50 protein-coding genes, 1 pseudogene and 1 riboswitch are annotated in these 57,073 nt (G+C 70.1%); of the genes and pseudogenes, 31 read left to right on the forward strand and 20 right to left on the reverse strand.

The window, feature by feature from the left end:
• Positions 1 to 370 precede the first annotated feature (370 nt).
• Complete coding sequence (locus Pka01_RS06435; protein ID WP_203881684.1) at positions 371 to 841, forward strand: HNH endonuclease signature motif containing protein; 471 nt, start codon at positions 371 to 373, stop codon at positions 839 to 841.
• 202 nt (positions 842 to 1,043) lie between these two features.
• A complete protein-coding gene (gene metE / locus Pka01_RS06440) occupies positions 1,044 to 3,407 on the forward strand; it encodes a 5-methyltetrahydropteroyltriglutamate--homocysteine S-methyltransferase (RefSeq protein ID WP_203881685.1) in 2,364 nt (787 codons plus the stop codon).
• An 8-nt stretch (positions 3,408 to 3,415) separates the two neighbouring features.
• Here metE and Pka01_RS06445 read toward each other — a convergent pair whose 3' ends face one another.
• Positions 3,416 to 4,636 carry an MFS transporter gene (locus Pka01_RS06445; RefSeq protein WP_239114780.1) on the reverse strand — a complete coding sequence of 407 codons (1,221 nt, stop codon included), beginning with the start codon at positions 4,634 to 4,636 and terminating at the stop codon, positions 3,416 to 3,418.
• Between the two features lie 77 nt (positions 4,637 to 4,713).
• A complete protein-coding gene (locus Pka01_RS06450; RefSeq protein ID WP_203881686.1) occupies positions 4,714 to 6,969 on the reverse strand; it encodes an MMPL family transporter in 2,256 nt (751 codons plus the stop codon).
• Positions 6,970 to 7,163: 194 nt separating this feature from the next.
• Between Pka01_RS06450 and Pka01_RS06455 the strand changes: the two genes are divergently transcribed.
• The 4 genes from Pka01_RS06455 to Pka01_RS06470 all read left to right on the forward strand — a co-directional run bounded on the left by Pka01_RS06455 (position 7,164) and on the right by Pka01_RS06470 (position 9,855).
• On the forward strand, positions 7,164 to 7,631 hold the full coding sequence (locus Pka01_RS06455; protein WP_203881687.1) for an NUDIX domain-containing protein: 468 nt from the start codon (positions 7,164 to 7,166) through the stop codon (positions 7,629 to 7,631).
• A gap of 16 nt (positions 7,632 to 7,647) precedes the next feature.
• Positions 7,648 to 8,031: a nuclear transport factor 2 family protein gene (locus Pka01_RS06460; protein ID WP_203881688.1), complete on the forward strand. Its 384-nt coding sequence runs from the start codon at positions 7,648 to 7,650 to the stop codon at positions 8,029 to 8,031.
• Between the two features lie 73 nt (positions 8,032 to 8,104).
• Complete coding sequence (locus tag Pka01_RS06465; RefSeq protein ID WP_203881689.1) at positions 8,105 to 8,338, forward strand: hypothetical protein; 234 nt, start codon at positions 8,105 to 8,107, stop codon at positions 8,336 to 8,338.
• Positions 8,339 to 8,442: 104 nt separating this feature from the next.
• Entirely contained in the window at positions 8,443 to 9,855 is a 1,413-nt protein-coding gene (locus Pka01_RS06470) for an ATP-binding protein (protein ID WP_203881690.1), read from the forward strand.
• Between the two features lie 6 nt (positions 9,856 to 9,861).
• Here the strand turns inward: Pka01_RS06470 and Pka01_RS06475 are convergent, their stop codons facing one another.
• Positions 9,862 to 11,280, reverse strand: a complete 1,419-nt coding sequence (locus tag Pka01_RS06475; RefSeq protein WP_203881691.1) for a rhamnulokinase — start codon at positions 11,278 to 11,280, stop codon at positions 9,862 to 9,864.
• Positions 11,277 to 12,326: a LacI family DNA-binding transcriptional regulator gene (locus Pka01_RS06480; protein ID WP_239114781.1), complete on the reverse strand. Its 1,050-nt coding sequence runs from the start codon at positions 12,324 to 12,326 to the stop codon at positions 11,277 to 11,279. Before Pka01_RS06480 ends, Pka01_RS06475 begins: the two co-directional genes overlap by 4 nt.
• Positions 12,327 to 12,627: 301 nt before the next feature.
• On the opposite strand from Pka01_RS06480, the gene Pka01_RS06485 reads away from it, so the two are divergent.
• The 7 genes from Pka01_RS06485 (at position 12,628) to Pka01_RS06515 (ending at position 20,920) form a co-directional block, all read left to right on the forward strand.
• A complete protein-coding gene (locus Pka01_RS06485; RefSeq protein WP_203882004.1) occupies positions 12,628 to 14,091 on the forward strand; it encodes a sugar ABC transporter ATP-binding protein in 1,464 nt (487 codons plus the stop codon).
• Complete coding sequence (locus Pka01_RS06490; RefSeq protein WP_203881693.1) at positions 14,088 to 15,110, forward strand: ABC transporter permease; 1,023 nt, start codon at positions 14,088 to 14,090, stop codon at positions 15,108 to 15,110. The genes Pka01_RS06485 and Pka01_RS06490 overlap by 4 nt, the downstream gene beginning before the upstream one ends.
• Positions 15,100 to 16,125 carry an ABC transporter permease gene (locus tag Pka01_RS06495; RefSeq protein ID WP_203881694.1) on the forward strand — a complete coding sequence of 342 codons (1,026 nt, stop codon included), beginning with the start codon at positions 15,100 to 15,102 and terminating at the stop codon, positions 16,123 to 16,125. Before Pka01_RS06490 ends, Pka01_RS06495 begins: the two co-directional genes overlap by 11 nt.
• A gap of 9 nt (positions 16,126 to 16,134) precedes the next feature.
• Entirely contained in the window at positions 16,135 to 17,217 is a 1,083-nt protein-coding gene (rhaS, locus tag Pka01_RS06500; RefSeq protein ID WP_203881695.1) for a rhamnose ABC transporter substrate-binding protein, read from the forward strand.
• Positions 17,218 to 17,311: 94 nt separating this feature from the next.
• A complete protein-coding gene (locus Pka01_RS06505) occupies positions 17,312 to 17,629 on the forward strand; it encodes an L-rhamnose mutarotase (RefSeq protein ID WP_203881696.1) in 318 nt (105 codons plus the stop codon).
• Between the two features lie 57 nt (positions 17,630 to 17,686).
• The gene (gene rhaI / locus Pka01_RS06510) at positions 17,687 to 18,838 is read left to right on the forward strand and encodes an L-rhamnose isomerase (protein WP_203881697.1); all 1,152 of its coding nucleotides are present in this window, start codon (positions 17,687 to 17,689) and stop codon (positions 18,836 to 18,838) included.
• Between the two features lie 33 nt (positions 18,839 to 18,871).
• Positions 18,872 to 20,920 (forward strand): bifunctional aldolase/short-chain dehydrogenase, encoded by a 2,049-nt coding sequence (locus tag Pka01_RS06515; protein WP_203881698.1) that lies wholly within the window; start codon positions 18,872 to 18,874, stop codon positions 20,918 to 20,920.
• A 462-nt stretch (positions 20,921 to 21,382) separates the two neighbouring features.
• Here the strand turns inward: Pka01_RS06515 and Pka01_RS06520 are convergent, their stop codons facing one another.
• Positions 21,383 to 23,719: an ATP-binding protein gene (locus tag Pka01_RS06520; protein ID WP_203881699.1), complete on the reverse strand. Its 2,337-nt coding sequence runs from the start codon at positions 23,717 to 23,719 to the stop codon at positions 21,383 to 21,385.
• 121 nt (positions 23,720 to 23,840) lie between these two features.
• Here Pka01_RS06520 and Pka01_RS06525 point away from each other — a divergent pair, with 121 nt between their 5' ends.
• Positions 23,841 to 26,192: an ATP-binding protein gene (locus Pka01_RS06525; protein ID WP_203881700.1), complete on the forward strand. Its 2,352-nt coding sequence runs from the start codon at positions 23,841 to 23,843 to the stop codon at positions 26,190 to 26,192.
• Here Pka01_RS06525 and Pka01_RS06530 read toward each other — a convergent pair.
• Together Pka01_RS06530 and Pka01_RS06535 are read right to left on the reverse strand one after the other, a co-directional pair.
• Positions 26,149 to 26,691, reverse strand: a complete 543-nt coding sequence (locus Pka01_RS06530) for an ATP-binding protein (protein ID WP_203881701.1) — start codon at positions 26,689 to 26,691, stop codon at positions 26,149 to 26,151. The two genes, Pka01_RS06525 and Pka01_RS06530, sit on opposite strands and share 44 nt — an antisense overlap.
• Before the next feature lie 8 nt (positions 26,692 to 26,699).
• Positions 26,700 to 26,894 carry a DUF5999 family protein gene (locus Pka01_RS06535; protein WP_203881702.1) on the reverse strand — a complete coding sequence of 65 codons (195 nt, stop codon included), beginning with the start codon at positions 26,892 to 26,894 and terminating at the stop codon, positions 26,700 to 26,702.
• Between the two features lie 254 nt (positions 26,895 to 27,148).
• Between Pka01_RS06535 and Pka01_RS06540 the strand changes: the two genes are divergently transcribed.
• The 4 genes from Pka01_RS06540 (at position 27,149) to Pka01_RS06555 (ending at position 31,278) form a co-directional block, all read left to right on the forward strand.
• On the forward strand, positions 27,149 to 27,610 hold the full coding sequence (locus tag Pka01_RS06540; protein ID WP_203881703.1) for a PPOX class F420-dependent oxidoreductase: 462 nt from the start codon (positions 27,149 to 27,151) through the stop codon (positions 27,608 to 27,610).
• 126 nt (positions 27,611 to 27,736) lie between these two features.
• Entirely contained in the window at positions 27,737 to 28,948 is a 1,212-nt protein-coding gene (locus Pka01_RS06545; RefSeq protein WP_203881704.1) for a sensor histidine kinase, read from the forward strand.
• Positions 28,945 to 29,823 carry a helix-turn-helix transcriptional regulator gene (locus tag Pka01_RS06550; protein ID WP_203881705.1) on the forward strand — a complete coding sequence of 293 codons (879 nt, stop codon included), beginning with the start codon at positions 28,945 to 28,947 and terminating at the stop codon, positions 29,821 to 29,823. Before Pka01_RS06545 ends, Pka01_RS06550 begins: the two co-directional genes overlap by 4 nt.
• Positions 29,824 to 30,021: 198 nt before the next feature.
• Positions 30,022 to 31,278 carry a PP2C family protein-serine/threonine phosphatase gene (locus tag Pka01_RS06555; RefSeq protein ID WP_203881706.1) on the forward strand — a complete coding sequence of 419 codons (1,257 nt, stop codon included), beginning with the start codon at positions 30,022 to 30,024 and terminating at the stop codon, positions 31,276 to 31,278.
• On the opposite strand, the gene Pka01_RS06560 is transcribed toward Pka01_RS06555, so the two are convergent.
• The 4 genes and pseudogenes from Pka01_RS06560 to Pka01_RS41165 form a co-directional block, all read right to left on the reverse strand.
• Positions 31,247 to 31,945: a response regulator gene (locus Pka01_RS06560; RefSeq protein WP_203881707.1), complete on the reverse strand. Its 699-nt coding sequence runs from the start codon at positions 31,943 to 31,945 to the stop codon at positions 31,247 to 31,249. The two genes, Pka01_RS06555 and Pka01_RS06560, sit on opposite strands and share 32 nt — an antisense overlap.
• A gap of 12 nt (positions 31,946 to 31,957) precedes the next feature.
• Entirely contained in the window at positions 31,958 to 32,203 is a 246-nt protein-coding gene (locus tag Pka01_RS06565; RefSeq protein ID WP_345337655.1) for a sensor histidine kinase, read from the reverse strand.
• 184 nt (positions 32,204 to 32,387) lie between these two features.
• Positions 32,388 to 33,164 (reverse strand): annotated as a pseudogene (locus Pka01_RS06570) (histidine kinase); the annotation flags it as partial.
• 10 nt (positions 33,165 to 33,174) lie between these two features.
• Complete coding sequence (locus Pka01_RS41165) at positions 33,175 to 33,300, reverse strand: hypothetical protein (RefSeq protein WP_275414434.1); 126 nt, start codon at positions 33,298 to 33,300, stop codon at positions 33,175 to 33,177.
• Between Pka01_RS41165 and Pka01_RS06575 the strand changes: the two genes are divergently transcribed.
• The gene (locus Pka01_RS06575; protein WP_203881710.1) at positions 33,299 to 33,922 is read left to right on the forward strand and encodes a DedA family protein; all 624 of its coding nucleotides are present in this window, start codon (positions 33,299 to 33,301) and stop codon (positions 33,920 to 33,922) included. The genes Pka01_RS41165 and Pka01_RS06575 overlap by 2 nt on opposite strands.
• Here the strand turns inward: Pka01_RS06575 and Pka01_RS06580 are convergent.
• The 3 genes from Pka01_RS06580 to Pka01_RS06590 all read right to left on the reverse strand — a co-directional run bounded on the left by Pka01_RS06580 (position 33,919) and on the right by Pka01_RS06590 (position 38,290).
• Positions 33,919 to 34,827 (reverse strand): alpha/beta hydrolase family protein, encoded by a 909-nt coding sequence (locus tag Pka01_RS06580; protein ID WP_203882005.1) that lies wholly within the window; start codon positions 34,825 to 34,827, stop codon positions 33,919 to 33,921. The genes Pka01_RS06575 and Pka01_RS06580 overlap by 4 nt on opposite strands.
• Before the next feature lie 208 nt (positions 34,828 to 35,035).
• The gene (locus tag Pka01_RS06585; protein WP_203881711.1) at positions 35,036 to 37,771 is read right to left on the reverse strand and encodes a LuxR C-terminal-related transcriptional regulator; all 2,736 of its coding nucleotides are present in this window, start codon (positions 37,769 to 37,771) and stop codon (positions 35,036 to 35,038) included.
• An 81-nt stretch (positions 37,772 to 37,852) separates the two neighbouring features.
• Positions 37,853 to 38,290, reverse strand: a complete 438-nt coding sequence (locus Pka01_RS06590; protein WP_203881712.1) for a MarR family winged helix-turn-helix transcriptional regulator — start codon at positions 38,288 to 38,290, stop codon at positions 37,853 to 37,855.
• 63 nt (positions 38,291 to 38,353) lie between these two features.
• On the opposite strand from Pka01_RS06590, the gene Pka01_RS06595 reads away from it, so the two are divergent.
• Positions 38,354 to 39,178, forward strand: a complete 825-nt coding sequence (locus Pka01_RS06595) for an alpha/beta fold hydrolase (RefSeq protein WP_203881713.1) — start codon at positions 38,354 to 38,356, stop codon at positions 39,176 to 39,178.
• A 19-nt stretch (positions 39,179 to 39,197) separates the two neighbouring features.
• Here Pka01_RS06595 and Pka01_RS06600 read toward each other — a convergent pair whose 3' ends face one another.
• Positions 39,198 to 39,902 carry a GntR family transcriptional regulator gene (locus tag Pka01_RS06600; protein ID WP_203881714.1) on the reverse strand — a complete coding sequence of 235 codons (705 nt, stop codon included), beginning with the start codon at positions 39,900 to 39,902 and terminating at the stop codon, positions 39,198 to 39,200.
• A gap of 133 nt (positions 39,903 to 40,035) precedes the next feature.
• On the opposite strand from Pka01_RS06600, the gene Pka01_RS06605 reads away from it, so the two are divergent.
• The 4 genes from Pka01_RS06605 to Pka01_RS06620 are packed head-to-tail and all read left to right on the forward strand — an operon-like array spanning position 40,036 to position 45,357.
• Entirely contained in the window at positions 40,036 to 40,836 is an 801-nt protein-coding gene (locus Pka01_RS06605; RefSeq protein ID WP_203881715.1) for an N-acyl homoserine lactonase family protein, read from the forward strand.
• Positions 40,837 to 40,849: 13 nt separating this feature from the next.
• Positions 40,850 to 42,136 carry a hydroxyacid-oxoacid transhydrogenase gene (locus tag Pka01_RS06610; RefSeq protein WP_203881716.1) on the forward strand — a complete coding sequence of 429 codons (1,287 nt, stop codon included), beginning with the start codon at positions 40,850 to 40,852 and terminating at the stop codon, positions 42,134 to 42,136.
• Positions 42,137 to 42,145: 9 nt separating this feature from the next.
• Positions 42,146 to 42,547: an FmdB family zinc ribbon protein gene (locus Pka01_RS06615; RefSeq protein WP_203881717.1), complete on the forward strand. Its 402-nt coding sequence runs from the start codon at positions 42,146 to 42,148 to the stop codon at positions 42,545 to 42,547.
• 38 nt (positions 42,548 to 42,585) lie between these two features.
• Entirely contained in the window at positions 42,586 to 45,357 is a 2,772-nt protein-coding gene (locus Pka01_RS06620; protein ID WP_239114782.1) for an FAD-binding and (Fe-S)-binding domain-containing protein, read from the forward strand.
• 10 nt (positions 45,358 to 45,367) lie between these two features.
• On the opposite strand, the gene Pka01_RS06625 is transcribed toward Pka01_RS06620, so the two are convergent.
• The 3 genes from Pka01_RS06625 to Pka01_RS06635 form a co-directional block, all read right to left on the reverse strand.
• Positions 45,368 to 46,363, reverse strand: a complete 996-nt coding sequence (locus Pka01_RS06625; protein ID WP_203881718.1) for a ribonucleotide-diphosphate reductase subunit beta — start codon at positions 46,361 to 46,363, stop codon at positions 45,368 to 45,370.
• 26 nt (positions 46,364 to 46,389) lie between these two features.
• The gene (locus Pka01_RS06630; protein ID WP_239114783.1) at positions 46,390 to 48,765 is read right to left on the reverse strand and encodes a ribonucleoside-diphosphate reductase subunit alpha; all 2,376 of its coding nucleotides are present in this window, start codon (positions 48,763 to 48,765) and stop codon (positions 46,390 to 46,392) included.
• A gap of 132 nt (positions 48,766 to 48,897) precedes the next feature.
• Positions 48,898 to 49,163: riboswitch (cobalamin riboswitch) on the reverse strand.
• A 118-nt stretch (positions 49,164 to 49,281) separates the two neighbouring features.
• Positions 49,282 to 50,007: a DsbA family protein gene (locus Pka01_RS06635; protein WP_203881719.1), complete on the reverse strand. Its 726-nt coding sequence runs from the start codon at positions 50,005 to 50,007 to the stop codon at positions 49,282 to 49,284.
• 353 nt (positions 50,008 to 50,360) lie between these two features.
• On the opposite strand from Pka01_RS06635, the gene Pka01_RS06640 reads away from it, so the two are divergent.
• The 3 genes from Pka01_RS06640 (at position 50,361) to Pka01_RS06650 (ending at position 52,829) form a co-directional block, all read left to right on the forward strand.
• Positions 50,361 to 51,323, forward strand: a complete 963-nt coding sequence (locus Pka01_RS06640; RefSeq protein WP_203881720.1) for a glycoside hydrolase 5 family protein — start codon at positions 50,361 to 50,363, stop codon at positions 51,321 to 51,323.
• Between the two features lie 117 nt (positions 51,324 to 51,440).
• On the forward strand, positions 51,441 to 52,307 hold the full coding sequence (locus Pka01_RS06645) for a hypothetical protein (protein ID WP_203881721.1): 867 nt from the start codon (positions 51,441 to 51,443) through the stop codon (positions 52,305 to 52,307).
• Between the two features lie 180 nt (positions 52,308 to 52,487).
• A complete protein-coding gene (locus Pka01_RS06650) occupies positions 52,488 to 52,829 on the forward strand; it encodes a hypothetical protein (protein WP_203881722.1) in 342 nt (113 codons plus the stop codon).
• On the opposite strand, the gene Pka01_RS40630 is transcribed toward Pka01_RS06650, so the two are convergent.
• Positions 52,824 to 53,771, reverse strand: coding sequence for a pentapeptide repeat-containing protein (locus Pka01_RS40630; protein ID WP_239114784.1), 948 nt, complete (start codon positions 53,769 to 53,771; stop codon positions 52,824 to 52,826). The two genes, Pka01_RS06650 and Pka01_RS40630, sit on opposite strands and share 6 nt — an antisense overlap.
• Before the next feature lie 318 nt (positions 53,772 to 54,089).
• Between Pka01_RS40630 and Pka01_RS06660 the strand changes: the two genes are divergently transcribed.
• A complete protein-coding gene (locus Pka01_RS06660; protein ID WP_203881723.1) occupies positions 54,090 to 54,974 on the forward strand; it encodes an SMI1/KNR4 family protein in 885 nt (294 codons plus the stop codon).
• Positions 54,975 to 55,236: 262 nt separating this feature from the next.
• Here Pka01_RS06660 and Pka01_RS06665 read toward each other — a convergent pair whose 3' ends face one another.
• The gene (locus Pka01_RS06665) at positions 55,237 to 55,482 is read right to left on the reverse strand and encodes a GntR family transcriptional regulator (RefSeq protein WP_239114785.1); all 246 of its coding nucleotides are present in this window, start codon (positions 55,480 to 55,482) and stop codon (positions 55,237 to 55,239) included.
• A 97-nt stretch (positions 55,483 to 55,579) separates the two neighbouring features.
• Here Pka01_RS06665 and Pka01_RS06670 point away from each other — a divergent pair, with 97 nt between their 5' ends.
• The 3 genes from Pka01_RS06670 to Pka01_RS06680 all read left to right on the forward strand — a co-directional run bounded on the left by Pka01_RS06670 (position 55,580) and on the right by Pka01_RS06680 (position 57,004).
• A complete protein-coding gene (locus Pka01_RS06670; RefSeq protein ID WP_203881725.1) occupies positions 55,580 to 55,786 on the forward strand; it encodes a hypothetical protein in 207 nt (68 codons plus the stop codon).
• The gene (locus Pka01_RS06675; RefSeq protein WP_203881726.1) at positions 55,783 to 56,394 is read left to right on the forward strand and encodes a hypothetical protein; all 612 of its coding nucleotides are present in this window, start codon (positions 55,783 to 55,785) and stop codon (positions 56,392 to 56,394) included. Before Pka01_RS06670 ends, Pka01_RS06675 begins: the two co-directional genes overlap by 4 nt.
• Before the next feature lie 247 nt (positions 56,395 to 56,641).
• Positions 56,642 to 57,004 (forward strand): DUF2750 domain-containing protein, encoded by a 363-nt coding sequence (locus Pka01_RS06680; RefSeq protein WP_203881727.1) that lies wholly within the window; start codon positions 56,642 to 56,644, stop codon positions 57,002 to 57,004.
• Positions 57,005 to 57,073: the final 69 nt, after the last annotated feature.

A 57,073-nucleotide genomic window follows, 5' to 3' on the forward strand; every position in this document is an offset into this window, starting at 1 on the left:
GAACACAGACACCAACACCAGCACAGACATCAGCACAGACACCAGCACAGACATCAGCACAGACACCGGCACCGACGCTGGCCACAGCGCCGGTCACAGCGCCGAGCCCGACCTCGCACCCCACGCGGAAACCGCTGACCAAAAGGCAGAGCAAGACACGGGTACAGAGGACACGCCAGGATCCACAGGCGCGCCCGACCCGGAACCAAGCTCAGTACCGAGGGACGAGCCGGAGCCGGAACCAAGCTCAGTACCGAGGGACGAGCCGGAGCCGGAACCAAGCTCAGTACCGAGGGACGGGCCGGAGCCGGAGCAGGAGCCGGAACTGGGGAGCCCTGGTCCGGCCTGGTGGGCGGGCCTGGGTGGGCGGGTGGATCGCCTGGTGCCGGGGTTGCTGCTGGCGACCGGGCACCTGCTGCCGGTGCGGGAGATCCACCGATTGGCGCGGACGTCGTCGCTGGTGCGGTTGGTGATGGACGCCGACGGTCAGGTCCTGGACATGGGCCGGGCGGTGCGACTGGCGACCAAGGCCCAGCGCAAAGCCGCCTTCGCCCGCTACGCCACCTGCTGGGTGCAGGGCTGCCCGCTCCCAGCCACGATGTGCCAGATCGACCATGCCGACAACTGGTCCGACGGCGGCCGTACCGACCTGCGCCTGCTCGGCCCGGCCTGCCAGTTCCACAACCGCGACCGATACCGCCGCCCCCACCTCTACCAACGCCGCAAAACCGGCAAAGACCGCTTGGCCTTCACCTACACCGGCACCCACACCAGCCGGAACACTGACCGGAACACCGGCCGGAACGCGGGAGGGCCCATCAACCACCCCACGCGAACATGATCGTCAGAGAGCGCGGCCAGTGGGCGGTTCGCTCGGTACCCGTGCGCGCCTGGACGAGTGTCCGGGCGCGAGGAAGTCGCATGCGCAGGAGTTGCGGCATGCGCATCCGACATCCATTAGCCCAGTTTATGGATCAGGCGATCGAACGGCACGGATGGGCAGGATGCGTCCGTCCGAACCCTGAAAGGCCAAGGGAGCCACCATGACCGCGCGTCCGCCGACCTTCCCCACATCCACCGTGCTCGGCTACCCGAGGATCGGGCCGAATCGGGAGTTGAAGCGGGCACTGGAGTCGTACTGGGACGGCCGCTCGACCTACCAGGACCTCCAGGGCACGGGACGGCGACTGCGAGAGGAGACCTGGCGGCGGCTCGACGGGCTGGGGCTGGGTGCGCTGCCGTCCGGGACCTTCTCGTTCTATGACCAGATGCTCGACACGGCCGTGTTGCTCGGCGCCGTCCCGGATCGATACCGGGGTGGGACCGATGAGGAGGCGTACTTCGCCATGGCGCGGGGTGCGGAGGGCGTCACGCCGCTGCGTATGACCAAGTGGTTCGACACGAACTATCACTACATCGTCCCCGAGATCGGGCCGGACACCTCGTTCCGGCTCGATGCCGCCAAGCCGCTCTCCGAGGTACGGGAGGCGCGCGAGCACGGGCTGGAGACACGACCTGTGCTGATCGGCCCGGTCACCTTCCTTCTGCTGTCGCAGGCCGCTCCGAGTGCCCCAGCCGAATTCGCCCCTCTGGACCGGCTCGCCGATGTGCTCGGGGTGTACGAGGAACTGTTGCGGGAGCTCGCCGCTGAGGGCGTCGAGTGGGTCCAGCTGGACGAGCCGGCCCTCGTCACCGACAGGACCAGCGCGGAACTGGACGCCGTCAGGGCCGCCTACGGCCGGCTGGGGAGCCTGCCCGAGCGGCCCGCCCTGTTCGTCGCCTCGTACTTCGGAGATCTCGGCGACGCCCTGCCGGCCCTCGCGGCCACGCCGGTAGAAGCCATCGGCCTCGACCTGGTGGCGGGGGGCCTTCCCGGCCTCTATGCCGCCACCCCAGGCAGGCCGACGGACGAGGCCGCACGCCCCGGAGAGATCCCCGGAAAGCTGCTCGGAAAGCTGCTCGCCGGGAAGACCGTGGTCGCGGGTGTGGTGTCGGGGCGTGACGTGTGGCGCACCGACCAGGAGCGGGCGCTAGCCGCGCTGCTCGCCCTACGCGATCAGGCCGGGCCGGCCGCGCACGTCGTCGTGAGCACGTCCTGCTCGCTGCTGCACGTGCCGTACGACCTGGATCTCGAACCGGGGCTCGATCCAGATGTGCGACGGCGACTGGCGTTCGCGGACCAGAAGATCGCGGAGGTGGTCGAGCTGGCAGCCCTCCTTGCCGCCGCACCGGCCGGTCAGGGCACCACGCCGACCGGTCAGGGCACCACGCCCGCCGCGACCCGAACGGCGGGGCCGGCGCCCAGACCCGCGCTGGAACACGCATCGGGACACACACTGCAACCCGCCCCCGTCAGGAGTCCGTACGCGGTCCGGGCGGCGGCGCAGGCGGAGCACCTGCGCTTGCCCCCGCTGCCGGTGACCACGATCGGCTCGTTCCCGCAGACCGGTGAGCTGCGTGAGGCCCGGGCGAGGCTGGCGGCGGGCGAGCTGGACGAGGCGGCCTATGACGACCTCGTCCGTGCCGAGATCGCTCGGGCGGTCGCCCTGCAGGAAGGGCTCGGGCTCGACGTGCTCGTCCACGGCGAGCCGGAACGCAACGACATGGTGCAGTACTTCGCCGAGCATCTAGACGGCTTCGCGGTCACCCGCAACGGCTGGGTGCAGTCGTACGGCTCGCGCTGCACCCGGCCGCCGATTCTGTTCGGCGACGTGCGGCGTCCGGAGCCGATCACCGTACGGTGGGCGCGCCATGCGCAGTCCCTGACGGACAAGCCGGTCAAGGGCATGCTGACCGGCCCGGTGACGATCGTGGCGTGGTCGTTCGTCCGTGACGACATTCCACTGCGCGACGTCGTGTTCCAGGTCGCGGACGCCATCGGGGACGAGGTGCGCGACCTCGAGGCGGCCGGGGTGCGGGTCATCCAGGTCGACGAGCCGGCGTTGCGCGAGCTCATGCCGCTGCGCCGGGAGGACCAGGGCGCCTATCTGGAGTGGGCCGTGGCGGCGTACCGCAGGGCCACGTCCGGCGCGGGCGACCATACGCAGATCCACACGCACCTGTGCTATTCGGACGCTGACCAGATCGTCGGCGCGATCGACGCCCTCGACGCCGACGTGACGACGATCGAGTCGGCCCGGTCGGGCGCGCGGATCCTCGACGAGGAGGCGATCGGCGACTTCGAACGGGGGCTCGGCCCCGGGGTCTACGACATCCACTCACCGCGGGTGCCGAGCACCTGGGAGATCGAGGTCGCGCTCAAGGCGGCGTTGCGGGTGCTGCCCGCCGACCGGGTCTGGGTCAACCCGGACTGCGGGCTGAAGACCCGGACGTACGAACAGGTCGAGGCCGCGCTCACCAACCTCGTCGCCGCGGCGCGGCACCTCAGGGGCGACCAGCCCTCGTGACGGGCGCCTCAGGCGTTGCTCGTCGCCGGCCGCAGGCGCGGCAGGCGGCGAGCCTGCGTCCGGTAGCGGAGGACCTGGACGGCGCCGAGAATCCACACCGGATACTGCACGGCGAACGCCCAGCGGTAGTCGCCCTGGACGTCCATCGAGACGCCGATCGCAGCGATCACCGACATGGAGGCGACGAAGCCGCCGCCGTTGACGATGCCGGTGGCGACGCCGATCCGCTCGGCCGGGTTTAAGGTCCGCGCGTAGTCGAAGCCGATCATCGATCCCGGCCCGTTCGTCGCGAGCGTGACCATGAGCAGCACGAGCAGCCACAGGGGCACGGGGGCCGGCCACAGGAGGACGAGCGTCCAGGCTCCCGCCGTGCTCGCGATGATCGTCAGCACCATCCACGATCGCCGAAGCGGGAAACGGCCGGCGAGGAAGCCGAACAGCGGCCCGCAGATCATCGACAGCACGGTGATCGTGGTCAGCAGCAGTCCCGCCGTACGCGGGGGCAGCCCCTGGCCCTGGACCAGGAACGGGTACCCCCACAGGATCGTGAAGGCCGCGGCCGACGACTGGGTGGCGGCGTGCGTCCACATCCCGAGCCGGGTGCCCGGCTCGGCCCACGCGGCGCGCATCGCGGGCGTGGTCGTCTCCGTCTCGGGCCGCCGGTCGCGCAACGCCGTGCTGACCACGAGGAGGGAGACCACGCCGAGCGCGGCGGCTCCGAGGAAGGTCGGCGTCCAGCCGTTCGCGTGCAGGGAGGTGATCAGCGGCACGGCCGAGGCGACCGCCCCCAGTTGACCGAGCAGCCCGGTGAGCTGGACGATCACGGGGTTGCGCCGTGGCGGGAACCACACGCTGATGATCCGGATGACGCTGATGAACGTCATCGCGTCGCCGCAGCCGATGAGGATGCGGCCGGCGGCGGCCCCGGGCAGGTTGCCGGCCACGGCGAAGACGAACTGGCCGAGCGCCATCACCGACGCTCCGGCCAGCAACATGCGTTTGGAGCCGAACCGGTCGACCAGGATCCCGACGGGGATCTGCATCGCCGCGTAGACCAGCAGCTGGACCATGGCGAGGATGGACAGCCCGGTCGCGCCGACACCGAAGCGGGCCGAGGCGTCGAGACCCGTGACGCCGAGGGATTGGCGGTGGAAGACCGCGATCATGTAGGCGACGACGCCGGCGGTCCAATAGATCAAGGGTCTGCGCGTTCCACCGCTTCGTCCCATAGCTGAGGATTTTACCGATATGTACGGCTTGCGCCTGGAGTGTCCAACTGATGGACCTCCAGGCGCAGGCCGCGCGGTCAGCCGACGAGGGCGGGCGCCCGTTCCTCCCGCGTGTCGTCGTCGTGGTCGTCGTCGTGGTCGCCGTGGGAGAGCTGGGGCAGCCAGTTGAGCCACCGCGGCAGGTACCAGTTCCAGTCGCCCAGCAGCTTCATCGTCGCCGGCAGCAGGACGGCGCGCACGATCGTCGCGTCGATCAGGATGGCGGCCGCCAGGCCGATGCCCATCTGCATGAACGTCAGCAGCGACAGCGTGGCGAAGGTCGAGAACACCGCCACCATGATGAGCGCCGCGCTGGTGACCACGGCGGCGGTGCTCTTGATGCCGGTCGCGATCGCGTCCTCGGTGCGCATGCCCCTGTCGTAGGCCTCCCGGATCCGGCTGAGGATGAAGACGTGGTAGTCCATCGACAGGCCGAAGAGGATCACGAAAAGGAACAACGGCAGCCAGTTGGTGATCGAACCGGTGGAGGTGAAGCCGAGCAGGTCCTCGCCGTACCCCCTCTGGAAGACCAGGACGAGCACGCCGTAGGCCGCCGCGACGGACAGCAGGTTGAGCAGGATCGCCTTGACCGCGACCACCAGTGAGCGGAACGAGATCAGCAGCAGGACGAAGGCCAGCAGCAGCACGAAGCCGAACACGAGCGGGATCGACCGGCGGAGCTGCTCGTCGAAGTCCATCGAGCCCGCTGCTGCGCCGGTGACGTGTGCTCCGGGAATCGTGGCGGGGATGACCTTCTCACGCAGAGTGCGGACGGCGTGCTCCGAGACCGCGTCCATCCCGGTGCCCTTGATGCCGATGGCGATCTGCGCCACCGTCTTGTCAGGATTTATCCGGACGCTGATCGGTTCGTTCGCCTCGCCGGTCGCAAGCGCCTGCTTCTTGAACTCCTCGATCGAGGCCGTGAACTGCGGAGTCGTCACATCGGCTGCCTTGATGACGACGACGGCGGGCTCGTTCCCGCCGGGGAAGGCCTTGTCGATCCGCTTGAAGGTCTCGGCGATCGAGTAGTCGCCCTGCAGGTCGTCGATGGTCTGCGCGCCGGTCTTCAGGCTGAACGCGGGGATCGCGAGCGCGACGAGCAGGCCGCCGGCGAGGACCACGGAGATGACCGGGTGACGCAGGACCGGCCCGATGATCGCGCCCCAGAGCCGGCTCTCGCCGCCCCGCACGCCGAGGATGCGCCGCCAGCCGACCCTGCCCCGGGTGACGGTCCGCACGGTGCCGTGGATCAACCGGGCGTCGATCTTGTCGCCGATCAGCGAGAGCAGCGCGGGCAGGGCGGTCAGAGAGCCGACGACGGCCGTCAGGACCACGAGGATCGTGCCCTCGGCGAAGCCCATGAAGATGCCGTTGCCGGTCAGGAACATCCCCGCCATCGCCACGATGACCGTGATGCCGGAGATCAGGACGGCCCTGCCGGACGTGGCGGCGGCGATCTCGATGGCCGCGCGCTTGTCACGGCCCTTCGCCCGCTCCTCGCGTTGCCGCATGATGTAGAAGAGGCTGTAGTCGACCCCGACCGCGAGGCCGATGAGCAACATCACGTTGCTGGTCGCCGAGTCGACGTGCAGGAGCTGGCTGGTGAGCGCCAGCAGACCGGTGGCCGAGAAGATCGCCGTCATCGCCAGGGCGACCGGGACCAGCGCGGCCAGCAACGCGCCGAAGGCGGCGAGCAGGATGCCGAGGGTGATCGGAAGCGACAGTTGCTCGGCGCGCACGAAGTCCTTGTCGATCGCCTCGCCGATCAGTTTGTCGCCGCTCGCCCCGCCGGCCTCCTCAACCCGGAGGTCGGGGTGGGCCCGTTGCACGCCCGCGACGGCGTCGAGCACCGGCTGGATCCGGTCGGCGGCCGTCGCCGCCTCCCCCTTCATGTCGAACTGGACCAGGGTCGTGCGCCGGTCCTCGGTGACGGGTGAGGGTTCCGCGTCGTACGGCGTGCGCACGTTCTCGACCTGGCCGGTGGCCTCGACCGCGCTCTTCACGCCCATGACGGCCTCGCGGAACGCGGGGTCGCCTGTGGTGAGCGTCCCCGTGCGCGACTGGATCAAGACGACTTCACTGGCGACGTCCTTGTAGTTCGCGCCGTCCAGGATCTGCTCGGCCTGGCGGGAGTCTCCGTTGGAGCTCTCGTAACCCTTCATTTCCGCCGTGCCGACGGCACTTCCGACGAATGTCGCCGCGGTGACGAAGACGATCCAGATCAGCAGGGCCGACCATCGATGGCGGGCACTCCAGCCGCCGATCGAGGCGGCGAGGTTCTTACGGCGTCTCATGCTCTCTCCCTCAGTGGATGCCTCAACCGTAGAAATCGATCAAGGTGTCCACATCGGGCCCGCTGACCAGATCAGACGTCCTGCGACCGGGGGATTACTCTCGTGCTCGAGATCTAGGGGACGTCCCTGAGCCGGGTCTCGGGGAACCCCGGCTAGGCTCCTGCCATGCGCTCCTTCTGCGGCCAGGCGTCGTCATGATCCCCGCGGATGTCTTCTACGCCGGGCTGAGCAAGGTGGTGGCGGCCGCGGCCGGCTTCATCACCGATCCCTCCGGCCGTGTCCTGTTGGTCAAGCCCAACTACCGGGATCACTGGGGCTGGCCCGGAGGCCATGTCGACGAGGGCGAGTCGCCGGACGTCGCCTGCGCCCGCGAGGTGCTGGAGGAGCTCGGGCTGGAGCCCCCGGTCGGTCGCCTGCTGGTCGTCCACTGGGTTCCCCCGATCGACGACCGACCCCTCCCGCTCGTCCACTTCCTGTTCGACTGCGGCACGGTGGTCGACGGCAACAGCGTCGTGCTGCAGGCGGAGGAACTCGAGGGCTACGGCTTCTTCACCGCGGAGGAGGCCGGCTCGATCATGCCGTCCTATCTGGCGCGCCGCCTGACGGCCGCGCAGGACGCCCGCGCGTCCAACACCACCGTCTACATCGGCTCGTTCGCATAGCCGGAGGCCGCCCCCCATGGAGATCAGGGAAGCGGCACGCCGCTTCGTCCGCACGTGGGAGCGGGGCTGGGCGTCGCACGACGTCGAGCTGATCCTCTCCTTGTACGCCGAGGACTGCCGGCATCGCTCGATGCCGTTCCGTCCCGTCCATCGCGGCCGGCAGGAGCTGGCCGACTACATCCGATGGTCGTTCGAGGACGAGCGGGTCGAGAGCGTCCGCTTCGGCGATCCGCTCGTCGATGGCGACACGGCGGTGGCCGAGTTCGTCGTCCTGTCGTCAGAGGACGGCGGGCCGGTGACGCTGGCCGGCTGCGTGATCGTACGGTTCGACCCTGCCGGGTTCGCCGTGGAGTCGCGTGACTACTGGCATGTCGCCCAGGGCCATGTGAGCCTCGGCTGACGGCCGTCCTCGATTAAGGACGCGTTCTCGCGGAATAGGCGGGGGGGAACGGTCGTGATTGGACGAGGACGGGATGACGATGGACGACGCGGAGATCAGGGACCAGTTGCAGGAAGTGGAGACGGAGCTGGTCAGGCTGCGGGAGAGCGCCGCGGAAATCCGGCGGGAGATCGGCGAGCGCTGGGACGCTCCGACGGACGCCGCGGAGATGGCGACGGTGATCACCAACGCCGAGCAGCAGGAGGCGCTGATCGAGACGCTCGAGGCCAGACGCGAGCGGCTGCGGCAACGACTCGGCACGTCCTGACACGGTCTGCGGATCGCCTTCTTCGCCGGACCTCCTCCGTCTTCGGACTACCTCGCCTATAGTTTCGCTGAAGATACTATCTCTAGCGATACTATTGGGGACGGATGAGCGCCTTCGTGGGGCGAGAGGCCGAGCTCGCGTCGTTGCAAATCCTCCTAGACCGGGTCACGGCAGAGATCGGTGGCGCGCGCCCGGGGCGATGCGTGCTCATGCGCGGACGCAGGCGCATCGGGAAATCGGCGCTGACCGAGGAGTTCGTGAGCCGTAGCGGCCTCACGAACCTCTACTTCACCGCCGCACGTGGCAGCGCCGAACAGGAACTCGGACAACTGCGCGCCGATGTGGCGGGTTCGCCGCTTCCGCATCGGGATGTGTTCGAGGACGCCGCTCCCGCGAACTGGAACAGTGCGCTCCAGATGCTCGCGGACGTGGTTCCGGACGACGCACCGTCGATCCTGGTGATCGACGAGGTGCCTTACCTGATGGAGCGGGTCGACGGATTCGAAGGAGCGCTTCAGCGCGCGTGGGATCGCTTTCTCAGCCGGAAGCCGGTGCTGCTGATCCTGATCGGATCGGATCTGTCGATGATGGAGGCTCTCAACAGCTACGAGCGGCCGTTCCACCAGAGGGGGACGGAGATGGTGGTGAAGCCGCTCAACCCCGCGGAGATCCAGACGATGTTGCATCTGGATGCGGCGACGGCCTTCGACGCCGCGCTGGTCACCGGAGGTCTGCCGCTGATCTGCGCGGAGTGGTCGCCGGGAGCCTCGCTCTGGCAATTTCTGCACAGCGCGCTGACCAACCCCCTCTCGGCGCTGCTCGTCTCGGCGGAGAGGTCTCAGGCCGCGGAGTTTCCCGATTACGCGATGGCCAGGGACGTGCTGGGAGCCATCGGGACCGGTGAGCGGACCTTCACCAACATCGCCAGAGCCGCGGGTGGCATCTCCCATTCGACCCTCACCAGGGCGGCCGACGTCCTGGACGCCAAAGGCGTGGTGACCTCGGAGCTGCCCCTTTCGACCCGCCCGTCGAAGGAGCGCCGCTACCGGATCAGTGATCCCTACCTCCGGTTCTGGTTCTACTTCCTCCGGCCGCACATGCCGGAGATCGAACGGCGCCGCGGGGATCTCACCCTCCGGCGGATCGCCGAGCGGTGGAGCGCATGGCGCGGACGGGCGATCGAGCCGATTGTGCGTGAGTCGCTGGCAAGGCACTTGCCCGGAGAATCGCTGCCGGAGGCCGGCGCTATCGGCTCCTACTGGACGCGGAGCAACGACGTGGAGATCGACATCGTCGGCGCCGACCGCGGGCCGATCGCGAAAGAGATCGTGTTCGCCGGATCGATCAAGTGGCTGGAGAGCGCGTTCGATGACCACGACTTCCAGAAGCTGATCAGACATCGGGCCGTGCTCACGGATCGCCCCGTCCCGCTGGTGATCGTCTCGCGTAACGGTGCCTCCTGCAGCGGGGCGGCCGCCGTCCTCGGCCCGAAGGAACTTGTCGCCGCCTGGCGCTGACGGTCGTCAGCGGAGGGGGAGCCGGGCGCCCGCGCGGATCCAGACGTCCCGGTCGCCCCTCGGCAGGTAGGTGATCGGCTGCTCGCCCCGCCGTACGAGATCGCGGATGTCGGAGACCACGCCCTGGGCGCGGGCCTGGACCAGCGCGTTGCCGAGCGCCGCGGCCTCGACGGGGCCGGCGACGACGGGGAGGCCGGTGGCGTCCGCGGTCATCTGGCACAGCAGCGCGTTGCGCGCTCCGCCGCCGACCAGGTGGACGACCTCGACCTCCTGGCCGGTGAGCCGTACGGCGTCGTCGATGGTGCGGCGGTAGGCGAGTGCGAGGCTCTCCAGGACGCACCGGACGGTCGCGGCGCGGCCGCCGGGCGGGCGCTGGCCGGTTCGCTCACAGTAGGCGTCGATCCGGGCGGGCATGTCTCCCGGCGGCAGGAACACCGGATCGTCAGGGTCGATCAGCGCCTGGAACGGCCGGGCCTGCTCGGCCGCCGTGAGCAGCGCGGGAAGGTCGCCGTCGCCCCAGGCGCGCAGCGACTCCTGCAGGATCCACAGGCCCATCACGTTGCGCAGGTAGCGGATCGTGCCGTCGAGCCCGGTCTCGTTGCCGAACCCGGCCAGCATGCTCTCCTCGCTGAGGACCGGCCGGGGCGTCTCGATGCCGACCAGCGACCAGGTCCCCGAGGAGATGTACGCGAACCGGTCGGTCCTGGCGGGCACGGCGGCGACGGCTGATGCCGTGTCGTGTGAGGCGACCGCGGTGACGGGGGTCGCGGGCGACAGGCCGGTCTCCTCGGCGATCTCGGCGCGCAGCGTTCCGGAGGGCGCTCCCGGTCTCCGCAGCTCCGGCAGGATGCCGTACGGGATGCCCAGCCGCTCGGCCAGCCCCTTCGCCCAGGCGCCGGCGCGGACGTCGTAGAGCCCGGTGGTGGACGCGTTCGTCACCTCGGCTCCGCGTGATCCGGTCAGCCAGTAGGTGAGCAGGTCGGGGATCATGAGCAACGTCTCCGCACGGTCGAGGAGCGGCTCGGCGAGCAGTTGGTAGATCGTGTTGAACGGCAGGAACTGCAGCCCGGTGATCTGGTAGAGCTCGGCGTTCCCCAGTTCGCCTGCCGTCCGCTCCGCGACACCGGTGGTCCGCCCGTCGCGATAGTGCACGGGGTTGCCGAGGAGCCGCCCGTCCGCGTCGAGCAGGCCGTAGTCGACCGCCCACGAGTCGATGCCGATCGAGTCGACCTGGCCGGCCAGGCGCAGGCCGTCCAGCATGCCCTGATGCAGGGAGAGGATGTCCCAGTGCAGGGTTCCCGCGGCGCGGACCGGACGGTTGGCGAAGCGGTGGACCTCGTCGACGCGCACGCGGTCGCCGTCGATCCTTACGGTGATCACCCGGCCGCTGGACGCGCCGAGATCCACCGCCGCGTAGACGCTCATCCGGTCTCCTCCGGTCGGGGGTCTGCCGGGTCCCGACGCCCGCCGGTGGACTCGCGGACGACGAGCTCGGGCTGGAACACGACCTGCTGGTGGGCGTGGGTGTCCGGGTTGTCGCACTCGTCGAGCAGCAGTTCGGTGGCGATGCGCCCGAGCTGGTGGGTCGGCTGCCGGACGGAGCTCAGCGACACGGCGGAGGCTGCGGCGAAGTCGATGTCGTCGTAGCCGATCAGCGAGATGTCGCCCGGCACGCGCACCCCGGCCTGGAGCAGGCCGCGCAGCATGCCGACGGCGAGCAGGTCGTTGGCGCAGAAGATGGCCTCGGGCAGGCTGCCGGAGGCCAGCAGCCGCTCCGCGGCCTGCTGGCCGTACTTCGCCGTCATCGCGGGGATCTCGATCGGCTCGAGGACCGTTTCCGGGTCGAGGCCGGCGGCGGTCACCGCCCTCGCCGCGCCCTCGCCGCGGTCGGCGCACTGGCGGAGTGTGCCCGGGCCGGTCAGGTAGCCGATCCGGCGGGCGCCGCGTTCGAGCAGGTGGGACACCGCGAGCCGGCCGCCCGTGATGTCGTTGACGGTCACCGAGCACTGGTCGGGCCGGTGGGCCGGATGATCGAGGAGGACCACCCTGATGCCGCGGTCGCGCAGCGCGTCGAGACGGGCGGGGTCGTCGTCGGTGGGGGTGATCAACACGCCCCGGACCCGTTGCTCGGCGAGGACGAGCAGGTTGCGCTCCTCCTTGGCCCGCGAGCCCGCGGAGTTGCCGAGGATGACCGCGTAGCCGCGCTCGCTCGCCGCCTCCTCGACCCCCGCGGCGATGTCGGTGAAGAACGGGTTGCCGATGTCCATGACCGACAACCCGACCGTGCGGCTGTGGCCCGCCCGCAACGTCGACGCGGAGCCGTGCCGGACGAAACCGAGCTCGCTGATGACGCGCAGTACGCGTTCCCGGGTCGCGGGAGCCACCCGTTCCGGCCGGTTGAGGACGTTGGAGATGGTGCCGGGCGACACCCCGGCCCGGGTGGCGACATCCCTGATGCTGACTGTCCCCACGGTCCTCCTCACGTCCTCATCCATTAAAACGTGTTAGCAAATATTGGCCAGACCTTACCTGATCCGACGGATCTGGAGCTCCCGGCCCTCGTTCTGGAGGGCGCGTAACACATCGGAAACGGCCTCTTCACTACCCATTGACAAGCCCTGAGGCCGCGGCTTAGCTTCCGGGAACCGCGTTGTAAAACGTTTTTCACCCATAGGCCGGGAAGGAGTGTGACGCGTGACTGGAGCGGCTGAAGCGACGGCGCCGCACGGGCCGGGGACCGGGGACGCGCCGCCTGTGCTGGCGCTCGCCGGGGTGAGCAAGTCCTTCGGGGCGGTCCGCGCCCTGCGCGATGTCTCCCTCGAGCTGCACGCCGGAGAGGCGCACGCCCTTGCCGGTGAGAACGGGGCCGGGAAGTCGACGCTCGTGAAGACGCTCTCCGGCGTCCACCGTCCCGACTCGGGCCAGGTCCTCATGGACGGGCGGCCCGTCGAGTTCCACAAGCCCGCGGACGCCCAGCGGCACGGGGTGGCGGTGATTTACCAGGAGCCGACGATGTTCCCCGACCTGTCGGTCGCGGAGAACATCTTCATCGGGCGCCAGCCCCGCGCGTCGCTCGGCCGGATCGACCGCGGCGCGATGCGCGCACGGGCGGCCGAACTGTTCGCCCGGCTGGGCGTCGCGCTCGATCCCGAGCAGCCCGCCCGCGGGCTGTCCATCGCCGACCAGCAGCTCGTGGAGATCGCCAAGGCGCTGTCCCGCGACGCCCGGGTGCTCATCATGGACGAGCCCACGGCAGCGCTGTCCGTCAACGAGGTCGCGCGGCTGTTCACCGTCGTCAAGGCGCTGCGCGAGCAGGGCTGCGCTGTGCTGTTCATCTCCCACCGGCTGGACGAGATCTTCGAGCTCTGCCAGCGGGTCACGACCCTCCGCGACGGCGCCTGGATCGCCGGCGAAGCGGTCGCCGGGCTGACCCACGAGGCGTTGATCCGCCGGATGGTCGGCCGCGACCTCGACACCCTCTACCCGAAGCTCGACGCCGCCACGGGCGAGGTCGCGCTCAAGGTCCACCGCCTCACCCGCGAGGGCGTCTTCACCGACGTCTCCTTCGAGGTGCGCCGCGGTGAGATCGTCGCCCTCGCCGGCCTAGTGGGCGCGGGGCGCAGCGAGGTGGCGCGGGCCGTGTTCGGCGTGGACCGCTGGGACGCCGGGTGGGTGGAGGTGAACGGGCGGCGGCTGCCTCCCGCGTCGCCGACCGCCGCGATGTCGGCGGGCGTGGCTCTGGTCCCCGAGGACCGCCGGCAGCAGGGCCTGGTGATGGACCAGTCGATCGAGCGCAACATCGGGCTGACCGGGCTGAAGCGACTTCGGCGCGGCCCGGTCATCTCGCGTGCGGCCGAGCGCGACCGGGCCCGCGACTGGGCGATCCGGCTGCAGCTGAAGTTCAACCGGCTCTCCGACGCCGTGAACGTGTTGTCCGGCGGCAACCAGCAGAAGGTCGTCCTCGCCAAGTGGCTCTCGACCCGCCCGCAGGTGCTGATCATCGACGAGCCCACCCGCGGGATCGACGTCGGCACCAAGGCCGAGGTCCACCGGGTCCTGTCGGAGCTGGCCTCCGACGGCATGGCCGTACTGATGATCTCCTCCGAGCTGCCCGAGGTCCTGGGCATGGCGGACAGGGTGCTCGTCATGCAGGAGGGCCGGCTGGTCGCCGAGATCCCCCGCGCGGAGGCCACCGAGGAGAGCGTGATGACGGCGGCGGCCGGGAGGACCTCATGACCGCCGTGACAGCGGGACGCAGCACCCGCGGGATCGTCGACCTGGTCTTCCGGGCCAGGGAGCTGAGCATCGTCCTGGCGCTCGCCGTCCTCGTCGCCGTGACCGCGGCGGCGAACGGCAACTTCCTGTCCGCCCAGGGGCTGAAGGACATCTTCCTCAACGCCGCGATCCTCGCTCTGCTCGCCGTCGGCCAGTCCTTCGTGGTCATCACGAGGAACATCGACCTGTCCGTCGGGTCGGTCGTCGGGCTGGTCGCGTTCACCGTCGGAGACGTCCTGGCCGCCAACCAGGGCCTGGGCGTCGGGGTGGCGATCGTGCTCGGGATCGTGATCGGCTGCGTGTGCGGCCTGGTCAACGGCCTTCTCGTGAGCTTCGGCAAGGTGCCCGCCCTCGTGGTGACCCTGGGCACGCTGTACGTCATCCAGGGCCTCGACCACGCGATCGCCCACGGCAGGCAGATCAACGCCGTGGACCTGCCGCGGTCGGTGCTCTCGCTGGGCAACGGCAGCGTGCTCGGCATCCCGTACCTGCCGCTGATCACCGTCGTCGTGATGCTGGCCGTCGGCTACTACCTGCGCTCGTACGCCTCGGGGCGGGACTTCTACGCCATCGGGTCGAGCCCGGAGGCCGCCGGGCTGGCCGGGGTGCCGGTGCGGCGCCGCGTGATGGCGGCCTACCTGCTGAGCGGCGCGCTCGCCGGTCTCGGCGGAGTGTTGTGGCTGGCGCGGTTCGGCACGGTCGTCGCCGACGACGCCCACGGCTGGGAACTGCAGGTCGTCAGCGCCGTCGTCGTCGGCGGCGTCGCGATCACCGGCGGCGTCGGCACCGTGTACGGCGCGGCCCTGGGGGCGCTGCTGCTCACCACCATCACGAGCGCGCTGGTCGTGCTCAAGGTGAACCCGTTCTGGCAGCAGGCGATCACCGGGGCGCTGCTGCTCCTGGCGATCAGCGTGGACCGCGTGCTGGCCCTGCGCGTCGCGCGGATACTCCGGAGGAGGAACGCCAGACATGGCAGCTGACGTGACGGCGGCGAACTCCGCGCGTGCCCCGCTCAGCCGGTTCCTCCGGTGGGACATCCTGGTCGGCGTCCTGCTGGTGCTGGTCTTCGCCGGCGGGGCCATCGGGTCGCCCGAGTTCGCCAACGCGGGCAACCTCTCGTTCGCCCTGGGCGACCTCGGGGAGATCGCGCTGATCGCCCTGGCGATGACGTTGCTCGTGGTCGCCGCGGAGGTGGACCTCTCCGTGGCGTCCGTCCTCGGCCTGTCCAGCGCGCTGGTCGGCCACCTCTGGGACGCGGGCTGGGCCATCGAGACGATCATCCCCCTGGTCGTCGTGGTGGGGGCGGTGTGCGGCCTGGTCAACGGACTGCTGGTGACCAGGCTGGGGCTCCCATCCCTCGCCGTGACGATCGGCACGCTCGCGCTCTACCGGGGACTCGCGCAGGTCGTGCTGGGTGACCGGGCGATCGCGGAGTTCCCCCAGTCGTACGTGAACCTGGCCGTGAACAACGTGCCGGGCACGCCGATCCCGTACCCCGTGGCGCTGTTCGCCGTGCTCGCGGTGATCACAGCGGTCACGCTGCACGCGACGGGATTCGGCCGGGCGCTGTTCGCGATCGGCGCGCAGGTCGAGGCGGCCCACTTCGCCGGCATCCGGGTCAAGCGGATCAAGCTCATCCTGTTCGTGGTCTCGGGGATCGTCGCGGCCTTCGCGGGCGTGGTCTACACGCTCAGGTACGGCAGCGCACGAGCGGACAACGGCAGCGGCCTCGAACTCGCGGTCATCGCCGCGGTCCTGCTCGGCGGGGTCGACTTCGACGGCGGCAAGGGCACGCTCGGCGGGGTCATCGCCGGGGTGCTGCTGATCGGGCTGCTGCGCAACCTCCTCATGCTCAACGACGTGTCGACGGAGATCCAGTCCGTCGTCACCGGACTGCTGCTGGTCATCTCAGTGATCACCCCACGTCTCGTCGCCGTGGCGCGGCAACGAAGACGCGCTCCATCGCCGGTCATGCCAACCACTCCCACCCCCTGAGGAACATCCATGTTCACTTCTCCACGAAGGTTCACCTCGGTAGTCGCCATGGTCGGTCTGGTCTCGCTCGGGCTCGCGGCCTGCGGCGGGACCACCAAGGAGTCCACCTCCTCGCAGGCGCCCGCCGCGCCGGCGCAGACGTCGGCCACCGCCGACCCGAACGCCCCGATCAAGGAAGGGCTGAAGGTCGCCTTCCTGCCCAAGCAGATCAACAACCCGTACCTGACGATCCTCGACAAGGCGGGCATCGACGCGGCGGCGGAGTACAAGGGGACGGCCAAGGAGGTCGGCCCGTCCGACGCGTCCGCGTCCTCCCAGGTCTCCTACATCAACACGCTGATCCAGCAGCAGCAGGACGCCATCCTCATCTCCGCCAACGACGCCAACGCGGTCTGCGGCCCGCTCAACCAGGCCAGGGCCAAGGGCATCAAGGTCGTGTCGTACGACTCCGACGCGTCGAAGGACTGCCGTGACCTCTTCATCAACCAGGCCAGCTCGGAGGACGTCGGCCGCAGCGAGGTGAAGATGCTCGCGGACATGATCGACCACAAGGGTGAGATCGCGGTCCTGTCGGCGACGGCCAACGCGACCAACCAGAACACCTGGATCGAGTTCATGAAGGACGAGCTCACCAAGCCCGAGTACAAGGACATGAAGCTGGTCAAGGTCGCCTACGGAGACGACGACGACCAGAAGTCCTTCCAGGAGACCCAGGGCCTGCTCCAGGCCTACCCGAACCTCAAGGGCATCATCGCCCCGACCACGGTCGGCATCGCGGCAGCCGCCCGTTACGTCTCGGGCTCCAAGTACAAGGGCAAGATCGTGGTCACCGGTCTCGGCACGCCGAACCAGATGCGCGAGTTCGTCAAGAACGGCACCGTCGAGAAGTTCGCGCTGTGGAACCCCAAGGACCTGGGCTACCTCGCCAGCTACGCCGCGGCCTCGCTGGTCTCCGGCCGGATCACCGGCGCCGAGGGGGAGAAGTTCACGGCGGGCAAGCTCGGCGAGTTCACCATCGGCAAGGACGCCGAGGTCATCCTCGGCCCGCCCTTCACCTTCGACGCGAACAACATCGACGACTTCGACTTCTAGCCATTCGCCTTCTAACCATTCGCCTTCTGGCCATTCGACCGGGTACGGCGTGCCGGCGCGCGGCACGCCGTACCCCCCAAAAGGGGGGTCCGCCATGCAGCGTGTCTGCTTCCTGCTGAAGGTCAGGCCGGACCGGATCGAGGAGTACCGCGAGCGGCATGCCGCGGTGTGGCCCGAGATGCGGGCCGCCCTCAGCGAGACCGGCTGGCACAACTACTCGCTGTTCCTACGGGAGGACGGCCTGCTGGTCGGTTACCTCGAGACCGACGACTTCGAGGCGGCCCGCGCCGCGATGGCCGAGCGGGACGTCAACACCCGATGGCAGGCGGAGATGGCGCCCCTCTTCGACGAGCTCGACGGCGCACCTGACGAGGGCATGGTCGCCCTCCGCGAAATCTTCCATCTCGACTGATTTCAACTGATCTCGACTGATCTGCACTGAAACTGACTCGACTGAATCGGGGATTCCATGAGCGACATCAAGGCGGCGTTGCGGCGGCAGCACATCGAGACGCCTTCCTGGGCGTATGCCAACAGCGGCACGCGGTTCAAGGTGTTCGCCCAGGAGGGCGTCCCCCGCGACCCGTACGAGAAGCTCGCCGACGCCGCCCAGGTGCACGCGTTCACGGGGGTGGCGCCGACGGTGGCCCTGCACATCCCGTGGGACAAGGTCGACGACTACGCAGACCTCGCCCGGCACGCGACCGACCTGGGCGTGCGGATCGGGGCCATCAACTCCAACGTGTTCCAGGACGACGCCTATCGGCTCGGCAGCGTCACCAATCCCGACCCGGCGGTGCGGCGCAAGGCGCTCGACCACCTGCTGGAGTGCGTGGACATCATGGACCAGACCGGGTCGGACACCCTCAAGCTGTGGTTCTCCGACGGCACGAACTATCCCGGCCAGGACGACATCCGTTCGCGGCAGGACCGGCTGGCCGAGGCGCTGTCCGCCGTCTACGACCGGCTCGGCGACGACCAGCGCTTCCTGCTGGAGTACAAGCTCTTCGAGCCGGCGTTCTACGTGACCGACGTGCCCGACTGGGGAACCGCCTACGCCCACTGCGTCCGCCTCGGACCGAAGGCGCAGGTGGTCGTGGACACCGGGCACCACGCACCGGGGACGAACATCGAGTTCATCGTGGCGTTCCTGCTGCGGGAGGGGAAACTCGGCGGCTTCGACTTCAACTCCCGGTTCTACGCCGACGACGACCTGATGGTCGGCGCGGCCGACCCGTTCCAGCTGTTCAGGATCATGTACGAGGTGATCCGCGGCGGCGGGTACACGTCCGACGTGGCGTTCATGCTCGACCAGTGCCACAACATCGAGCCCAAGATCCCCGGCCAGATCCGCTCGGTCATGAACGTGCAGGAGGCCACCGCCAAGGCGCTGCTCGTCGACGCCGACGCACTGGCCGCCGCGCAGGCGGAGGGTGACGTGCTCGGCGCCAACGCGGTGCTGATGGACGCCTACAACACCGACGTCCGCCCGATCCTCGCCGAACTGCGCCAGGAGATGGGACTGGACCCCGACCCGATGAAGGCCTACGCCCGCTCGGGCTACTTCGAGAAGATCCGGACCGAACGCGTGGGCGGCACGCAGGCCGGCTGGGGCGCCTGACCAGCGCGTTTCAGCGATATAGGGGGAAATATCATGACCATGCCGGTTGAGCAGCTGCTTCAGCGCGCGCACGCTCTCGGGGCGGATCCGCGCAACACCAACTTCGCCGGGGGCAACGCCTCCGCCAAGGGCGAGGCCGTCGACCCCGTCACGGGCACCGCCGTCGAGCTCATGTGGGTCAAGGGGTCGGGCGGCGACCTCGGCACGCTCACCGAGGCGGGCCTCGCCGTACTCAGGCTGGACAGGCTGCGTGCGCTGACCGCCGTCTACCCGGGCGTCGAGCGCGAGGACGAGATGGTCGCGGCCTTCGAATTCTGCGCCTTCGGCAAGGGAGGCGCGGCGCCGTCCATCGACACGGCCATGCACGGTCTGCTCGACGCGGCGCACGTCGACCACCTCCACCCCGACGCGGGCATCGCGATCGCGGCCGCCGCCGACGGCGAAGAACTCACCCGGCGGATCTACGGCGACCGGGTGGTGTGGGTTCCGTGGCGACGGCCCGGTTTCCAGCTCGGCCTCGACATCGCCGGGATCAAGGCGGCCAACCCGCAGGCGGTGGGCGTCATCCTGGGCGGTCACGGCATCACCGCCTGGGGTGAGACGTCGGCGGAGTGCGAGGCCAACTCGCTGTGGATGATCCGCACCGCTGAGGCGTACATCGCCGGTTACGGCGCGCCCGAGCCGTTCGGGCCGGTCAGGCCGGGTTACGAACCGCCGGCCGACGACGTGAGGCGCGAGCGCGCCGCCGCCCTGTTCCCGGTGGTCCGTGGCTTGTGCTCGACCGACGCTCCCCAGGTGGGCCACTACACCGCGACCCCCGAAGTGCTGGACTTCCTCGCCCGCGAGCGGCATCCCGAGCTCGCCGCGCTCGGCACGTCGTGCCCGGACCACTTCCTGCGGACCAAGGTCGCCCCGCTGGTCGTCGACCTCCCGGCCGACGCTCCCGTGGAGGACGTGATCGGCCGCCTCAAAGAACTGCACGCCGCCTACCGCGAGGCCTACCGGGCCTACTACGAGCGGTACGCCACCGAGAGCTCTCCCGCGATGCGCGGCGCCGACCCGGCGATCGTGCTCGTGCCGGGCGTCGGCATGTTCTCCTTCGGCAAGGACAAGCAGACCGCCCGGGTGGCAGGCGAGTTCTACGTCAACGCGATCAACGTGATGCGCGGCGCGGAGGCGCTGTCCACGTACGCCCCGATCGAGGAGTCGGAGAAGTTCCGGATCGAGTACTGGGAGCTCGAGGAGGCCAAGCTGCGCCGCATGCCGCCGCCCAAGCCCCTGGCCACACGGGTCGCGCTGGTCACGGGTGGCGGCTCGGGCATCGGGGCGGCGACGGCCCGGCGGCTGGCCGCCGAGGGAGCCTGCGTGGTCGTCGCCGACCGTGACTTCGCCGCCGCTGAGAAGATCGCCGCGGAGATCGGGGCCAGGGCCCACCGGCCCGAGGACGTCGCGACAGCCGTACAGGTCGACGTCATCGACGAGGCGCAGATCGTCTCCGCTGTACGACAGGCGGTGCTGGCCTTCGGCGGCATCGACCTGATCGTCAACAACGCGGGGCTGTCGCTGTCGCGGTCCCTGCTGGAGACCACGGCGGACGACTGGGACCGCCAGCACGACGTCATGGCGCGCGGCTCGTTTCTCGTCACCCGGGAGAGCGCCCGTGTGATGATCGCGCAGCGCATGGGCGGCGACGTCGTCTACATCGCATCCAAGAACTCCGTGTTCGCCGGGCCAAACAACGTGGCGTACGGCGCGGCCAAGGCCGACCAGGCCCACCAGGTGCGGCTGCTCGCGGCCGAGCTGGGAGAGCACGGCATCCGGGTGAACGGGATCAACCCGGACGGCGTGGTCCGCGGTTCGGGCATCTTCGCGTCTGGGTGGGGGGCCAACCGCGCGGCCGTGTACGGCGTGCCGGAGGAGAAGCTCGGCGAGTTCTACGCCCAGCGGACGCTGCTCAAGCGCGAGGTGCTCCCCGAGCACATCGCCGCCGCCGTCTTCGCCCTCACCGGAGGGGACCTCTCCCTCACCACGGGCATGCACGTCCCCGTGGACGCCGGAGTCCCCGCCGCCTTCCTCCGCTGACTTGAGTGGCCGGGGGCCGGGGGCCGGGGGCGGGAGGTTGGAGGCCGGCTGAAGCTGATGGCGTGATCATGCACAGGCTCGAGCCCGTACGGCCTGGCCTGCGCAAACACCATTCGTGATCATGCGCAGATTCGGCAGAGGGGTGCCTGAAGTGGTGAAACGCAATTCGTGATCATGCAATGGGCGGCGCTGCCGACTCGGCCTTCACCAGCTGGGCGGTGGCGCGTTGAGCTTCATCGGTCAGGCGCTCGGGCGGGTCGCACCATACAGGTCTGCTGCAGTGCATGATCACGAAACGTGTTCGGGCAGGTCACGCGATGTGTCCCAGAATCCGTGCATGATCACGCTGGGAGAACGCGCAGGCCAGGCCGTACCCACCCGAATCCGTGCATGATCACGCCCAGGGGTTTGTGCGTATGAAGCATCCCCAGGGGTTTCTATGCGTGATCACGCGGGGTTTTGTCACGCGGGGTCTTGGTCGGCTTTTTGGGCTGTCATCCAGGCGGCGATCTGGGCGCGTGAGGTGTAGCCCAGCTTGGCCAGGATGTGCTCGACATGGCCTTCCGCGGTCCGCTGGGCGACCACGAGGGCGGCGGCGATCTCCTTGTTGCTCAATCCCTGGGCGATCAGCTCGGCGATCTCCAGTTCACGCGCGGTCAGCGGCGAAGCCGCGGAGGCGGCCGTCTCCGGTTCCTCGCCCGCCCGCTCGCCACCGAGCGCCTCCGCGACGGCCTCTTCCAGCGTCAACCGGCCGCCCTGCTGCATCGCGCGGGCGAGTCTCTTGGCACCGAGCTGACCGGTGAGGGCGGCGACGCACTCCTCGTGCTGCTCGACGTACCGTCCCATCCGCAACGTGGAGACGCCGACCGTTTGGGCGATGGCGTCGGCCGCGCCGAGCATGCGGGCCGCCTTCGGATGGTGCCCTTCCGCGGCGAGGATCCAGGCGAGGACCTCGACGGCGGTCGCCAGGCTCAGCCTGTCGTCGAACGCCCGGCCGAGGACCAGACTCTCCCGCGCCGCGGCCGTCGCCCGCTCGTTCTCGCCCTGCCGCCACAGATGGATGGCGAATATCGCCAGGGTCCAGGCGCGGCACCAGCTCTCCTCGTGATCGGCGGACCACGCGAGACCCCGTTCGAACAGGTCGCCCGCGCGCGCCGGATCCCCGAGGCAGCCGGTCGCGTCCGCCAGAGCGAGAAGCGCGATCGCGACCGCGAAGCCGTCTCCGGCGGCGGTGAGCAGGGTGACGGCCTCCTCGAGGAGCGGAACGGCGCCCTCGAAGTCGCCGCGGTTGTGCGCGGCCTTGCCGGAGATCAGGCGCACCTGGGACAGGCTCACCGGATCATCCAGCTCGCGGGCCAGGCCGGTGGCCTCCTCCAGCAGCGGCTCGCCCGCTGGGGCGTCCCCCTGGGTGAAGGCCAGCCAGGCCGCGGTGCACAACGCCCGCGCGCGGGCCTCGGTGCGGCCGGGTTCCGCTTCGAGCATGCGGCCGATCCAGTGGCGGCCCTGGATGAACAGTGAATTGGGCAGCCAGTGCGGCCGGTGCAGGTCGGTGGCCATCCGGAGCCCGGTCGCGGCCTCGCCGGGCTCTCGCAGGCAGAACTCCAGTGCGGCCCGGAGATTGTCCTGTTCGAGCTTGAGCCGGGTGTACCAGGCGACCTGCCGGGGGCCGAACCACTCCGCCGCCGCCTGATCCGTGAGCCGCAGGTAGAAGTCCCGATGCCGGCGTGCCAGCGCCCGGTGCTCGTCCGGTCCACCGTCACGGGCCCTGGCGAACGCGCGCAGGGTCTCCAGCAGGCGGTACCTGACGTCGCCCGTGTGCTCCTCCCTGAGCAGCAACGACTTGTCCACCACGCCGTCGAGGAGATCGAGGACGTCCTCCCGCGCGATGCCGTCGCCCGAGCAGACGGCCTCGGCGGCCTCCAGGTCGAAGTTGCCGGGGAAGACCGACATGCGCGTCCACAACATCTGCTCCGCGGGTGACAACAACTGGAAGCTCCAGTCGATCAGCGCGTGCAGGGTCCGCTGACGCGGCACCGCCGTACGGCTCCCGCCGGTGAGCCAGCGGTAACGATCGTCGAGGCGCTCGACCAGCCCGCGCACCGACAACGTCCGCAGCCGGACGGCGGCGAGTTCGATCGCGAGGGGGATGCCGTCCAGCCGGCGGCAGAGGGCGGCCACGTCATCGCGGTTGCCGTCGTCGAGGGTGAATCCGGGCAGCACGGCGGCCGCGCGCTCGATGAAGAGGGTGACCGCGTCGTAGCGCTCCAGGGCCTTCAGCGTCCGGGCGCCGTCCCCTTCTGGCACCGGGAGGGGCGCGACCCGCATGACGCGCTCACCCATGATCCCGAGTGACTGCCGGCTCGTCGCGAGGATCCGAAGCTCCGGGATGCCGCGCAGGAGGGTGTCGGCGAGCGCGGCCACGGCGTCCAGCAGATGCTCGCAGTTGTCGAGGACGAGCAGCGTCCGGCGGGAGGCGAGGAACTCCGACAGCGCACGCACGGGATGCCCGGCGGTCTGGTCGCGCAGGCCCACGGTCGTCGCGACCGTCTCACCCACCAGGGCGGGATCGTCGAGCGCGCCCAGGTCGGCCAGCCAGACCTCGTCGAACGCCCGATGTTGCTCGAACGCGGCCCGGAGCGCGAGCCGGGTCTTGCCGACTCCGCCCACGCCGGTGAGGGTCACCAGGCGTGAGACCGACAGGAGCCGCCTGATCTCCGCGAGCTCGTGTCTGCGGCCCACGAAGCTCGTCATGTCGGCGGGAAGGTTGCCGACCTGCCGCGCGAACGCCGTACCGGCCATGATTTTTAACGCTAGGCGGCGGAAAGTGCCTGGTCAAACCCGATCAGCATGGTTTGGGACAGAAATGTACCCTGAATATGGCAGGGCATAATTCGCACGAGATCGGGGTGCCGACAGCGGTATGACCGCGGTACTACCGGGGGGCTCGACGCGGCGGCCCTCGGGGCTGCCCGCCGAGGTGACGAGTTTCGTGGGACGTCGGCACGAGATGGCCGAGGTCCGTCGGCTGCTGTCCGCCACTCGCGTCGTGACCCTCACTGGCGTGGGCGGAGTGGGCAAGACCCGGCTGGCGCTGCGCGCGGCCGCCGAAGCGCGCAGGCAGTTCCCCGACGGCGTCTGGCTGGTCGACCTCGCCGGCCTGGACGATCCCGACCTGCTCGAGCAGACGGTCGCGGAGGGGCTGGAGATCCGCGACTACTCCCCGGTGCCCCCGCTGGATCTCATCGTCGACCACCTCGCGGGCAGGCAGGCGCTGATCGTCCTCGACAACTGCGAGCACCTGCTGGCTGAATGCGCCGTCCTCGTGGACGCGCTGGTCCGGGCCCTTCCCGAGCTTCGCGTCCTGGCGACGAGCAGGCAGCCGCTCGGCATCGCCTGCGAGCAGACGCTCAACCTCGCCCCGTTGCCGGTCCGCGAGGCCTCGCCGCTGGCGTCCGACGTTCTGGTGGAGTCTGACGCCATCCAGTTGTTCGCCGAGCGCGCGGCGGCCGTGGTGCCGGACTTCGAGGTGACTCCGAGCAACCAGGAGGTCGTCGCGGCGATCTGCCGCCGGCTCGACGGCCTGCCCCTCGCCATCGAGCTCGCGGCCGCCCGGCTGCGCGCCCTGTCGGTGGAGCAGGTCCTCACCCGCCTGGACGACCGGTTCCGCCTGCTCACCTCGGGATCGAGGGTGGCGCTGCCCCGTCAGCGGACGCTCCGGGCGCTGATGGACTGGAGCTACGAGTTGTGCACGGAACAGGAGAGGCTCCTGTGGCAGCGGGTCTCGGTGTTCGCGGGCGGTCTGGACCTCGAGGCCGCCGAGGAGGTGTGCTCGGGTGACGGCATCCCCAAGGGGGACGTGCTCGACGTGGTGACCGGCCTGGTGGACAAGTCGGTGCTCGCCAGGGAGGAGCAGCGCGGAGCGGTCCGCTACCGCCTGCTGGACACGGTCCGGCAGTACGGCAGGGAACGCCTCCTCGCCACCGGCAAGGAGCCCGCGCTGCGGCGCCGGCACTGCGATCATTACCGGGGCCTGGCCGCCCGCGCGCGCGCCGAGCTGTTCGGGCCCGCGCAGGTGGAGTGGTTCACGCACCTGTCGACCGAACACGCCAACCTGCGCACCGCCCTCGAGTACTGCTTCGCGGAGCCGATCCGGTGCGCCGAGGGACTCGCGATGACGACCGACCTGCTCTACCACTGGATCAGCGGCTACTACCTCGGAGAGGGCAGGCGCTGGCTGGAGGAGGGCCTGGTCACGGAAACGGCCCCGGACGAGGGCAGGGGCAGGGCGTTGTGGGCCGCGGCCTGGGTCGCCCTCATCCAGGCGGACGTCCCGTCGGCCGCCGCGCTGATCGAGGAGGCCGGGGCGGTGGCGGAGTCGCTCGGGTCCGAGAGCCTGCTCGCCTACGTCACCCTTTTCCAGGGCATGGTCGCGACCTGCCGCGGGGAGGCCGAGACCTCGATCAAGCTGCACCATGAGGCGGTGGACCGGCAGCGGAGCGCCGGGGATCCGCTCGGGCTCGCGCTCGCGCTCATCCGGCTGTCCCTCGTGCACTCCGTCGTGGGGGAGGACGTGCTGGCGGTCTCCGACGCAGAAGAGGCCGTGGCGATCTGCGACGCCCACGGGGAGAAGTGGCACCGGGCGTACGCGACGGCGGCCCTGGGCATCGGGGTCTGGCGACTCGGGGACGCCCGGCGGGCCACGGCGCTGGAGAAGGAGAGCCTCAGGTTCAACGACGCGCTCGACGACGCGCTCGGGGTCGCGATCGGCCTGGAGACTCTGGCCTGGATCGCCGCGGGCGAGGGACGGTTCGAGCGGGCCGCCCGGCTGCTCGGTGTGCTGAAGGGGGTGTGGGGTGTGCTCGGCGCCCCGCTGTCGGGATTCGGCCACCTCGCCTGCTATCACGACGAGTGTGAGGCGCTGACTCTGCGGGCGCTGGGAGAGCAGGACTTCCGGGCCGCGGTCAGGGACGGCGCCGCGTTGCCGTACGAAGAGGTGATCACGTACGCGTTGCAGGAGGAGGCGATCGGCGCGAAGCCGGTGGAGCCGACGGCTCGGCTGGCCCCGCTGACGCGGAGGGAGACGGAGATCGCCGAGCTCGTCTCACAGGGGCTCAGTAACAAGGAGATCGCGGCGGCGCTGGTGATCTCACAGCGCACGGCCGAGGGGCATATCGAGCACATCTTGAACAAGCTGGGGTTCAACTCGCGGGCGCAGGTCGCCGCGTGGCTCAGTGAGCGGAGGGGGTACGCGCGGGCAGTTCGAACCACATGACCTTGCCGGTGGGCGTGCGGGTTCCGCCCCAGCAGCAGGCCAGGGTGTCGAGCAGGCAGAGGCCGCGGCCGCCCTCGTCGTCGTGTCCTGCGCAGTACGCGCTCGGCAGTACGGTGCCCGCGTCCTCGACCTCGCAGCGCAGGAGGCCCTCGACGGCCGAGAGCGTCAGTCCGACCGGTCCGTGCGCGTGACACAGGGCGTTGGTGACCAGTTCGCTGACGAGCAACTCGGCGACGTCGGTGACGTTTTCCATGCCCCAGGCCGCTAGCCGGTCGCGGGTGAGTCGCCGTGCCCTGGCGACGGAACGGGTGTTGGCCGCCAGCGGCCAGAACGACATTTGCACCTCGGGTCCTTCAACCATGATCACACGATGCCGGCGGCGGGTGGCCGTCCACCGCTCTCTGGCGGCGGTGCGCCGCTCGTCACGGACGGGTGAGAAGCACATGGACGTTCCCATGCGCCATGGCGGGCTTCCCGCCTTGGCGTGATGAGACGTCATGACGTTACTCATGCCGCGACGCCGACGCTCGCACGGTGGGCCGGGATGCTGCTTCCGTCGGGCAGGAGCTCGCCGGTGTCGTCGAAGAGGACGACGCCGTTGCACAGGAGACCCCATCCCTGCTCGGGGTGGAAGGCGACCAGGTGGGCCGCCTCACGATCGGAGGCGGTGGCGGGAGGGCACGGAGGCTGGTGCTGGCACATGATTCGTTCCCTTTGTCCTCGCTGAGGTTAGATGGGACTTTCTTGACGACGTTTTCAGCATCTCCCGTCCGAGTGCTGGAAGAGCACGGGGAAAACCCCCGTATCGGTACCCATTCCGCCCTACGTAGGTAGTGCGTATCCCTGGACGGGCCCCGCAACGTAGATCCTTTTCCTCCTCTCGGCCCCGATTTCGCCAGTTTCTGGGCATTTTGGGGGTTCCAGTGGAGGGCAAAGGGCTCATTAGAGTTGGCCGTATGAGCCCAAAGATCGCGACTACGGACACGGTCACCCGTGAGCAACTCCTTGAATTCCTGCGGGAACGGCACCGGGCGATCGTCATCACGACCCGGCGTGACGGTCATCCGCAGGCGTCGCCCGTCACCTGTGGCGTCGACGACGAGGGCAGGATCGTCGTCTCGACCTATCCCGAACGTGCCAAGACCCGCAACGCCCGCCGGTCCGCGCAGGTGAGCGTGGTCGTCCTGTCCGACGACTTCGACGGCCCGTGGGTCCAGGTGGACGGCACGGCCGAGGTGCTCGACATGCCCGAGGCCGTGGAGCCCTTGGTGGACTACTTCCGCTCGATCGCGGGCGAGCACCCCGACTGGGACGAGTACCGCACGGCCATGGCGCGCCAGGGCAAGTCCCTGCTCCGCATCACCCCCACCCGCTGGGGCCCGGTCGCCACGGGCGGCTTCCCCGCGCGCCTGGCGTAGATCCTCCGGTCCCTGCGCCGCTCCGGGGGCGGCATCGTGAACCTCCTCAGCCCCCGGAGCGTCCTCCTTACTGGCCGGTACACGGGCCTGTCCGGGTCGTGACCCGACGCGCGGAGAGGGGATGGGGTGCGGCTTCCGTCTGGCGTGGCGCGATCGGGGGGCCTGGCCGGTTATCACCGTGCCGAGCGGTACCGGTCCGCGCGTGAGCGGATGGAATGGTCCCTCGCCCGCATCTTCCTGCTGTTCCGGCTGTTGCACGTCTTCCAGATGGCCGGGACCGCCGTGGACATGCTCCATCGGCTCGACCCCGTGGCCGGGACCGCGATCCTGGCCATCGGCGGCGCCGAGACGGTCTGGCTGTTCGCCCGGATCGTCCGCAGGAGGGAGTACGGCGGGAGCCTGACCGCCGGGGTCGACCTCGGCACCGGCGTCCTGATGCTGGTGATCGCCGGGATCGGCGCTCCTGCGACGGACCGGCCGGAGGCCCTGGCCCCGCTCGTCTTCTGGACGACCGACCAGATCAGCGGCGCGGCGCTGTCCAGAAACATGCGGATCCTCGTCGCGGGGACCGCCGCCGTCACCGTCCTCTACCTCGGGGTGGTGCTGCTCGGAGATCCCGCCGAGGCGCTGGAGTCCACCACGATCATCGCGGCCAGCGGATTCGTGGTGCTCGCGGTGGTGGTCGAGCGCGGAACCGCCTATCTCCGGCGTACGGCCGCCGATCTGGCCGATCTCAGCCGCAGGGCGGCCGAGGAACGGGCCTACCTGCAGCTCGCCTCGGAGCTCCACACCCACTGGGGCAACACCCTGTTCAAGATCGCGGCGCACGACTGCGCCCGCTCTGGCGAGTTCGACGAGCTCCGCGAGTCGGCGCGGGCCGACTACGCCCGCCTGCGCGCGTTCTTCGACACGGGCCTGGCCACCGACCGCACGTCCCTGCTGCGCATCCTGCACCGGGAGATCCTCGACGCCCGCGACAGACGCCTGATCGCCGAGCCGGTCATCTCGGAGAGCTTCCGCGAGTACGCCGCGACCGTGCCGGAGCGGCTGCAGTCGGTCTTCGCCGACGCCCTGCGCGCGGTCCTGCTGAACGTCACCGACCACGCCCGTACGGACCACACCTACGTGCGCGCCGACATCCGGGGAGGCAGGGCCGCCGTCGCGGTCACCGATCACGGGCCGGGGTTTCCTGACCGGCCGGTCCTGGGCAGCCTCAGCGCGATCAGGTCCCGCCTCCGGTCGTTCGGCGGTGATCTGACCTGGCCTTCGACGCCGGGGGACACCAGGGTGATCATCGAGTTCCCGCTGGCCGCGGTCGTCGCGGAGGGGGCGGGATGAGCGCTCCCCTCGCCGTGGCCGTGGTCGACGCGCACGCCGCGATGCGCGACGCGATCGTCGAGGCACTGGACGCGGACACCCGGTTCGAGATCGTGCTCAAGACGTACGACATCGCGTCGCTGTCCGCCGCCACGGTGGAATTCGACGTCTGCCTGCTCGACATGACGGTCGAGGGCAGGCACGAGGACGCCGAGGTGCTGAGCCGGCGCCCCACCGTCGTCTGGACCGATCGCGTCGACTGGCAGATCCAGGTCAGGGCGCTCGCCCTGGGCGCATTGAGCGTGTTGCCGAGGGCGGCGGGACATCCCGGCAGTGTGGCCACGGCGCTGGCGCACGCGGGCGAGGGTGAGGCGCATCTGTCGCCGCAGCTCGCGTCGGCGCTCCTGGACGCCGCGGCCGCGGGGACGCTGGCCTGGTCCACGACGCAGGAGGCGCTGCTCACGGAGCTCGCGTTCGGCGCGCGCCCCGATGTCGCGGGCGCGCGCGCCGGGCTGCCTCCCGGCCACTTCGCCGCCGAGCGGGACACGATCGTCGCCGCCTGCCGTGCGCTGCCGCTCGAACGGCTGGACCCCCGGCACGTCGTCCCGGTCGCCCCCATGGAACGGCCCCACCTGATCGAGCGGCTGACCGAAAGGCAGATCCAGATCCTGGCGATGCTGGCCGACGGGTACAGCAGGTCCGCGGTGGCGGCCGAGCTGCACATCTCACCGAAGACGCTGGAGAGTCACCTCGCCAACGTCCTGGTGAAGATCCACGTCGCGCGAGCGTCCACGGCCGAGCGGCTCCTGCTCGCCATGTACTTCACCGAGCGGCATCGCAATCCCCACCGCCTGTGGGAGACCCGGATCGGGAGGCTGATCGCCGGTGAGGAGTGACGGGGGCCTATCGCAGAGGCCCCTTTTGTGATCACAATGCCCTTTCGGCCCTTTCCGGGCCGATTAGGGGCTGGACCTCATGCGGGCGCGGCGGCACAGGCCGATCCTGGGTGAGCTGTGTTCGCCGTGCGGCCGGTGAACGGGACATCGCGAGAAAGAGGTAGAGAGATCGTCGGCGACACCCCTGGGGCGGGCTGAGTGATAGTCACGCTTGCGGCCTCGGCGGCTGTGGCGGGTCTCGTGATCTGCGGGATCATCGCGTTCGCGGCCAGCGAGAACAGGGGCGTCCAATACGCGCGGGGCATGGAACGGCGGACGCCGCCGCGCGGGCCGGGCGTAGAGGGCGGCGGGTCCGTGCCTGGCGGTGCCGGCGGGGCTCACCCGGCAGGGCCCACGGCGGCGGGCGGCGACGTCGAGGCCCCGGAGGACCCCAGGCCCGGCGAGACCGGGTTCGACGACCCCCTGTCCGACGAGCCTCTGTCCGACAAGCCTCTGCCCGACGACGCTTCGGGGCCGGACGCCCCCGACGGGGCGGCCCACACCGGCGACACCGGCGACACCGGCGACGCGGATGACACCGACAACGCTGGCGGCGACGGCTCGGCGGGGCGCCACGACTGGTCCGGCCTGCCGCTGGCCCCGCTGGTCGCCTCACCCCGCCCGGCGCCGGACGACGGCGTTCCCCGGCGAGGCCCCGACGTGATCGGCCGGCGGGCCCCGCGTCCGGGGCCGGGCGCGCGGCCACACCCCGTGCCCCTGGTGAAGTTCGATGCGGCCGGCCGTACGAACGCGGGGAACCTGGGTGAGAACGCGGACGGGTACCTCATCCAGGAACAGCTGATCGCGATGGCCGACGGGATCACCCGGGCGACGGAGAGCCGCTGGGCGTCGGCCCTCGCTCTCGGAGCGGTCGTGGCCGACCAGGCGGGGGACACGCTCGATCCCCGGCAGGCGCTCCGCGACAGCCTGGAGTTCGCCAACGCCACCCTTCGGGGGAAGGGGGAGGAGATCCCCGAACTGGCCGGGATGGCGACCACCCTCGACGTGGTGATGCTCGCCGAGGTCGTCGGCGGGTGGGCGCTGGTCTCCGCGCACGTCGGCAGCGGGAGCATCTTCCTGTTCACCGCGCCCGACGAGGGCGAGATGCTGACGACCCCGCACTCCGTGGGGCTGGACCCGATCGTCCGGGCCGTCGGCGCGACCGAACGGGTGGCCGGTGACGTGGAGACCACGGTCGTGCGGCCGGGGGCGCTGGTGGTGCTCGCCTCCAACGGCCTGACGGGAGTGTTGTCGTTCCCCGAGATCCAGGCGGTCGTCGGCCGGTATTTCCACGCCGCCCCGCAGGCGTGCGCGGAGGTCCTGCTCCGGACGGCCTACCGCCACGGCCCGAAGGACGATGTGACGGTGGTCGTGGCCCGCGTGGTCAGGGTGACCGGGTACGTGTGGGGCTCGTGACCCCGGAGGAGGTCTCCGGCTCCACCAGATCGGCCTCGTAGGCCACGATCGCGGCCTGGACGCGGTTGCCGACTCCGAGGTGGGCGAGGATGGCGCTCACGTGGGCCTTGACGGTCCCCTCGACCAGATGGAGCCGTGTGCCGATCTGGGCGTTGGACAGGCCCGCGCCCAGGAGGGCGAGCACGTCGCGCTCGCGTGGTGTCAGGCCTTCCGCCCGGGACCGCGCGTCGGCCGCCCGGCGCATCCGCCCCCGATCGAGCCGGGTGATCACCCGGTGGGCCACCTCGGGCGACAGATACGCGGCGCCGCCCGCCACCGCACGGACCCCGGCGATCAGCTCCCGCGGATCGCCGGACTTGAGGAGGAATCCGCCAGCCCCCTCGCCCAGCGCGCGGGCGATGTACTCGTCCTCGCCGAACGTCGTCAGCATCACCACCCCCGTGTCCGGCGCCGCGCGGCGGATCTCGGCCGCGGCGGCGAGCCCGTCGAGGCCGGGCATGCGGATGTCGAGAAGTGCCACGTCGGGCCGGCACGCGAGCGTGAGTTGGACGGCCTCACGTCCGTCGCCCGCCTCGGCCACGACCTCGATCTCCGGATCCGTGGCCAGGATCGCCCGGACTCCGGCCCTGATCATCGCCTCGTCGTCGGCCAGAACCACCTTGATCATTGCTGATCCCACCTACTCGCTGTCGTACGGCAGGCGGGCGACCACCTCGAACCTGCCGTCCCTCGGTCCGGCGTGGAAGGAGCCGCCCGCCAGCCGTACCCGCTCGCGGAGGCCGACCAGGCCGGTGCCGTCACCGATCGCGGCCGTCTGCGCGGGATTGGAGACCGACACGGTCACGGAACCGGGATCCTGCTCGACGACCACGGAAACGGGCGCCCCGGGAGCGTGCCTGGCGGCGTTCGTGATGGCCTCCTGCACGACGCGGTACGCCGCGTTGCGCGCCAGCGAACGCTCCCAGTGGTCGTCGGTCGCCGGCCTGCCACGAGAGCGAGGAGGCGTCCGTCAACTCGACCGGCATCCCCGAGGCCCTCACCCGCTCGACCAGTGCCGAGATGTTCTCGTGGTGCGGGCCGAGCGGTGGCGGCTCGCCGTCCTCTCTGAGCATCCCGATCGCCTGGCGGAGCCGTTCCGTCGTCGCTGCCGCCGCCTGGCGCAGCGAGGCCGCCGAGGCCCGATGCCGGTCGTCGAGATCGGGTGCCATCTCCAGCGCGCCGGCGCGCAGCGCGATGAGCGCGAGTTCGTGTCCGAGCGAGTCGTGCATGTCCCCGGCGATGCGGGCCCGCTCGCGGAGCCTGGCCTGATCGGCCACCATGTGCCGCTCGCGGTCGCGCCGCTCGACCCGCCTCCGGACGTGGCGTCCCACCGCCCACGGCAGCAGGCTGCTGATGAGCACACCCGAGAGGATCGGGACCCAGACGGTCTCCTGCGGAACGGGACCGGAGGATGCGACGAGCGCGACGGCGCCCCCGACACCGAAGATCAAGCCGAAGATCCGCAGGGCGGCGCGCGGCCGGTCCATCCGCCGTCCGGCCAGGTAGCTGAGGGCCACGATCGCGAGCGTGAACCCGTTCACGGGTCCCACCTTCACGATGGTGCCCAACTGCCAGAGCTGGACGGTGGCCAGCGACTCCGTCGCCCGCCACGGCCCCATGACGAGGACGACCACCATGGCGGCGAGGGGCGCCGCCCGGCTGACCAGAACGGCGGCCGTGACGACGGACATGCCCGCCAGCACGACGAGGACCAGCGTGTTGCCGGCCAGCGGTTCCCAGGCGTAGGGGTCGCGGGGCGGGAGCACGATCGGCAGGCACAACACGGCCCAGAGGAGGAGGTCGGCGAGGATCTCCCGGCTGTTCGCCCGGCGAATCCATCGCGTCATGATCTCGACGCTACAAGCCGGGACGCGGGCCGCCCTCCTCCGTGAGGACCACCCGGCCCCTGCCGAAGGTGGGGGGTGGGCGGTGCCGTTCGTCCGCGGCGCCGGGCAGGCCGTCGTCCGTAGCGTCGGTCATCATGACCGATGCGATCCTCGACCTGCTCGGACAGGTCATGACGTCCCCCTGGGTCTACCTCGCGCTCTTCGCGGTCGCGTTGGTCGACGGGTTCTTCCCCGCGGTGCCCAGCGAAACGGCGGTCATCACCGCCGGCGTCTTCGCCGCGACCGGCCGGCCCGAGGCGGTCTTCGTGATCGCCGTGGCGGCGCTCGGCGCGTTCGCCCGGGACCACGTCTCCTATCTCCTCGGTCGGGCGGGTGGGCGCCGGATGCTCAGGCGGTTCGGGCCCGGCACTCGGGGCCGCGCCGCCTTCGAGTGGGCCGAACGTGCGCTCGCGGAGCGCGGCGGCCTGCTGCTCGTGGTCGCGCGTTACATCCCCGGCGGACGCACGGCGGCGACGCTGACCGCCGGCGGCGCCGGGTATCCGCTGCGGCGGTTCTCGCTCTTCGACGCCGTCGCCGCGGTCTCGTGGGCGGTGTACTCCACGCTGATCGGGGTCGTCGGCGGCATGGCCTTCGAGGACGATCCGTTCAAGGGACTGCTGCTCGGCCTCGGCATCGCGATCACTGTCACGGTCGCCACCGAGGTGGGCCGGCACCTGCGCGGGCGGGCCGCCAGGCGGCAGGTGCCGGCTGATCTCTAGGCGTGGGGGCAGGTGTCGCGGTACTCCTGGATCGCGGTGCTCCTCGGCGCCGGGCAGAGGAACTGGTCATAGCGGGTGTCGTTGTCGATGAAGCGCTTCATCCACGAGATCATGTACTTCGCCATCGTGGTGTTCGACGTCTGTGGGAAGAAGTGCGAGGCGCCGTTGAGTTCCATGTACGCCTTCTCCGACGACGCCGGGATGCTGTTGTAGAACGGCTCCGAGTGCGACGCCACCGGGGCGACGGTGTCCGACTCGCCCCCGATGATCATCGTCGGGACGCGGACCCCCGACCAGCTCTTGGTCAGGTTCCACGGCGCGAGCGGGATGGCCGCCTGCAGCGACGGACGTGAGGCCGCGGCCTCCAGCGTGCCGCCTCCGCCCATCGAGTGGCCCGCGACGGCGAGCCTGCTCGAGTCGATCCTGCTGCGCACCGAACTCGACTGCACGAGGTAGTCGAGCGCCGCCAGGAGCTGGCGGCCCCGGCTGTCCGGCTGGTCGTAGATGGAGTCGGTCTCGATGCCGATGACCACGAAGCCCTGCGAGGCCAGGCGGGGACCGAGCCAGCTGAGACTCGACCACCTCGCGGTGAACCCTGGGGAGATCGCGATGGCGCCGAAGGTCCCCTGGCTCGTGTCGGTCGGGTAGTAGATGGTGCCGCCGCCGAATCCGGTGACGAGCGAGGAGACCGAGGTCTGCGCGGTGGCGAACGGGCCGCGGGAGGCCTCGATGCTCGCGTTGGTGGGAGCGGGGCCGCGCTCGTACGGGTTGTCCGCGGCCTGGGCGCCGGTGCCGAAGGCGACGCTGCCCACGGCCATGGAGACCGCCAGGCCGACGGCGGCGACCAGCCGGGCGGCGCGGGGACGCCGGGTGGGAGAGGGGGTGACGGGACGGGAGGGGATCATCCGTGGCTGCACGTTGCTGTGCTCCCTGCGGTAAATGGGGAGCCACGCAGGCGGCCGTCCGGTTCAGTGCGCTGGACGGCTGGCGCCGGGTGGGGGTTCCCGCTGGCTGCTGACCGTCGCCATTGTTCGGTCGCCGTGCCGCCCCGGCATCGGCGAAATCACGTGCCTTGTCACGACTCGGTGAGCTGACCCGGTGTGGTGGCACGGGTCATGACAGCAGCCGGACCAGTTCCACGCGGGAGCGGATGCCGAGTTTGGCGAAGATGTTCCTGAGGTGGTGCTCGACGGTGCGCGGGCTCAGATAGAGGCGGGCCGCGACCTCGCGGTTGGTGGCCCCGTCCGCGACGAGCCGGGCGATCTGCAGTTGCTGGGCCGTCAGTTGGTCGGTCTTCGGTGACAGGGCGGGCCGGACGGTCTGGCCCGAGGCCCGCAACTCGCCGCCCGCCTGCTCGGCCCACTGGCGGGCGCCGAGCCTTTCGAACGTCTCGAGCGCATCGCGCAGGTGCCGCCTGGCGGCGGTGGGCCGCCGCCCTCTGCGCAGGACGCCGCCGAACAGCAGTTGCGTGCGCGCGGTCTCGAAGTCGCACGAGCCCTGCTGATGCAGGTCGAGGGCGTCGCGGAAGAGGCGCTCCGCCTCGCCGGGCTCGGCGAGGAGCGCCTGGCAGCGCATCGCCAGCGCGAGCCTGTCGGGGCTCCGGGTGCTGTCCGCCCATCGGTCCAGCACCCGGAGCGCGGCCGCGGCCTGCTCCCGGTCGCCCGTGCGCGCGGCCGCCTCGATGAAGGTGGGGGTCGCCATGACCCGCACCACGACGTGGTTGTTCCTGCGTTCGGCCCCCAGACGGGCGGCGGCGTCGGCGACGCGGCCCGCCGCGAGGTCGAGGTGGGCCAGCGCCCAGTTGCCCAGGGCGGCGGCGACCCCGAGCCCGTGGGCGTCGGCGAGTTCGAAGGCCGCCTGCGCCCGGATCCTGCAGGTCTCCTCGTCGCCCTGGACGGCCGCGGTGAGGGCGAGCCACGCCAGGTGGTGGCCGGCGGCGTTCAGCCGTCCGGTCTCCTGGGCCAGCCGGAGACCCTCCATGGCGTTGGCCGCGACGGAGTCGTACCGGCCCATCCAGATCTCGGCCTGGATGACCGACTCCAGCAGGTGCGGCAGCGCGGAGTCGCTTCCCCGGTTGCGCGCCACCTCCACGGCTCTCGTGGCGAGCATGTGGGCGTGCCCGTCCTCGCCGAGCAGGAGGCTCGCGACGCCCGCCCAGACCGGCATCGCGGGATTGCGGACGGACGAGGCGAGCCGCAGCACCCGGCGCAGCGGCCCGGCGGCCTCGGCGTGCCGCCCCTTGAAGGTCGCCGCCAGCCCGGCCAGGTACTCGAACATGAGCTGGGTGGCGGGCGAGTCGTCGGAACGTCGTACGGCGGCGGTCTGGCGGGCGATGGCGATGAACCGCTGGTTGTCCCCGGCGAAGTAGCTCGCCTCCGCGGCGCGCACGAGCGCGCGGACGCCCAGCCCACGGTCGCGGTCGAGGAGCCACCCGGCCGCGGCGAGGAACTTGTCGTGGGCGCTCGCCGTCTCTCCCGCGAGCAACTCCAGGCTGCCCTGCAGCAGGTCCGCCCGGCCGCGCGTCTCCTCGCTGATCGTCAGCGAGCGCAGCCGCGCGAGCAGCGACCTGGCGTGCTGGGGCCGGCCCGCGATCGACGCGTGCCGGGCGGCGGACGCCAGCCGCGCCGCCCTGACGTCCCCGCGTCCGGTCAGTTCGGCGGCGCGTTCGAAGGCGAGGAACGGCTCGGGGTGGCCGCCTTGGCGGCGGGTCGCCTCGGCCGCGGCGGCGAGTTCGTCGCCCAGTTCCTCGGCTGGGCCTTCGAGGGCGGCCGCGCGGTGCCAGGCCCGGCGCAGGCGCTGGTGACCGGCGTCGAGGAGGTCCGCCAGCACGCTGTGCGCAGCACGCCTCCGGGCGGCCGAGGCGCCGTCGTACACCACCGCGCGCATGGCGGGCTCGTCGAAGACGTACCGGTCACCCGCCGTCCGGACGATGTTCGATCTCTCCGCCGGCTCGAGGCCGACGAGCGGGCATCTCGGGCCGGAGGCGCGCAGCAGCGTCGCCGTGTCCAGGTCGGGATCGGCCGCGATAAGGAGCAGGAGGTCCCGGGTCCCGGAGGGCAGACCGGCCAGGCGGGCGGCGTGCGCGCGCCACAACCTTCCGGACGGAGGCAGCGATTCCGGTGGCGGGGCCGCCCCCGTCAGCTGGTCGGGGGTGAGTGAGCCGACGAGTTCGCAGAGCGCGAGCGGGTTGCCCTGGGCGATGCGTTCCAGCGACGCCCGCAGGTCGTCGCCGAGCCGTACGGGTGACAGGTCGTCGGTCAGTTCCCGTGTCGCGGCCCCGGTGAGAGGAGCGAGCGCGTGGGACGGGACGCCGCCGGGCCCGGTGTATCCGGCGTCCGCGGTGAAGACCAGCGCGACGCGTTCCCCGGCCACGCGGCGGGCGGCGAAGAAGAGCACGTCCCGGCTGGACGCGTCGAGGTGGTGCACGTCGTCGACGCAGACGAGCAGAGGTTTCCCGGCCGCGACGGCCGAGAGCAGGTCGAGCGCCGCCGCCGGCAGCGCGAGCCCGGCGTCGGCCACGCCCAGTTCCAGCACCCGGCGCAGGATGGCGGCGCGGGCGGGCGGCAGCGCCGCGAACGCCGTCGTGACCGGCCGCAACAGGCCGTGCAGCCCGGAGAACGCGACCTGCGCCTCCGGCTCCACACCGCAGACCCTCAGCACCGTGAAGTCATGCGCCTCCGCCGCGGCGAGGTCGAGCAGCGCGGTCTTGCCTATGCCGGCGGCGCCGAGCAGGATCACCGCCCCGCCCGACGAGGTGCGCGCCCCGGCGAGCAACCGCCTCAGCGACTCCTGCTCCTCGTGCCGGCCGCGCAGCACCGGTGCCTGAACAGTCCGGGGGGCGCGAGACACGCTCCCCAGTGTTACGCGCACATGTCATCCCTGAAAGGGAAATGTCGGCTGGGTTAGCGCATCAGCAGACAACTGGTGATTTCACCGATGCGCGCTCCCGGGGGACAACCGGCGCGCGAGCGACTCGAGCGTGGCCACGATCTCGGCCACCTGCCCGGGGTCGTTGGTTCCCGCCGCCGCGGCGATCGCCCCTTCGATCGACGAGGCGCGTACCTCCTCGAGCCGCGGGGAGACCTCGGGCGCGTGCCGGATCAGTACGCGGCGGCGGTCTCGCGGATCGGGCTCCGTCACGATGGAGCCCGCCTCCTTGAGCCGGGCGACGGCGCCCGACACGGCGCTCTGCGGCAGGCCGGTGCGGGCGGCGATCTCGCCGACCGAGGTCTCCGGATGGTCCCTCAGGTCGCTCACCACCACCAGGACGGTTCGCACGCCGGTGCGCTCGACGCCCTGTGTGGGCATGGCCTCCTCCCCGATCTTCATCAGGGTCCGTCCGAGGAGGAAGAGCTCGACACCGTTCATGCATCCATGATACATCAAAATAGATGCATCAAGATTGATGTATTTGACCGGAAGGAACTGCTCATGGAAACCGCGGAAATGATGCGCGTGCCCGGCGCGAGGCTCTACTACGAGGTCCGCGGCAGCGGACCGGTGCTGCTCATCTCGCAGAGCGGGGAGGGAGACGCGGGACGCAGCCGCGACATGGTCGACCATCTGGCGGCCGCCTACACGGTGGTGACCTACGACCGCCGCGGCCTGTCCCGCAGCACGCTCGACGATCCGGCCGCGGGCGCCACCGTCGCGGATCACACCGACGACGTACGGCGCCTGCTGGGCGAGGTGACCGACGAGCCCGCCTTCATGCTCGGCTGCAGCTTCGGCGCGGTCCTCGGCCTTCATCTGGCGATCGAGCACCCCGGGACGCTCCACACGCTGATCGCCCATGAGCCGGTCGCGCCCCGGCTGCTGCCGAGCGAACTGGCGGTGCGGCAGGAGCATGAGCTCCTCGAATTGCGGGACCTCTACCGGCGGGAGGGATTGGCGGCGACGTTCGCCGAGGTCGCGCGCGTCCTCGGCATCGATCCTCTCGCCCAGGAGACCGAGCCGGGCGTCACCCGGTTTCCGATGGACGACCGCAGGAAGGCGAACTTCGCGTTCTTCGTCGAGAACGACTTCGCCGCCGTCGCCCGGGACAAGCTCGAGGTCGGCGGGCTGGCGGGCTCGCCGGTCCGGATCATCCCTGCGGTCGGCCGGGCCACGCCGCGGACCGTTTTCGACCACCGCTGCGCGGTCGAGCTCGCCGCCCTGCTCGGTGTCGAGGCCCAGGAGTTCCCCGGCGGCCACAACGGCAACCTGACCCATCCCCGGGCGTACGCGGCCAGGGTCCACGACCTGCTGGGGAGATGACGCACTCGGTGGGGCGCGCTCACGTGCCGTGGATCAGATCGACGTCCTCGGGCGCGGCGGCGACGCCGTTCTCTGCTGCGGCCTGGGCGAGCAGCAGCTCGCCCGTGTGCGCGAGGTGGGAGCGCATCGCCCGGCCGGTGGCGTCGGCGTCGCCGGCCTCGACGGCGGTGAGGATGGGCTCGTGCTCGGCGGCGATGTCGGCCAGGGTCCGGGAGCGGTCGACGGTGGAGGCGCCCAGCGTCATCGTCGCGTCGCGCAGGTTGCCCGCCACGCTGACGAGCTTGCGGTTGGCGCCCGCGGTGAGCAGGAGCTCGTGGAAGGCGCGGTCGTGCCGCATGAAACGGGGCTCGTCGTGGTCGCCGGCGGCCGCGCGCATGGCGTCGAGCTCGGCGCGCATGGCCTCGATCAGGGCGGGGTCCGCCCGGCCCGCGGCGATGCGGGCGGCCGGCACCTCCAGCAGCAGGCGGAGGTGGAACACCTCGGCGATCTCCCGGGGATCGCGTCTGAGCACACGGAAGCCGCGGCTGCGCTCGAACCGCACCATGCCGGCCTCGGCCAGCCGGAGCATCGCCTCGCGGACCGGGGTGCGTGACACGTTGAGCTGGGCGGCGAGCCGATACACCGAATAGAGCTCGCCGGGGCGCAGCTCGCCGGAGTGGATGGCCTCGCGGACGGACTCGATGACCTGCTCCGTGAGGCTGGACGTGCCGTCGACCGCTAGCACTGGGCACCTTCCGGATCCGGATCCGCGCGGGGGACCCTATCCCCGAACATCGTTCTGTCCATCGTTGACATGCAGCATGCTACATGCCAGATTCGGAAATCTGCTGGTAACAGTGCAAAACGGAGGAATTGGCATGAAAGTGCATGTCCTCGACTGCGGAGCGATGAGCTGTGACCTGACCTGGCTGCTGCTCAAGCCGGGCCGTTCCATCAGACCGAGAACCGAGCGGGAAAAGCCGGTCGAGTGGTACTCCTGCACCACCCACGCCGTACTCGTCGAGACCGACGAGGGCACCCTCCTGTGGGACACCAGCTGCCCCCGCGACTGGGAGACCCGCTGGCTCCCCACCGGCCTCCAGGAGTTCTTCCCCTACGACCAGGTATCCGACGAGCAGTACCTCGACGCCAACCTCGGCCGGCTCGGCGTGAGCCCGGAGAGCCTCGACTACGTGGTGCTCTCCCACCTGCACTTCGACCACGCGGGCAACGTCCGGATGTTCGCGGGCACCGGTGCTCGCCTGGTCTGCAACGACAAGGAGAAGGAGTTCGCCTTCGGCTACGAGGGCGCGTTCACCGGGGCGCACCTGAAGGCCGACTACGAGGGCCTCGACTTCGAGACGGTGTCCGGCGACACCGAGATCCTTCCCGGCGTCACGCTCATCGAGGCTCCCGGGCACACCCCCGGGACCATGGCCATGCGGGTCGACCTCCCGGAGTCCGGCACCATGATCTTCACTTCGGACGCCGTCTACATGGGCGACTCCTACGGGCCGCCCGCCACTCCCGCGGCCATCGTCAACGACCTGAACGCCTGGTACGCCTCCGTCGAGAAGATCCGCTCGATCGCCGAACGGTCGCAGGCCAATGTGATCTTCGGCCACGACACGGAGCAGCTGCGCGCCATGCGCACCGCTCCCCACGGCTTCTACAGCTGAGGGGAGGCGACCCGTGAACAGCGCTCCCGCCAATCCCGAGTCCGTCTTCACCTACGGCGCGCCCGCCCTCAAGTTCGGCCCCGGCGCGTCGGGGGAGATCGGCTTCGATCTCGCCCAGTACGGCGTGCGCCGCGTCCTCGTGGTCACCGACCCCGGGGTCGCGGCGACCGGCGGGCCCCAGCGGGTCGCCGACCAGATCGCCACCTACGGCATGGAGGCCGTCGTCTACGACGGCGCGCACGTCGAGCCGACCGACGAGAGCCTGGCCGCCGCCATCGAGCACGCGCGCGCGACCGGCCCCTGGGACGCGTTCGTCGCCGTCGGGGGAGGATCGAGCATCGACACGGCCAAGGCCGTCAACCTCCTCACCACCAACCCCGGCGAGCTGATGGACTACGTCAACGGGCCGGTCGGAGGCGGCCGGGCCCCCTCCCAGCCGCTCAAGCCGCTGGTCGCGGTGCCCACGACCACGGGCACGGGCTCGGAGAGCACCACCATCTGCGTGCTCGACGTGCTGGACCAGAAGGTCAAGACCGGGATCAGCCACGTGCGGCTGCGCCCCGTCCTCGCGGTCGTCGATCCCGACCTGACGCTGACCCAGCCGGCCGGGGTGACCGCGGCGGCGGGGATGGACATCCTCTGCCACGCGCTGGAGAGCTACACGGCCAGGCCGTACACGTCCTTCGAGCACAAGCGCCCGGAGGAGCGGGTGCCGTACTGCGGGTCGAATCCCGTGGCCGACATGTGGTCCGAGCGCGCGCTGCGCCTGCTCTCCGGCTCGTTCCGCCGGGCCGTACGCCAGGGGGACGACGCGGCGGCCCGGGCGGACATGGCCCTGGCGGCCACCTTCGCCGGCCTCGGCTTCGGCAACGCGGGCGTGCACATCCCCCACGCCAACGCCTACCCGATCGCCGGGCGGGTCAGGGACTTCCACCCGGACGGCTATCCGGCCGACGAGCCGATGGTGCCGCACGGCATGGCCGTCGCGCTGACCGCTCCCGAGGCGTTCAGGTTCACGTTCGAGGCCGAGCCCGAGCGGCATCTGCGCGCCGCCGAGCTGCTCGACCCGGCCGCGGACAAGCCCGACGATCTCGCTGAGCTTCTCCCCGGCGTGCTGATGGCCCTGATGCGCGACATCGGCATCCCGAACGGCATCGGCGGCGTGGGCTACGACGAGGCCGACGTGCCCGCCCTGGTGGAGGGCGCGATGAAGCAGCAGCGGCTGCTCGCGACCTCCCCCCGGCCGGTCTCCGAGGACGACGCCGCGGGCATCCTGACCCGCTCGATAGCGCTCTGGTGAGGTGACGACATGGCGATATACGAGCTTCGCTGCGACGGCGGGCATCGGTTCGAGGTCATCCAGTCCTTCTCCGCGCCGCTGCCCGACTGCCCGCACTGCGGCGCGGCCACCGGCAAGGTCCCCAGTCGGTTCGGCATCGGGGGCGCCGCCCGCACCCCTCCGCCCGCCGCGATGATGCCCCAGACCTGGCGGGGCACGTACGGCGGCGACCGCGAGTACGTCACAAGGCTGCGGCGGACCGCCGAGGCTAGGCGTGACCTGGAGGAACGCCACCCCGAGCTCGCAGGGGACCGGCGCCCGGTCATCGCCCACGAGGGGCGTTACGAGAACGCGCCGCTGCGCGCGGGCGACCGGCCCCACCCCCACCCGCACGGGCATGCCGGCGGGGCCGCCGGGGAGGGGGGATCCTGAAGCCGGCCGAGCTGGCCGCGGCGCTGCGCCGGGCCGGCGTGCGCGACGTCGACGCCTCGCCGAGTCGCCGCGCGGAGTACTCCTCCGACGCCTCGCTCTACCGGGTGCCCCCGGCGGTGGTGGCCTTCCCGCGCGACGCGGACGAGGTCGCCGCCGCCCTCGTGACCTGCGCGGCGGAAGGCGTGCCGCTGACCTCACGCGGCGCGGGGACGTCCATCGCGGGCAACGCCGTCGGGCCCGGGCTGGTCCTCGACTTCGCCCGCCACATGAGGCGGGTCAAGTCGCTCGACCCGGAGAGGCGGACCGCGGTCGTCGAGCCCGGCGTCGTGCTCGACACACTGCAGGGCCTGGCCGCGCCGTACGGGCTGCGCTTCGGGCCCGATCCCTCGACGCACGACAGATGCACGATCGGGGGCATGATCGGCAACAACGCGTGCGGATCGCGGGCCCTCGCGTACGGCCGGACGGCGGACAACGTCCTCGCGCTCGACGTTCTCACCGGAGGCGGCGAGCGGCTGACCGCCGGGCGCGGCACGGGCGGTTCACCCACTCTCGCCGCGCTGGAGGGGATCGTCCGTGAGAACCTCGCGGTGATCCGTACCGAGCTGGGGCGGTTCGGCCGCCAGATCTCCGGATACTCGCTGGAGCACCTGCTTCCGGAACACGGCTTCGACGTGGCCAAGGCCATGGTCGGCACCGAGGGCACCTGGGGAGTGCTGCTCGAAGCCGAGGTCTCCCTGGTCGAGGCGTCCGCGCACAGCGTGCTCGTCGTGCTCGGCTACCCCGACATGGCGACGGCGGCCGACGCCGTGCCCGCTCTGCTGCCCCATCGGCCGGTGGCCCTCGAAGGCATCGACGCCCGCATCGTCGACGCGGTGCGCACCCGGCGCGGTCCCGGCCGAGTGCCCCCGCTTCCGGCGGGCGGCGGCTGGCTCCTGGTGGAGCTCGGCGGCGGATCGGCGGAGGAGCTCCGCTCGCGGGCCGCGGCGCTGGAGGCGGACGCGGGGGCGGCCGGCAGCCTCCTGGTCACCGACCCGGCTCTCGCGGCCGCCGTCTGGCGGATCAGGGAGGACGGCGCCGGGCTGTCGGCGCGCACGCCCGAGGGGGCGCCCGCGCACGCGGGCTGGGAGGACGCCGCCGTCCCGCCCGAGCGCCTCGGCGCCTACCTGCGCGGATTCGAGGCGCTCATGGCGGGCTACGGGCTGACCGGCATGCCGTACGGGCATTTCGGCGACGGCTGCCTGCACGTGCGCATCGACTTCCCCTTCGGCCGCGCGGAGGGGGTGCGGGTCTTCCGCGAGTTCCTGCTGGACGCCGCTCGACTGGTGGCCTCGCACGGCGGCTCGATGTCCGGTGAGCACGGCGACGGCCGGGCGCGCGGCGAACTGCTGCCGCTGATGTACTCCCCGGAGGCCCTTTCGGCCTTCGCCGCGGCCAAGGCCGTCTTCGACCCCGGCGACGTGCTCAATCCGGGAGTGATCGTACGGCCGGCCGCCGTCGACGCGGGCCTTCGGCCGGTGCCGCCGCCCCCGGTCACACGGGGGACGGTGTTCCGCTATCCCGACGACCCCGGTGGCCTCACCGCCGCCGTGCACCGGTGCACCGGGGTCGGCAGATGCGTGTCCGTGGCCCCCGGGGGCGTCATGTGCCCGTCGTACCAGGGCACCCGTGACGAGAAGGACACCACGCGAGGCCGCGCACGGGTCCTGCAGGAGGCCGTGCGCGGTGCGCTGCCGGGAGGGTTGCGGGCGCCCGAGGTGCGTGAGGTGCTCGATCTGTGCCTGTCCTGCAAGGGATGCAGGTCGGACTGTCCCACGGGCGTCGACATGGCCACCTACAAGGCCGAGGTGCTCCACCAGGCCTACCGCCGCCGTCTCCGTCCCGCCGCCCACTACACGCTCGGGTGGCTGCCCCGCTGGGCCCGCCTCGCCGGTCTCGCGCCCCAGGTGGTCAACGCGGTCCTCAGCGGGCGGGCCACGGCCGGGCCGGTCAAACGGCTGGCCGGGATCGATCGCCGTCGCGCGCTGCCCCCGTTCGCCGAGCGCCCCTTCCACCGGCAGGAGCACCATGGGGACGGCGCGGGCCCGCCTGTGCTGCTCTGGGCCGACACCTTCACCGACCGGTTCTCGCCGCGGATCGCACAGGCCGCCGCGCGGGTGCTGAACCGGGCGGGCTTCTCCGTGACCGTCCCCCGCTCGTCCCTGTGCTGCGGGCTGACCTGGATCTCCACCGGGCAGCTCGGCGCGGCCAGGCGCAGGCTCCGCCGTACGGTCGACGCCCTGGCCCGGCACGCGGAGGCGGGCACGCCGATCGTCGGGCTCGAGCCCTCGTGCACCGCCACGCTTCGTTCGGACGCGGTGGAGCTGCTCGGCGCCGACGACCGCGCGGCCCGGCTCGTCGCCGGTTCGGTCAGGACGCTCGCGGAGTTCCTGAGCGGCCTGCCCGACTGGACGCCGCCCGATCTGAGCGGCGTCGAGGTGCTGGCCCAGCCGCACTGTCATCACCATGCGGTGATGGGGTGGGAGACCGACCGGGCCCTGCTCGTCCGGGCGGGAGCCTCGGTCACGTCCGTCGGCGGGTGTTGCGGCCTGGCGGGCGACTTCGGCGTCGTCCGGGGGCACTACGAGATGTCGGTCGCGGTCGCGGAGACCCGGCTCCTCCCGGCCGTACGGCAGGCGGGACCGGGCACGGTCCTGCTCGCGGACGGCTTCTCCTGCCGCACCCAGCTCGACCAGCTCGCCTCCGCGAGGGCCTGGCACCTGGCCGAGCTGCTGGCCGGGGACGTGGTCACGCCGCCCCCGGCCGGTTGACGGGTGTCGCCTAGAAGTCGTCGTCGAAGGTGACCGTGCCGGTCACCCCGACCTGGTACGCCGAGACCCGGCGCTCGAAGAAGTTCGACAACTCCTGGACGTCCTGGAGCTCCATGAAGGCGAACGGGTTCTTCGACCCGTAGAGCGGCTGGATGTCGAGCTGCGCGAGCCGCCGGTCGGCCACGTGCTCCAGGTAGGCGCGCATGTCCGTCAGCGACAGGCCGGGCACGCCCTGCCCGAGCAGGTCCTCGGCGAACTGGACCTCGCAGTCGACCGCCTCCGCGAGCATCTCGCTGACCTGGCGCCGCATCTCGTCGTCGAACAGGTCGGGCTCCTCGCGCCGTACGGTCTCGACCACGTCGAACGCGAATGCCATGTGCATCGACTCGTCGCGGAACACCCAGTTGGTGCCGGAGGCGAGGCCGTTGAGCAGTCCCCGCGACCGCAGGAAGTACACGTAGGCGAAGGCGCCGTAGAAGAACAGGCCCTCGATGCAGGCCGCGAAGCAGATCAGGTTGAGCAGGAAGGCCCGCCTGTCGTCTCGCGTCTTCAACTCGCGCAGATTGAAGACCGAGTCGATCCAGCGGAAGCAGAACTCGGCCTTGCGCCGGATGGAGGGGATGTTCTCGATCGCGTCGAAGGCGGCGAAGCGCTCGGCCTCGTCGGGCACATAGGTGTCCAGCAGGTTCAGGTAGAACTGGACGTGCACCGCCTCCTCGAACAGCTGGCGCGACAGGTAGAGCCGGCCCTCGGGCGAGTTGACGTGCTGGTAGAGGTTGAGCACCAGGTTGTTGGCCACGATCGTGTCGCCGGTCGCGAAGAAGGCGACCAGCCGGCTGATCAGATGCCGTTCCGCCGGCGACAGCCGGGCGAGGTCCTTGAGGTCGGAGTGCAGATCGACCTCCTCGACCGTCCAGGTGTTCTTGATCGCGTCACGGAAACGCTCGAAGAAGTGCGGGTAACGCATGGGCCGCAACGTCAGGTCCATGCCGGGGTCGAGCAACATCGGGCTCTCCTTGGGATCGGCGGCGGTCACTGGCAGGCCTCGCAGGACTCGGGGTTCTCCAGGGAGCAGGCGACGGCGTCCTCCACGGGAACCGCCTGCCTGGCCACGGCCACCGTGGCCTGCTGGATGCGGGTGGCGGGCCGCGACCGCAGGTAGTACGTCGTCTTCAGGCCCGACTTCCACGCGTGCAGGTACATCGAGCTGAGCTTGCCGATGCTCGGCGCGCTCATGAACAGGTTGAGCGACTGGCTCTGGTCGATGTACGGCGCCCGCGCGGCGGCCAGGTCGATCAGCGCCCGCTGCGGCAGTTCCCACGCCGTGCGGTACAGCTCGCGCAGCTCGGCGGGCAGTTCCCCGATGCCCTGCACCGAACCCTCCGCCCGCTTGATGGCGTCCCTGATCTCCTGCGTCCACAGGCCCCGGGCCTTGAGCTCTCCCACGAGCGCGGTGTTGATCTGGAGGAACTCGCCGCTCAGCGTCTCGCGCTTGAACAGGTTGGACACCTGCGGCTCGATGCACTCGTAGCAGCCGGCGATGGAGGCGATGGTCGCGGTCGGGGCGATGGCGATCAGCAGGGAGTTGCGCACCCCGTGGGCGGCGATCCGCTCCCGCAGCGCCGCCCAGCGCTCGGTCTGCGTGACGGTCACCCCCCACAGGTCGGGCTGCAGGTCGCCCCTGGCCACCCGGGTGCGGTCGTAGGCGGGATGGGCGCCGAACCGCTCGGCCAGACCCGCGGAGGTCTCCAGCGCGGTCAGGTAGATCTCCTCCGCGACCCGCGTCGACAGCTCCTTCGCGGCGGGAGAGTCGAACGGCAGGCGCAGCGCGAAGAAGACGTCCTGCAGGCCCATGACGCCGAGCCCGACCGGGCGCCACCGGGGGTTGCTCGCCGCCGCCTGCTCGCTCGGGTAGTAGTTGATGTCGATCACCCGGTCGAGGAACGTCACCGCGGTGCCGACCGTGGCGCGCAGCCGCTCCCAGTCGATGTCCCCGCCGGCCAGGTGCGCGGCCAGGTTGACCGAGCCGAGGTTGCACACCGCGGTCTCGGTGTCGCTGGACACCTCGATGATCTCCGTGCAGAGGTTGGACAGGTGCACCACGTCGCCGGGCTCGGCGGTCTGGTTGCACAGCCGGTTCGAGGCGTCCTTGAAGGTCATCCAGCCGTTGCCGGTCTGGGCCAGCGTGCGCATCATCTTGCCGTACAGGTCGCGGGCCCTCACCTGGCGGACGTACCGGCCGTCGCGTTCCGCGGCGCGGTAGAGCGCGTCGAACTCCTCACCCCACAGGTCGGGCAGCTCAGGGAGCTCGTCGGGGTCGAACAGCGACCACACGTCGTCGGCCTCGACCCGGCGCATGAATTCGTCGGGGATCCAGTTGGCCAGGTTGAGGTTGTGGGTGCGCCGGGCGTCCTCACCGGTGTTGTCCCGCAGTTCCAGGAACTCCTCGATGTCGGGGTGCCACGGCTCCAGGTAGACGCAGGCGGCGCCCTTGCGCCTGCCGCCCTGGTTGACCGCGGCGACCGACGAGTCGAGCGTCCTGAGGAACGGCACGATGCCGTTGGACTGGCCGTTCGTGCCGCGGATCAGCGCGCCCCGGGAGCGCACCCTCGACCAGGAGATGCCGATCCCGCCGGCGAACTTCGACAGGTGGGCGACCTGCGCGTACCGCTCGTAGATCGACCCGAGCTCGTCGCGCGGCGAGTCGACCAGGTAGCACGACGACATCTGGCTGTGCCGCGTCCCGGAGTTGAACAGGGTGGGCGAGCTGGGCAGGTAGGCCAGCGACGACATCAGCCGGTAGAGCTCGACCGCCTCCGCGGGGTCGTGCGCCAGCCCGCAGGCCACGCGCAGCAGCCAGTACTGCGGGGTCTCCACGACCAGCCTGGTGACCGGGTGGCGCAGGAGGTAGCGGTCGTAGACCGTGCGCAGGCCGAAGTACTCGAACCGCAGATCACCTCGGAGGTCGACGGCGTCGTCGAGTTCGCGGGCTGCGGCCGCGACGAACTCGGCGGTCGCGTCGCCGATGAGTCCCTCAGCGTGGCCGAGCCGGATCGCCTGGCTGAAGGAGGCGACGCCCTGGCCGCGCACTTCCTTGTCGATGTATCCCGACAGCAGACGTGCGGCCAGCCGTGAGTACTGCGGCTCCTCGCCGATCATCTCGGCGGCGGTCTGGATCGACAGCCGGTCCAGCTCGTCGGTGGTCGCGCCGTCGTACAACCCGCTGATCGTCTTCGTCGCCACCCGCAGCGGGTCCACGTCGTCCAGGTCCCCCGCCCAGTGCTCGACCGCACGGACGATCTTGTTGACGTCGACCGGCTCGGCGGAACCGTCGCGCTTGCGCACCCGCATCTGCGTCCGGTGCGGCGCCTCGGCGCCGGTTGTCGAAACACCCTCTGTGAGCGTCACAGCTCTCCCCTCGCGACCCTCTGACCGGAGGCCCGATCGGCGCGCAGGGAGGCATGCCGGCGCATGCGCCGCCAGGGCGCGCGCCGGAGCCGTCGGCCGTCCCGCGCGGCCTAGGACCAGCCGCGCACACGTGTCGTGCGCGGCGCGCTGGCAGGTCTTCGGACTCATGGGCCGTACGGCGGACGCCGTGTTCCTACTGGCTGTCGCTTCCCGGACCGCCACCGGCTCGGGCCGGATGGATCCAGTGCATGTGACAGCGGTCGTTCCCAATCACCGCTGCGGGGCAGCTCCGGAATTGGCGAGGCTCGCGCGCCGGGCACGCGAGCACGACCGCACCGGATTCCCTCTTGCCTCGGCCGCCCTGAATGGACGGCCGAACCAGCTGCAGGGGACACCATATATAGGGGTTCGGAGAAAGTCACACCCAACATGTCGTGTTGGCGTGTCGTCTGGGTGAGCTCTCCGGGTGGTGTACGGTGAGTCCCGCCTCGCCCGAGGCGGGACGTCGCCGTGCGGCTACTTGGTCGCCTTCTGCAGGACGTCGCTCAGGCCGGACGAGGTAAGCGCGTCGTTGTCGTCGACCTTCTGGCCGTTCAGCATCAGCGTGGGCGTGCCCTGGATCGACGCCAGCGCCGTCTGCGTCAACTGCTGGACCTGGCCGGCGTAGCGCTGCGACTCCATGCAGGACAGCACGGCCGGGTCGGTGATCTTCGCTTCCGCGGCGAACTTCTTGAGATCGTCGATCGTCAGGGCGACTCTCTCGTCCGGCTGCTTGGCGAACAGCACGTCGTGGAATGCCATCCACGAGTTGTTCGGCACGCACTGCGCCGCCGCGGCCGCCCGGAGGGAGCCCTGCGGGTTGACGAAGGCGATGGGGTGGTAGACCACCTTGATCTTGCCCTGGGCGGCGTACTGCTTGACCAGGCCGCCGTTGATGTGCTCGAAGTCCTTGCAGATCGGGCACTGGAAGTCTTCGTAGATGTCGAGCACCGGCTTGGTCACCCCGGGCTGGGCCATGGTGACGGTGCCGGTCTCCTGAACCGTGATCGGAGCGATCGCGCCCGAGAACGACGTCGGCTTGGTCCTGTTCGCCTGCACGAGGACCCCGGCCACGATCGCGGCGACCACGACCACGGCGATGGACGTGATCACGATGATCCGCCGGCGCTTCTCCTTCTGGGCCTGCCGCATTCGCTCTTCGCGGACCCGCTCACGGGCCGACTGCCGAGCCGCCTTACTCATGATGCTCCAAATCCTCTAAACCACATGTTCGACGCTATTGCCGTGATATATGGCCTTATGGGCTGTTTGTTTAGATTTAGGCGGTTTATGGACAACCGCAGGGGCCGGCCGGGTGCGAGGAGGTCCGGCGTGGTCCGCCCGCGCGTACGACCCGGGCGGGGGCGAACACGTCCATCCAGGTGCCGCATTTCCTCCACCGCAGCTCAACGGGCACGTAGAGGGGAGCCTATAGCGGGAGGTCTTCGGTCAGAGTAAGGGTGGCCGTTTGCCCCGATGGGAACCGACTTGTGGACCATGCGCCGGACGACCACTCAGGGCACTCGCCTCACAGGAAGGCGATCTAGAGTCGGGACATGACCGCTCCCTTGGTTTTCGGGGTTTTCCCGCTGGGGATGGCCGGTGGGCCGGACGGGCTCGCCGTGGGGCCGCCCGACGACTTCGAGGCGATCGGGCGCGCGCTCGGCGAACTTCAGGGGGACGGCAAGCCCCTCCTGCCCCGGATGTACGTGGTCTGGTCCGGGCCCGCGTCGACCGCGGAGGTGAGCGCGCAGGTGGCCCAGTTCGCCGGAATCGGCGTGCCGCTGGACATGGTGCTGTGCTACCGGGACCCCGCCGGTGATGTGGCGGCCTGGGCCTCGTTCGTGTCGCAGGTGGTGACCCGGCACGGGCGGGAGTTCGCCGCGCTCCAGGTCACCGGTGAGCCGAACCTGACCTGGGCCGGAGCCGCCGCGGACGGAGCCTTCCCCGGTGCGCTGGACGCTCTGGTGCAGGGGGTGCTGGCAGGCGCCGCCGCGAAGAGGGACGTGGGGGCGACGGTGGAGATCGGGTTCGCGGTGGCCCCCGATATCGATCCGGCGACCAGCGGTTTCTGGACCGAGGTCCGCGATTCTGGAGGCGCGGAGTTCGCGGCGGCCCTCGACTACGCGGGCATCGACATCTACCCGGACGTGTTCGGCCCCAGGCTGGGCCCGGACGTACTGCCGGCCTCCGTCGAGCAGATGTTGCGGGACTTCCGGGAACGGGACCTGGCAATGGCGGGCATCCCGGCGTCGGTGCCGATCCGGATCTGCGAGAACGGCTGGCCGACCGGCCCCGATCGGCCGGAGGAGCAGCAGGCCGCCGCCTTGGAGAGCATCATCCGCACCGTGCACGGTCTGCGTACGGAGCTGAACGTCACGCACTGGGAGCTGTTCACCCTGCGCGACGCCGACAGCTCCAAGGACGACATCTTCCATCGGTTCGGCGTCCTGCGTGACGATTACTCCCCCAAGCCCGCCTTCCACACCCTGCGCCGACTGATCTCCGAGTTCGGCTGAGGTTTTCCGGGTCGATCTTCGTGACCGGCCCCGGATTCACGGAGCCCCGACGGCTCGTTTTCCCCGCGTATCGGAGCCTGTCGCCTGATCCGGAAGGCCGGGTGTCCGAGGATTCACATGGAATGCTTGGCGGCCGTGTCGAACATCTTCACGGACTCCGTCCGGGTCTACGCACTACCCGATCGGCCGATCGACGAGGCAGAGGCTCAGTCGATCACCCGGCAACTGCTCGGACCGTACGGTTCGTACCACGTTCCCGTCTCGATCCGATGCGCACCGGCGGGGCAGTACGTCGACATCCAGTACGGCGGGGGCAAGAGCCCCGACATCGTGGACTTCTGTGAGGAACAGGTGGGGCACCGGTACCTCACGATCTGGGGCCGGCACTACAACGAGGGCGGCCTGCAGCAGGACGAGATCTGGAGCGAGGACGTCAACGAAGGCCCCCGGCGCTTCTGCCGGTACGGCTTCGACGAGGTGCGCGTGATCGCCACAGGCGAGCGGCCTCCCGTGGGGGAGGAAGAGCCCTGGCAGCGCGGTTCCGACGGCTCCTGGCGGCTGCCGGTCGCCGGTAGCTACCGCACAGGCAACGACCGCTCCGCCGACGTCGGTCCGAGTGCCACCCTCGCGACGGAACCTTCCGCGCCCACCCCGTCGGCTCTGCCCACACCGACGACGCCGAATTACCACGGAGACGCGCTGACGAGCATCGACCCCCCATGGCTGGAACCGCTCGCCGACATGCACCCGGGTGCGACCTTGATCGAGTATCGCTGGCGGGGCCGGCTGGTGCACCGCGCCCGCGAGGACGACGACGACGGGTGGGGTCTCGACTGGCAGCACCGCGGCGCCGACGACTGGGACAACTGCCTCGACCCGGACTTCCTCCGCTTCACCGGAGAGACCGACCTGCTCGTCGCCGAAGAGGTGTACCGCCGCGACGAACATGACTGGCAGGAATACGTTCGACGGTACACACGGTGATTCCGACTGCCTCGTTCAACGCCGCTCCAGGGCTTCCGCGCCCTCCCCGATGAGGACGAGCGGCCGACGCGAGCGGTCCGCGGGGGCGGCTGGTTGATACGTTGGCCCGCCATGGATGATGCACGGGTTCAGCCGGATGGAGCGACGGGACCTGTCCCGGTGCGTCGAGGGCTGAGAGTCATGGCCGCCTGGTACGCGGGAGCTTTTGCGGTGGCGATGGCAGTCGTCATTCTATTTTTGTTGGCAGGGGCGGCTGACCAGCCTGAACCGTTCCGGTCGTGTACTGCTAAAACGCTGGAGTGCTGGACGACGTCCAGAACAGACATCTTCATATTCGCCGTGATTGTTGGTGTGCTGCTCCTGCTCGCCAGTCTGCCTGGATCGCTGGTGGCGTTGGCCGTCATGACGGTGAGTCGGGTGCGCTCGGCGATGGTCACCGGTACGGTGGCCGCTTTCGCCGGGTGGTTATCCTGCGCGTTGGGTGTGCTGTGGATCGGGGGAGTAGGCGTTCCTTGGCTATAGAACGTCCACTCCATCGAAACGTGCGTCAAGCAGGTTGGCGCCCGCGAGCGTCAGGTCGGTGACCTTCGCCCCTTCGAAGATGGCGGTGGCCGCGTTCGCGCCGGTGAGGTCGGCTCGTGTGAGATCGGCTCTCCAGAGGTTCGCCCCGGACAGGTCCGCCTTCTTCAGGTCGGCGTCCGCGAGGTTGGCCTGGGCGAGATCCGCTCCATGGAGGCGGGCGCCTGCGAGGTCGGCACCTGCCAGGTCTGCTTCGGCCAGGTCGATGCGGCGGCCTTGAGCGTCATTTTCGACTGTACGGCGGCCGATGACTGTGAGTGCTGCTTGGACGTCGGCTCGAAGCCTGGGGCGACCCCGGAGGTGTGCCGCTTGCTCAACCCCCGGTCGACCGCCGGCAACGGGAGCGCGCGTGGGCGTGGCCAGAGGTGGGGGATCGCGTATGAACGCGGTGAGTACCTCCATCACCGTGGGGTGGTCACGGGCCGAATCGCGGGCGATGCGTTCCAGGGCGTAGATGCCGCCCAGCCGGACGGCCAGCTCGCTTGACCCGAGTTGCTCGATCGCTCTGGTGTACCGATCCGTCAGGTGACCTTCCTCGCTCAGCGCGAGTTGACGCTGCCCCACTTCGTAGGTGCGCCGGGTGGTCTCGGCGTTTCGAGCGGTGTAATACACAGCCACCAGCGCCGCCAATCCGGTGGTGACGGTCAACGCCCGCCCTCGTATCGCGTCCAGAGCTTCCGCCCGGTCCTTGCCCACCAAACCGGTGACGCCATCGATGGACTCCAGCACCCAGGCCGCTCCCGGCCCAAGAATCCACACCAGCACTACCAGCAGGACCAAGCCCGCCACGGCCAAGGCTGCCCTGGGCTGCTTTTGCAGGGCGGCCTTTATCAGCAAGATGCTCTTCGGCACCAAAGCCAGCAGTTGTGCCGCTCGTTGTCGCACGCCCCCACCGTGGCAGCAGCGCTCGGCGGCAGGAAAGGGCACAGCTGATACAAATGCGGTCCTGTTCACTCCCCTGTGGGCAGGCCTAGCCACCCAGGACATGACGCCTTCCCCTGGAAGAGATGTTCCGCCTCGTTGCCCACGGCAGCACGTCGACGACGGAAGCCGTCTACCGCAAGCAGATGCGCCCAGCTCTCCAAGCCGGAGCCCGTGGCCATGGACCGCATCCGACACACGCGATCAATGAGAGCGCGCACGCAAGGGCTGTTTCAATTCTTCGTGAATGGGCGCTTATCGCTACTGCCTTATGCTCCCCACGTGCCGAATCGATTTGATCTCCACTCCGAGCTCGCCGCCGGCGTGCAGGACAAGGACAGCGCCTGGACGTTCATACGGCGCTTCGCGGAAGCCTGGATGACTCCACTCGGAGACGGAGACGGCTACTCGGAGGAGGAGCTGAACGCCGCTGAAGATCGGCTAGGTCTCAAGCTCCCCGCCGCCTTGCGGGAGGCATACATGCTCTTCGGCCGACGTGACAACCTGTGCCGGACCATGCACCGTCTCGAGTCCCCTGCTGAGCTTCATGTGGACGAGGACGCCGGACTGCTCGTCTACCACGTGGAGAACTCAGGGGTATGGGTGTGTGGCATCCGGCTCACCGATCTCGGTCTTGAAGATCCGCCCGTGGTTCACCTGCCCGGCTGTGGTGCCAATGATCATCCATGGACCGGAATCACATGGTTGGACAGGCTCTCCAGCGACTGCATCGAGATCGTGTTGACCGAGGCTCTCTGGAATGTTGAGAGCCGTCCGTACTGCACAAACGGCCATGTCAGCAACGATGACAACCCCCTCAGCATGCACGGCGAATTGCTCGCGGAGGACATCGCCGAACTGGATCACCGATTCACGCCGCTGGCGCTTCCGCCGTACCCCGTCGAGCGGTGGGAATGCACCCCCGGAAGCCGCTGGTACGCGGGCGAAGACGTGATCTTATGCCTGGACCTCTTCGTTGACCTGGGCGAGCACGAGTACATGCGTGGGCCGTGGGACCGGCCATGGAGCCGAGCCGGTCTCAGCATTCGCGGCAGAACTCCTGAGGCCATCAACGCGATGTGTGAGAGTCTGCCCAAAGAGTGGTTCCACTGGGAGTGGCGGCAGCCGTGGGATCCGTATCCTCCGAAGCCGCAGGCACCCAGTTAGTTCCCAGAACATGAAGAAGGCCGGTTCCGGCGATCGGAACCGGCCTCTCAGCTGGTACTTCTGGGTCGGGGTGGCGGGATTTGAACCCACGGCCTCTTCGTCCCGAAGGAACCCGGGGGACGTCGCCATCGGCGTTGATGCTGGCCCTCACCTGGGTGGATGAGCGCTCGGTGATCGCCGCTGTTAGCCGGTGTTCGCGGCGGTTGTCACTCAGTTAGTCACCCAAAATCGGGGTGCTGACCTGCGGTTTCAGCGGCCGAGCCTACTCGGCTTCGTCCTTGGGCTTCACGAAGGTACCGCGCCCCTGGATCGCGATCACTAGCCCTTCTTCGCGAAGGATCGCGATGGCCTTCCGGACCGTGTCTCGGCCGACCTCGTGGATCTGCATAAGCCGTGACTCTGCGGGGATGGGCCGGTTCGGCCGGAGCTCGCCGCGCTCGATCTGCCCGCGTAGGAGATTCGCGAGCTGCTTGTAGACGGGCAATGCGCCGTCATGATCGATCGTCACGGCAACCGACCGTAAATGTCCCCCACCGTGGCCCATCGCTCGCCTACGTCCGCAAACATATGCAGACATCTGCCAACCTTTGGCTTACGATCGCGGCATGACCTCTGTCCCCCCGGACGTCCCGGAGTTCGACACGTGGATCGGCGACGATGGCCGGCTGCACGGCCGCCACAAGTCGACTGGTCGGGTGATCTCCGCTCACTCTGAAGGCGGGCTCCATCTCGCGGCGTGCGCTGCTCGGATGGTGATCACGTGGCAACAGGCGGAGCGGGAGCAGCGCTTCACCACTGGGGACCTTCGGTGACAGCGGCGCCGCCGTGGAGGCCAGGAACGCAGGTTGCTGAACGCCGTGACGAAGCTGTGCGCCGGATCCTCGCCGGGGAACCGAGTGAGATGGTTCGGCTGGCCCTCAAGCTCGATAAGTACGACGGTGACCTGATCACCCACTACGTCGGGACACTCACGGCAGAGTCACGGCGCGCGGCTGCACTCGCTCGTCTGCGTTCCGGCGAGATGGGCGACAGCATCCGGTCGGATCTCCGCCTCGGCCCGCGAGATGTGGAAGCCGTCGCGCGGGAACTGAGAAAGACGCACCCGTGGCTCGCGGCGATCGCTTTCGGCTCGGACGACGACTGGCAGGACTGCCCAGGCGTCTCGCCACACGCTGCCACACCGCAGGCTCGACGGGTTGAGCTGTCCTGGTGCGACGACTCCCCGGGCGACGGGCGGTCTCTCGAACACACCTGCATGTGCGTGATGACGGTCTACGAGCTGATGTCGTACGGCGGGGTCTACCGGATCCGACGCACCACCGAACGACGAGACGTTCCTTCGGTGTCGTACGCAGGATGGTGGCGTCGTTTGGACGCCTACATGTGGTGGAGTCGGCTACTCGCCGGCCTGGCTCGATAGCGAGTGGCCTGCGTGTGCCGAGGGCTACGGTCCTGCACCATTCCTTCCCCGCACCCGATAGCTGCCGAACCAGTGGCCCGACCGAGGTGTCAACGTCGTCTTCGCGTGTCCGTTCGCCAACGACGTGCACCGTTGCCCGTGTCCAACCGGCACAGACGGCGTTGACGCCGACCGAGGGTCACGAACAATTCGGCAGCGGGGGCGGGGAGGTACGGACATTCACCAGCGGTCCAACTAGTCTGCGCGGGTGAGTCAGAGCGGTTCTCAAGCAGCGGCGTTCTTTCGCGATGTTCCCGTGAAAGGTGAGGTGTGGACGATCCGGGACGAGGGCGGTTATCCGGCACCGTTGGTTGCTCCTGACCGGAGAAGCATGCCGTTCTGGTCATCAAGGTCACGCGTCATAAAGATCATTAAGAACGTGGCTACGTATGCGGGATTCGAGCCGGTGGCGATCTCACTTGATGTCTGGGTGGGTGACTGGCTACCGGAGCTCAGTCAGGACAACATGCTTGTCGGCATCAACTGGTCGGGAACCCGCGTCGTTGGCTGGGACTTCGAAGTTCCCGAGGTAATCGCCAGACTGAACGCAGCGTCTACGCATCAGCCCTAGAGAGCGCAACGGGACGAGGGCTACTGGCCGGTCCTCAGGCCGCGGATTGCGGCGTTCGGCCCCGCCGGA

It is taken from the genome of Planotetraspora kaengkrachanensis (assembly GCF_016862895.1).
GTDB classification, from domain to species: domain Bacteria; phylum Actinomycetota; class Actinomycetes; order Streptosporangiales; family Streptosporangiaceae; genus Planotetraspora; species Planotetraspora kaengkrachanensis.

Coding starts and splice junctions, on each gene's coding strand:
- metE (WP_203881685.1), top strand. CDS start 1,044: ATGACCGCGCGTCCGCCGACCTTCCCCACATCCACCGTGCTCGGCTAC.
- Pka01_RS06445 (WP_239114780.1), bottom strand. CDS start 4,636: ATGGGACGAAGCGGTGGAACGCGCAGACCCTTGATCTATTGGACCGCC.
- Pka01_RS06450 (WP_203881686.1), bottom strand. CDS start 6,969: ATGAGACGCCGTAAGAACCTCGCCGCCTCGATCGGCGGCTGGAGTGCC.
- Pka01_RS06455 (WP_203881687.1), top strand. CDS start 7,164: ATGATCCCCGCGGATGTCTTCTACGCCGGGCTGAGCAAGGTGGTGGCG.
- Pka01_RS06460 (WP_203881688.1), top strand. CDS start 7,648: ATGGAGATCAGGGAAGCGGCACGCCGCTTCGTCCGCACGTGGGAGCGG.
- Pka01_RS06465 (WP_203881689.1), top strand. CDS start 8,105: ATGACGATGGACGACGCGGAGATCAGGGACCAGTTGCAGGAAGTGGAG.
- Pka01_RS06470 (WP_203881690.1), top strand. CDS start 8,443: ATGAGCGCCTTCGTGGGGCGAGAGGCCGAGCTCGCGTCGTTGCAAATC.
- Pka01_RS06475 (WP_203881691.1), bottom strand. CDS start 11,280: ATGAGCGTCTACGCGGCGGTGGATCTCGGCGCGTCCAGCGGCCGGGTG.
- Pka01_RS06490 (WP_203881693.1), top strand. CDS start 14,088: ATGACCGCCGTGACAGCGGGACGCAGCACCCGCGGGATCGTCGACCTG.
- Pka01_RS06495 (WP_203881694.1), top strand. CDS start 15,100: ATGGCAGCTGACGTGACGGCGGCGAACTCCGCGCGTGCCCCGCTCAGC.
- rhaS (WP_203881695.1), top strand. CDS start 16,135: ATGTTCACTTCTCCACGAAGGTTCACCTCGGTAGTCGCCATGGTCGGT.
- Pka01_RS06505 (WP_203881696.1), top strand. CDS start 17,312: ATGCAGCGTGTCTGCTTCCTGCTGAAGGTCAGGCCGGACCGGATCGAG.
- rhaI (WP_203881697.1), top strand. CDS start 17,687: ATGAGCGACATCAAGGCGGCGTTGCGGCGGCAGCACATCGAGACGCCT.
- Pka01_RS06515 (WP_203881698.1), top strand. CDS start 18,872: ATGACCATGCCGGTTGAGCAGCTGCTTCAGCGCGCGCACGCTCTCGGG.
- Pka01_RS06520 (WP_203881699.1), bottom strand. CDS start 23,719: ATGGCCGGTACGGCGTTCGCGCGGCAGGTCGGCAACCTTCCCGCCGAC.
- Pka01_RS06525 (WP_203881700.1), top strand. CDS start 23,841: ATGACCGCGGTACTACCGGGGGGCTCGACGCGGCGGCCCTCGGGGCTG.
- Pka01_RS06530 (WP_203881701.1), bottom strand. CDS start 26,691: ATGACGTCTCATCACGCCAAGGCGGGAAGCCCGCCATGGCGCATGGGA.
- Pka01_RS06535 (WP_203881702.1), bottom strand. CDS start 26,894: ATGTGCCAGCACCAGCCTCCGTGCCCTCCCGCCACCGCCTCCGATCGT.
- Pka01_RS06540 (WP_203881703.1), top strand. CDS start 27,149: ATGAGCCCAAAGATCGCGACTACGGACACGGTCACCCGTGAGCAACTC.
- Pka01_RS06550 (WP_203881705.1), top strand. CDS start 28,945: ATGAGCGCTCCCCTCGCCGTGGCCGTGGTCGACGCGCACGCCGCGATG.
- Pka01_RS06560 (WP_203881707.1), bottom strand. CDS start 31,945: ATGATCAAGGTGGTTCTGGCCGACGACGAGGCGATGATCAGGGCCGGA.
- Pka01_RS06575 (WP_203881710.1), top strand. CDS start 33,299: ATGACCGATGCGATCCTCGACCTGCTCGGACAGGTCATGACGTCCCCC.
- Pka01_RS41165 (WP_275414434.1), bottom strand. CDS start 33,300: ATGATGACCGACGCTACGGACGACGGCCTGCCCGGCGCCGCGGACGAA.
- Pka01_RS06580 (WP_203882005.1), bottom strand. CDS start 34,827: ATGATCCCCTCCCGTCCCGTCACCCCCTCTCCCACCCGGCGTCCCCGC.
- Pka01_RS06590 (WP_203881712.1), bottom strand. CDS start 38,290: ATGAACGGTGTCGAGCTCTTCCTCCTCGGACGGACCCTGATGAAGATC.
- Pka01_RS06595 (WP_203881713.1), top strand. CDS start 38,354: ATGGAAACCGCGGAAATGATGCGCGTGCCCGGCGCGAGGCTCTACTAC.
- Pka01_RS06605 (WP_203881715.1), top strand. CDS start 40,036: ATGAAAGTGCATGTCCTCGACTGCGGAGCGATGAGCTGTGACCTGACC.
- Pka01_RS06615 (WP_203881717.1), top strand. CDS start 42,146: ATGGCGATATACGAGCTTCGCTGCGACGGCGGGCATCGGTTCGAGGTC.
- Pka01_RS06625 (WP_203881718.1), bottom strand. CDS start 46,363: ATGTTGCTCGACCCCGGCATGGACCTGACGTTGCGGCCCATGCGTTAC.
- Pka01_RS06635 (WP_203881719.1), bottom strand. CDS start 50,007: ATGAGTAAGGCGGCTCGGCAGTCGGCCCGTGAGCGGGTCCGCGAAGAG.
- Pka01_RS06640 (WP_203881720.1), top strand. CDS start 50,361: ATGACCGCTCCCTTGGTTTTCGGGGTTTTCCCGCTGGGGATGGCCGGT.
- Pka01_RS06645 (WP_203881721.1), top strand. CDS start 51,441: ATGGAATGCTTGGCGGCCGTGTCGAACATCTTCACGGACTCCGTCCGG.
- Pka01_RS06650 (WP_203881722.1), top strand. CDS start 52,488: ATGGCCGCCTGGTACGCGGGAGCTTTTGCGGTGGCGATGGCAGTCGTC.
- Pka01_RS06670 (WP_203881725.1), top strand. CDS start 55,580: ATGACCTCTGTCCCCCCGGACGTCCCGGAGTTCGACACGTGGATCGGC.